The sequence below is a fragment of the Lentzea xerophila genome (genome assembly GCF_051094245.1).
Taxonomy (GTDB): domain Bacteria; phylum Actinomycetota; class Actinomycetes; order Mycobacteriales; family Pseudonocardiaceae; genus Lentzea; species Lentzea xerophila.
Genome location: NZ_CP194934.1, coordinates 4665559 through 4720946 on the forward strand (window position 1 = coordinate 4665559; position 55388 = coordinate 4720946).

Below are 55388 nucleotides of genomic sequence, written 5' to 3' on the forward strand. Positions count from 1 at the left end.
GCAGGTGCTCGCGGTGACGCGCGAGTGGGGCCTGGCGGACTTCAACCGGCTCAACGTCAACGGGTCCGGCATCGCCCTCGGCCACCCGGTCGGCGCGGGTGGCGCACGGATCCTCGCGACGATGCTGCGCGAGCTGGAGCGCCGCGATGGCCGGTACGCGCTGGAGACGATGTGCATCGGCGGCGGGCAGGGGCTGGCGGCGGTCTTCGAGAGGGTGTCGTGAACGGGGTGACGGCTGCTCGGTGCGCGCACGGGCCGGTGTGCGCGGGTGGCGGCCACGGTCGCGGTCGGCGGATTTGGGCGTGCGTTGTGAACGACGTGAACGTTGCCCAGCGCGCGCACGCGCCGACCTGCGCAGACGGCAACCACCGTCCCCGCCCGCAGAATCGGACGTACGTCACGAACGACGTGAACGTTGCCCAGCGCGCGCACGCGCCGACGTACGCGCCCAGCGGACTCCGGGGACGCATCCTCAACGCGGCCGTGACCGCGAGACCCACGCACGCCCGCATCCCCAAGATCGCAGCCGGCGGATCCGGAGAGGTGTCATGAACAAGGTCGTGCCCTCCGCGGCCGACGCCGTGTCCGATGTGGACGACGGCGCCACCATAGCGGTCGGCGGCTTCGGGCTCAGCGGTGTGCCGAAGGTGCTCGTCAACGCCTTGTACGACAAGGGCGTCGGCGAGCTGGGCATCGTCTCGAACAACTGTGGCGCGCTGGACCAGGGCCTCGCCGTCCTGCTGTCCGCGGGCCGCATCGCCCGTGTCACCGGCTCGTACATCGGCCAGAACAAGGAGTTCGCCCGCCAGTACCTCGCGGGCGAGCTCGAGGTCGAGCTGATTCCCCAGGGCACGCTGGCCGAACGGCTGCGCGCGGGTGGTGCCGGCATCCCCGCCTTCTACACCCCCGCCGGCGTCGGCACGCTCGTCGCGGACGGTGGGCTGCCGTGGCGCTACCACCCGGACGGCACGGTCGCGAAAGCCTCGCCGCCCAAGGAGGTCCGTGAGTTCGACGGCCGCGAGTACGTGCTGGAGCAGAGCATCCGCACCGACTTCGCGCTGGTCCGCGCCGCGAAGGCGGACAGGTTCGGCAACCTGGTGTTCGCGAGGTCCTCCCGCAACTTCAACCCGCTCGCCGCGATGGCGGGCCGCGTCACAATCGCCGAGGCCGAGGAACTGGTCGACGTCATCGACCCTGACGAGGTGCACCTGCCCGGCATCTTCGTGCAACGGGTCGTCGTGCTGACGGCGGAGCAGGCCGCCGACAAGAGCGTGGAGTTCAGGACGGTGAGCGATGCCCTGGAACCGTGACGGGATGGCCGCCCGCGCGGCTTTGGAACTGCGTGACGGCGAGTACGTCAACCTCGGCATCGGCGTGCCGACGCTGATCCCGAACCACCTGCCGCCCGGCGTCGAGGTCGTGCTGGAGTCGGAGAACGGCATCCTCGGCGTCGGCCCGTACCCCGCTCCCGGCGCCGTCGACCCCGACCTTATCAACGCGGGCAAGGAGACCGTGACCGTGCTGCCGGGAGCGTCGTTCTTCGACTCGGCGCTGTCGTTCGGCATGATCCGCGGCGGCCACGTCGACGTGGCGGTGCTCGGCGCGATGCAGGTGTCCGCGGGCGGCGACCTCGCGAACTGGGCGGTGCCCGGCAAGCTCGTGACCGGCATCGGGGGTGCGATGGACCTCGTGCACGGCGCGCGCCGCGTGCTCGTCGTGATGACCCACACCGCCAAGGACGGCGGTGCGAAGCTCGTCGGGGAGTGCACGCTTCCGTTGACCGGCAAGGCGTGCGTCGACCGCGTGATCACCGACCTGGGCGTGTTCGACGTGACCCCGGACGGGCTGCGGCTGGTGGAGCTCGCGCCGGAGGTGACCTTCGAGGAGGTCCAGGAGCGCACGGAAACGCCGATTTACCGCTGACTAACCGGCGAGCGCCACCGTGGGGGCATGCGGAAAGTCATGTTGCTCCTGCCCGCGGTGGCGCTGTCGGCCCTCGCCTCGGCCGGCACGGCCCAGGCCGAGTCGGCGCCGGGGTGCGCCGGCACCGTGCAGATCGGCTCCACCGGGTATGTGAAGAAGAACGGAACAATCATCGCCTCGGTGAAGCAGTTCAAGGGCTGCGGCAAGAACTGGGCGTACACCTACGTCTGGGACTCCTACGCCTCCCAGCCGGGCGGCTTCAGCTCCAGCGCCGCGATGAAGGTCAACGGCAACCTCGACTACGGCAGCAACGTCAACGGGCGCAACAAGCAGGACGTGTGGTCCAAGGGCACGAACACGCTCACCAAGTGCACCCGCGCGTACGGCGAGGTGTGGGGCGACGGGAACGTCTACTGGGGACAGACCGACGAACGCTGCTGAACCCCCTAGTCTGCACGGCATGGGGCTGCGGTTGTCGGTGCTGGACACGTCTCCGATCGTGCAGGGGTCGACGCCGCGCGAGGCGTTGCGCAACACCATCGATCTCGCGGAGCTGGCGGAAGAGCTGAGGTTCCACCGGTACTGGGTGCCGGAGCACCACGGCATGCGAGGGGTCGCCAGCTCCGCGCCGGCCGTGCTGGCCGGGCAGCTGGCCGCGGTGACGTCCAGGCTGCGGGTCGGCTCGGGCGGCGTGCTGCTCCCGAACCACCCGCCGCTCGTCGTGGCCGAGCAGTTCGGCACGCTCGCGGCCCTGCACCCCGGCCGCATCGACCTCGGCGTCGGACGTGCGCCGGGCGGGGCACCGCACGTCGTCTCGGCACTGCGCCGCACCGACCGGCCCTACCGCGACCAGCTCGAAGAGCTGCGGGCGTTGCTGGATCCGGCGAGCACCGCCGCCATACCGGTGCGCGGTGGCAACGTCCCGGAGCTGTGGCTTCTCGGCTCCTCCCCCGGCACCGCCGCGCTCGCGGCCGAGCTGGGCGTTCCCTTCGCGTTCGCGCGGCACCTCAGCCCCGGCGTCACCTGCGAGGCCGATCTCGTCAGCGTCTCGGTGATCTGTGCGGAGGACGACGAACGGGCCGAGTGGCTCGCCGGACCCATCCGGACGAAGGTGCGCAGCCGGCACGCAGGCAACCGCATTCTGTTGCCCCGCCCGGAAGACGCGGCCGTGCTCCCCGACGACGGCCGCGTGCTGGTCGGCGGACCACGGACGATCACACGCGGGCTCCAGGCGGTGCTCGACGAGACCGCCACCCAGGAGCTGATGATCACCACGCCCGTCTACCACCACGCGGACCGCCGCCGCAGCTACGAGCTGATCGCGTCGGTCAGCGGCTCGCTGACGCCCGCTGGTGCAGCGGAGCGGTGATCTTCCAGCTGAACTGGGCGCCACCGAGGTGCCGCACGCACTCGCCGCCTGGTGAGCACCACTGACCGCCGGCGTCCACGCCGAAGCTCTGGACGTTCACGCCCACGACCGCGCCGCCGCTGATCCGCGGGCCTCCGCTGGAGCCTCCGCCCATGTCGCACGGCACGCCCCAGATGTCCTCCGGCGGCAGCTCGGGGTGCCCCGGGTTGCGCACCGGCGTACCCCAGCACTGCGCGAGCCGCTGACCGGTGAACTCCGGCCTGCCCTGGTGACCGGGCTGCCCGGCCGCCCGCGGGTAGCCGTACTCGTGCGCGAACCGGCCGGCGGGCCTGCCGAACGCGATGGGCTCGCTCACGTCGGACGGCCGGTCGAGCACCAGGAACGCCTGGTCGTACTCGGACTGCTGGTCGTCGGTGATCCAGGTCCGATTGACCATCGCCTGGCGCACGACGAACTGGCCGAACGGCCGCGTGCCGTCGCGGAACCCCGGCACGAAGAGCAGCTTGGAGTGCCACCGGGGGTCCTGCCCGATCAGGTTCGCCGTGTGGACGCAATGGCCGCCGGTCACCGCCGTGCGCCGGTTGGCGCTCGCCACCAGTGTCGCGGTGCAGCTCGAGTCCTCGCCGTCGCGGTCGACGAAGAACAACCGGCCGATGGTCCGGCTGAGGGGTCCTGGCGCGCCGGTCGAGTCGTCGACCGGCGGAGTTCCCGGTGGTGCGGACGGTCCGGTGGGCATCGCCGCGACGCGTTCCGGCGTCCAGTAGGCCGCCACGCCGTCGGTGTCCAGGTCGTGCACGACCACATCGGAGGGAGAAGCCGCCGCCGCACCCGGCACACCGAGGACGAGCAGCAGCGCCACCACGCTGAGCATTCGCATGTCGTGACCGTGGCAGCCAGTTGTGAGGATCTTGTGCGGATGAAGTCCTCGTTCCGTGCGCCGGCCGCGCGAATGACTATCTTGCGACGCATGGGCATGTGCGTGCTGGTGGCCGAGGACAACGTGATGCAGGCCGACATGCTCGGGAGATACCTGCGCCAGGAGGGGTACCGGGTGCGGATCGTCCACGACGGGTCCGCCGCGCTCGACGAGGTCCGCCGCGAGCCGCCCGACCTGCTCATCCTCGACGTGATGATGCCGAGGGTGGACGGTCTGGACGTCGTGCGGACGTTGCGCAACGAGTCGGACCTCCCGGTGCTCATGCTCACCGCCAGGTCCACTGAGGACGATCTGCTGCACGGTCTCGACCTCGGCGCCGACGACTACGTCACCAAGCCCTACAGCCCGCGCGAGCTGATGGCGCGGGTGCGCACGCTGCTCAGGCGCGTCCAGCGCCCGTCCACGAGCGACACCACGAACGGCATCGCGCTCGGCGACCTGACGATCGACCCCGACCGCCACGAGGTGCGGGTGCGGGGAGAGCTGGTCGAGTGCACCGCGTCGGAGTTCCGGATCCTGCACACGATGGTGGCGGGCCCCGGCCGGGTGTTCAGCCGCGCGCAGCTGCTCAGCGCGGTGCACGGGCTGGACGGGTACATCACCGCCCGCACGATCGACGCGCACGTGATGAACCTGCGCAAGAAGATCGAGGTCCAGCCGCGCAAACCGGCGTACCTGCTGACCGTGCACGGCGTCGGCTACAAGCTGGTGGACGGGTCCGGTGCATAGCGTCCTGGCGCGGCTGCTGGCCGCGTCGGTGCTCGTGGCGCTGTGCTCCATCACCGCGACCGCGTGGCTCGCCGCGCAGAGCACGTCGACCTCGATCAGGCAGGAGCTCGGCGCCGCGCTGGCCGGAGACGCCGCCACCTACCGTTCGCTGATCACGTTCGCCGTCGAGCACCGCACCTGGGACGGCATCACGCTGCCGGCGGGCAACCGGCGCCTCATCCTCACCACGGCCGACCGCCAGGTCATCGCCGACACCGGCACGAACCTCGACCCGAGCCAGCTGCCCTCCGTGCCGTCCGCGGTGATCGACCCGCTGGAGCTCGACCTCGCCCAGGCCCAGGACGCGACCGCGGACCGCATCGACGCGAGGATCACCGGCCCGTTCCAGCTCACCGACCGGGAGAAGAACGGTCTGGCGCAGGACGCGGAGCTCTACACGGCCCGCTGCCAGCGCGCGGCCGAGGCCCCCGCACAGCTGCGGATGACCGCCTGGGGCCGGCCGATCGTGAACGTCGACCGGACGGGATCCGCACCCACGACCCCCGCCTGCTTCGAGGCGCAGGAGCGGCTGAGCACGCTGACCCTAAGCGAGTCCGCCGCATTCAACGACCTCGGTGTGCACGTGAACGCCTGCCTGCGCCAACGGGGTCTGCCGGCCGAGCAGCTCAAGCTGAACCCGTCCTGGCAGCCGGTCGCCACCAACCCGGAGTGCCTGGCCAGCGCCCGCCGCACCCAGCTGCGACCGTACGTGGCACCGCCCGCGCTGCTCTTCGTCACCGACGCCGCCGGCCGGACCACCCAGGCGACCGTCGTGCGGTTCGACGTCGGCCGGATCGTGCTGGTCGCCGCGATCGTGCTGGTCCTGACCGTCGGGGTGAGCGTGCTGGTGGCGCTGCGGATGACCAGGCCGCTGCGGACGCTCACCGCCGCCGCCGAACGGATGCGGCACGGCGCCGACGCCCAGGTCGACATCTCGTCCCGCAGCGAGATCGGCCAGCTCGCGCGGGCGTTCAACGACCTGGCCGCCCACCGGGCGCGCACCGACGCCCAGCGCAAGGCCATGACCAGCGACATCTCGCACGAGCTGCGCAACCCGCTCGGCACGATCCGCAGCTGGCTGGAGGGTGCGCGCGACGGCGTGGTCGACCTGGACCGCACGACGCTGACCTCGTTGCTCGACGAGGCGCTGGTGTTGCAGCACCTCATCGACGACCTGCAGGACCTCGCCCTGGCCGACGCCGGCGAGCTGCGGCTGCACCCAGGACCCGTCGACCTGCGGGAGTTGTTCGACCAGCTCGTGGCCGCACATCCGGGGCTGGTCGCGGACGGCGGCGGAGTGGTCGAAGCGGACCCGGTGCGGCTGCGGCAGATCCTCACCAACCTCGTCACGAACGCCTTCCGTCACACCCCGCGAGACGGAACGGTCCGTCTCGCGGCGATGGGCAACCGGATCACGGTGAGCGACACGGGTTCGGGCATCTCCGCGGACGACCTGCCGCACGTGTTCGACAGGTTCTGGCGCGCGGACCGCTCACGTACCCGTGCCACCGGCGGCAGCGGCCTCGGACTGGCGATCGTGCACGCACTGGTCACCGCGCACGGCGGCACGATCACCGTGGACAGCACCGTTGGGCGTGGGACCACATTCACGATCACGCTGCCGCCGGCCACGGCACCGGCACGCTGAGCGCATATTCTCCTCACAACCGACCGGCAGCATCGCGGCCATGAACCCCAGGCTGTTGATCGGCGCCGCCGTGCTGCTGCTTTCCGCGTGCAGTCAGGCCGCGCCACCGCCCTCGAACGTCGCGTCGTTGCAGTCCTCCGGCGCGGCCACATCCTCCACCGCCTCGACCCCGGCGGACGGCGAGCAGCCGCGGTTGCGCATGGACATGACAGACGAAGAGAAGCAGCGGTTGTACGACGCGCACACCGCGTGCCTGGCCGAGAAGGACCCGAACGCGACGGGCACCGGCACCGGTCCGGCGAGCCGCAGGCAGTACAGCGACGAGGCGTGGAAGGCGTGCGCGAAGACGTGGCCGTTGCCGCCGTGGGAGATGGACTCGAGCAACCCGGCGTTCGCGGACAACTGGCACAAGAACGTCCAGTGCCTCAACAGCCGCGGCATGAAGGTCATCGATACCGAGCCCGGCAGCTGGACCTACGACGGTGAGCAGACCCTGCCCGAGGAGCAGCGCGACAAGATCGAGAAGGAGTGCGAGCAGGAGGTCTTCGGCGGGGGACGCAAGTGAGGCGGTGGCTCATCGCCGGCGTCGTCTCCCTTGTCGTCGTCGGTGGCGTGCTGGCATTCACGCTGACCCGCCACGCACCCGCCCAGCCCGCGCAACCACAGGCGCCCCGGACGGTGGCCGTGGTGAAGACCGACCTGACCGACGTCCGGGAGTTCAAGGCGAACCTCGGTTTCGGTGCCGCGCAGCAGGTGACCGGACGGCGGCCGGGCACGATCACGTGGCTCCCGGCACCCGGTGCCTCCGTCGACCGCGGCGGTGCGGTGTACAAAGTGGACAACCGGCCGGTGTGGTTGTTCTTCGGTGACACCCCGTTGTGGCGCAAGCTGGACGCGCCCGGCATCAAGGGTCCGGACGTGAAGGTCGTGAAGGACAACCTGGGCGCCCTCGGCTACCGGCTCGGCGGTGCGGCCGACGAGCTGACGCCCGCGACGATCGACGCGGTCAAGCGCTGGCAGAAGGCCCAGAAGGTCGACCAGAGCGGCGTGGTCGAACCCGGTGACGTCGTTGTGCTGCAGGGAAAGGTGCGGGTCGAGTCGGTCACGGCGAAGCTGTCGGCGTCCGGCGAGGGCCCGTTGATGACCGTGACCGCGACGGGCAAGGCCGTGAGCGCCTCAGTCGACGCACGGCAGGCGGAAGTGTTCACCAAGGACCTGAAGGTCACCGTCGTGCTGCCCGACGGCACCGAGACCGCGGGGACCGTTCGCTCGGTCAGCACCGACGTCAAGGCGGAGAAGAACGGCAACGGTGAGGACGTGCCGACGATCGCGGTGGACATCGGGCTCGACGGCGAGGCCGGCGGGTTCGACTCCGGGCCGGTGCGGGTGCGGCTGACCAGCACCGCGAGGCGGGGTGTGCTGGCCGTGCCGGTGACGGCGTTGCTGGCGTTGCGGGAAGGTGGTTACGCGGTGCAGACCTCGGAAGGCCGGCTGGTCGCGGTGAAGACCGGCCTGTTCGCGGGCGGGCTCGTCGAGATCAGCGGCGGCGGGGTCAGCGAGGGCATGCGGGTGGTGACGACGTCGTGACACCGGTTCTGGAGGTGGTGGACGCCGTCAAGGAGTACGCGGGCGGCGTGCGCGCTCTCGACGGCGTTTCCCTCACGCTGGAGAAAGGTGACGCCGTGGCGATCGTCGGGCCGTCCGGCTCCGGCAAGTCGACGCTGCTCAACCTGCTCGGCACGCTGGACCGCCCGTCCAGCGGCACGGTGGTGCTGGACGGGCACGACGTCTCCGCGCTGTCCGACCGGCGGCTGTCGGCGTTGCGCGGGCGGCGGATCGGGTTCGTGTTCCAGCAGTTCCACCTCACCGACGGCCTCACCGCGCTGGACAACGTCGCGACCGGGCTCCTGTACGCGGGCACCCCGCGCAAGCGGCGTGCCGCGATGGCGACCGAGGCGCTGCACCGCGTGGGACTCGGTCACCGGTTGAAGCACCGGCCGCACGAACTGTCCGGCGGCGAACGCCAGCGCGTCGCCATCGCGCGTGCCGTGGTCAACCGGCCCGCGCTGGTCCTCGCCGACGAACCGACCGGGGCGCTGGACACCGCGACCGGACGTGCGGTGCTGGACCTGTTGCTCGACCTCAACCGCGAGGGCACGACGCTCGCGGTGATCACGCACGACCGCGAGGTGGCGGCGAGGTTGCCCCGCCAGGTGGAGATCAGGGACGGCCGGATCCGCACGGCGGTGACCGCGTGAAGCCGGCCCGGTTGAGCTTCGCCGACCTCCTGCTCCTCGGCCTGTCCCCGTTGCGCACCAGGCCGTTGCGCGCCGTGCTGTCCGCGCTCGGCATCTCCATCGGCATCGCCACGCTCGTCGTGGTCACCGGCATCCCGGCGTCGAGCCACGCCGCGTTGATGGAGGAGTTCGCGGCGCTGGGCACCAACCTGCTGCGCGCCGAAGCGGCCACCGGCATGGGCAACGAGCCGGCCTCGCTGCCGCCGGACTCCGTCGCGATGGTGCGGCGCATCGGCCCCGCCGAGCAGGTCAGCGCCGTCGCGAACACGCACGCCGTGATCCGCCGCTCCGACCGGGTCCCGGACTCGGAGACGTCCGGGCTGACCGTGCTCGCCGCGGAGCTGAACCTCCTGGAGACGCTCAACGGCAACGTGCGCACCGGCACGTTCCTCACCGAGGCCAGCTCGGCCTTCCCGACTGTCGTGCTGGGTGACGTCGCCGCGTCGAGGCTGGGTATCACGGCGCCGGACGCCCAGGTCAGGATCAACGACACCTGGTTCACGGTGATCGGTGTCCTGGCCCCGCTGCCGCTCGCGCCGGAGGTCGAACGCTCCGCGCTGGTCGGCTGGCACTCGGCGCAGACGTCCCTGGGCTTCGACCAGCGGCCCACGGTCCTCTACCTCAGGGCACAGGAGGCGGCGATCGACGACGTGCGGGCGGTGCTGCCGCCGACCGTCCACCCGGAACAGCCGTCGCAGGTGCGGGTCAGCCGGCCGTCCGACGCCCTGACGGCCAAGCGGCTCACCGAGAACACGTTCTCGGCGTTGCTGCTGGGCCTCGCCGGCATCGCGTTGCTCGTCGGCGGCATCGGGGTCGCGAACACGATGGTGATCTCCGTGCTGGAGCGCAAGCGCGAGATCGGCCTTCGCCGGGCGCTGGGCGCCAACCGCGGTCAGGTCAGGACGCAGTTCCTCACCGAGTCGGTCGTGCTGTGCGTGCTCGGCGGCGTCGCCGGCGTCCTGCTGGGACTGACGGGCACCGCCGGTTACGCCGCCGTGCACGGCTGGCCCGCGGTGATCCCGGCCGAGATGGTCCTGGCCGGGCTCGGCGCCGCGGTGACGACGGGCGTGGTCGCCGGCGTGTACCCGGCGGTGCGGGCGTCGCGGCTCACCCCGACCGAGGCGCTCGCCGCGCCGTGAAGAACACCGGGCTCTCGTTGAGGCCTGACTGAATGCCTCGACGATCCTCCCCTGACGATCGTCACAGACTCCGGCACCTGGGCGTCGGCCGCGCCCGGTGCCGGAGCCTCCACGGCCGGATCAGTGGCCGTCGTTCACGTTGTCTCCGTTGCCCGAGCCCATGTTCGCGTACTCCTCGATGCGGTCGATGAGACCGTTCTCGAAGCGGAAGTACATCGCCACGTGCAACTCGTTGCCGGACCCGCCGGGCATGCCGATGTGCAGCACGTGCTGCTGGAGCACCTCGTTCGGCTTCTGGAACTGACGGGTGATGTCGTACCGCAACGTGATGGCACCACCGCCGCCGCCGCTCGACATCCGCTCGAGCTGTTCGAGGTTCTCGTCGATCGTCTGCTCACCCTTGCCGTCGTTGTGCCAGACGGTGGCGGTATCGGTGCACATCGCCCGCATGCTCGCGAAGTCGAACTTCTCCAGATGCCGCAGGTACTGGACCGCTTTTTCGGTGAGTTCCATGGTGCCGTGCTGTCCTTTCTTCTCGGGTTCAGTCGCCGTGTTCTCGCCACCTTCGTCGAAGAGGGGCGCGCGTTCCCCGGCGTCGACGACGACCGGGAGATGGTTCGCCTCGAGCGGAAGCGGGCAGGGAAACGCCGTGGAGAACACGTGGTGGGGCAGGATCACCTGGTTGAAGTCGAGTCGGACGGTGCTGCCCTCGTGCGGTGGGAGGACGAGCCACCGGCCGATCTCCGGCGTGCTGGTTCCGCTGGTGGCGTCGGTGAACACCACCAAGGGGAAGCCGGGGACGGTTTCCACCACCGTCAGGGTGTGCTGTTCGCCGCCGAGCTCGACGACGAGATCGGCCGGGGCGGGTACGGTTTCCTTGCTCCGCGGAGTGGTCAGCCGCTCCACTTCGACGGTGCGGCCTGGCACCGGGCGGTATTCGGCGTCGACGACCCAGCTCGGATCGTAGGGATAGGCCGCGATCTCGCGCAGTCTCGTCAGAGCCGGCGTGGAAGGATCCCAGACGACCAGGCCGTAGGTTCCGTCCCGTCCCGCGACGAAACACACCCGCCCGTCCGGGAACTCGACCTGGCTGCCAGGTTCGACTTCCACCGCGCCGGTCACCGGCCGTCCGCCGACCGACAGCCCGTCCGCGGCGGTGGCGGTGAGCGTCAGGATCCCCGACGCGCTCACCTCCCATCGGCCGGGAAGGCCCGCCACGGCCGGTCCGGAATGCGAGACCATGGCCAGCATGACGGTGCCCGCCTTGCCGGCCGGGCCGGAGACCTCCGCCCAGCGGTTCTTCCGCCAGGTCGCGTACTCCTCTGGGTGACCAGAGTCCTCAGTAGACATAAACCCCTCTTGTTCCTGTCGTCCGCCTGGAACGTCCTTCGGACACCACCATGTGGCACCGGAACAGGAAGTGGCAAAGAAGTTTGCTCATCTGGCAAACTCGCACCATGAACGACGCGAACGACCGGGCTCTCGACGCCGTCGGGCCCCGGCTGCGCAAACTCCGCCAGGAACGCGAGACCACGCTGGCCGAACTGTCGGCCGACACCGGCATCTCCATCAGCACGTTGTCGCGGCTGGAGTCCGGCTCCCGGCGGCCGACCCTGGAACAACTGCTGCCACTGGCCAGAGCACACGGCGTCACACTCGACGAACTGGTCGACGCCCCGGCCACCGGTGATCCGCGTGTGCACCTGCGCCCCATCAACTGCAAGGGCGGCATGACGGTCCTGCCGCTGACCCGGCGCCCCGGCGGCATCCAGGCCTACAAGTTCGTCCTGCGCGGCAATCTCCGCCCGAAACAGCCCGCTCCCCAGGCCCACGAGGGCTACGAGTGGGTGTACGTCCTCAATGGACAGCTACGGCTCGTGCTCGGCGAGAACGACCTGATCCTCTCACCCGGCGAAGCCGCCGAGTTCGACACCCGCACACCACACTGGTTCGGCGCCGCGACCACCCAGCCCGTGGAGTACATCTGCCTCATCGGACGGCAAGGCGAGCGCGCACACATCCGCGCCACCCTGAGGAAATGACGGTTTCCGCCCGCTCGGGCGAGCGTTCGAGTCCTGCTACACCCCTGCCGTGACGAGGCTCTCCAGCGGCACAGACGGGTCGGCCAACCGTGCCGGATCGATCTGGGCGCTTGAGCGGATCAAGCCCTTGACGGCGTCGGTGACGTCCCAGATGTTCACGTTCATACCCGCGACCACCACCTCGTCCTTGAGCCAGAAGGCGATGAACTCCCGGCGGGTGACGTCACCGCGGACCACGACCTGGTCGTAGCCGGAAGCGTGGCCCACGTACTCCATGCCCAGGTCGTACTGGTCGGTGTAGAAGTAGGGCAGCTCGTCGTACTCGACGTGCTCACCCAGCATTCCGGCGGCTGCGACGGCCGGCTGCTTGAGCGCGTTGGCCCAGTGCTCGACCCTGATCCGGCCGCCCAGCGCGGGAAGCCGGACGTTCGCGACGTCACCGGCCGCGAAGACGTCCGGATCGGCGGTGCGCAGCGAGGCGTCCACCAGAATCCCGTTGTCGACGGCGAGGCCACTCGTCTCGGCGAGGTAGGTGTCGGGAATGGCACCGACACCAACGAGCACGGTGTCGGCGGGGACGACCGCGCCGTCGGCGAGCCGCACGCCGGCGACCTTTCCTCCGGCGGTGGTGAACTCGCGGACGGACACCCCGAACCGCAGGTCCACCCCGTGCCGGCGGTGCAGGTCCGCGAACACCGTCGCCATCTCGGGGCCTAGCGCCTTCAACAGTGGCAGTTCTGCGGCCTCGAGCACGGTCACCTCGACGCCGGCCTGCCGCGCCGCCGCGGTGGCTTCCAGGCCGATCCAGCCGGCGCCGACGACCACCAGGCGAGATCCGGGTACGAGCGCCTCGCGCAGGCGCTGCGAGTCCTCGATCCGTCGTAGTTGATGCACGCCCTCGGCGGTCGCACCGGGTACCGGGAGGGTGCGGGGCCGGGCGCCGGTGGTGAGCAACAGCGTGTCGTAGCCGATTCGGGTACCGTCGGCGAGGTCGACCCGATGAGCGCCGCGATCGATCCTCTCGGCCGGGACACCGAGGCGCAGTTCCACGTCGTGCGCGGTGTACCAGCTTTCGTCGTGGATGTAGGCGCTGTCGGCCGCGGCTTTGCCGATCAGCACGTCCTTGGACAGCGGCGGACGTTCGTACGGCCGGTGCGGCTCGTCACCGACGAGCACGATCCGCCCGTCGAAACCTTTGGTGCGCAGTGCTTCTGCCGCCTTGGCGCCGGCCAGGCCCGCGCCGATGATCACGTGAGTGTTCATGCATGGCCTCCAGTGAGTACGAGCAGCTTCCAAGGGTGCATAGTTTCACCAACAGATACTGGTCTTATTCGCTCATACCGTCAAGCTGACTGGTTTGACCAACGCCCGTAGGTGTATCTTTGCCGGGTGACACACTTCGGGGACCCAGCTGTCCGTGCTGTCGCCGCGCTGGAGGACGACCTGCGGCGCGACATGTACGCCTTCATCAGGCAGGCGCGCCGGCCGGTCACCAGGGACGAGGCAGCGGAGTCGGCCGGGATCTCCCGCAAGCTGGCCGCGTTCCACCTCGACAAGCTCGTCGCCGCCGGCGTGCTGACCGCTCGCTACGAGGCTCCCGAAGGCGTCCGCAAGGTGGGCCGCACCCCCAAGGTGTACGAACCGTCCGACATGGACATCCAGATCAGCATCCCGCCCCGCGAACACGATCTGCTCGCCACGATCCTCGTGGACGCGGTGCTCGCCGGTCCCGGCGACGCCCAGGACGCCGCGCTCACGGTCGCTCACGAACACGGCGAACGCATCGGCGCATCCGAGCGTGCCCGCACTCGCCCCGGCAGGCTGGGGGCCGAACGCGCGATGACCCTTGCCTCGGAAGTGCTGCAGCAACACGGTTTCGAGCCCGCCAGGGTGAACCCGACCTGCGTCCGGCTGCGCAACTGCCCCTTCCACCCGTTGGCCGCCAGGGCGCCCGAACTCGTCTGCGGCATCAACCACGCACTGTTGACGGGCCTGCTGACCGGCTTGCAGGCGTCGGCAGTCGAGGCGGTGCTGGAACCGCGCACCGGACAGTGCTGTGTCGAACTGCGCCGAGCGGCAGACGGTTAGCCACGGCCAGAAGCAAGGGAGAGGTGCTTCTGACGGTTATGGTCGTCGCCCGGAAGACTTCACCCGCTTGAGTGACCAAAGCGGCTCCGAGCCGCCTCGATCTCCCCCAGGTACCGCGTCGTCCAGGCGCACATCGCGTCCACCGTCGTCCGCAGCGCCTGGCCAGGCTCGGTGAGCGTGTACTCGACGCGCGGCGGCACGGTGGGGTGCACCACCCGCGACACCAGTCCGTTGCGCTCCAGCAGCCGCAGGTTCTGCGTCAGCATCTTGTGACTGACGCCGTCGACCTCGGCCTTCAACTCGGTGAAGCGCTTGGTGGAGTCGCCGATGGTCTCGACGATCAGCAGCGCCCACTTGTTGGCGATGTCCGAGAAGATCTCGCGCGCCAGCGAGTCCGCACGCGCCAGATCCCCGCTGAGCTGCTTGCTCACCTTTGGGTTCCCTACTCTCGAAAAAGTGCGTTCTTCCAGGTCAGCGTTCACTCTCCTACGGTGAGCCAGTAACCACAAGAGAGGAACAAGCAGATGGCCATCACCCTCATCAACCCCGAGGGCCTGCCGCGGAACGACATCTACCACCACGTGGCGGTGGCGTCCGGAGCGAAGACGATCTACCTGGCCGGGCAGGTGGCGTGGGACGCCGAGCCGGATCTCGCGACCCAGACCGAGCAGGCCTACGTGAACGTGCACACCGCGCTCAAGGCCGCAGGAGCGTCGTTCAAGGATCTGGCCAGGGTCAGGGTGTACGTCGTGGGCTGGACGCCCGACAAGATGCCCGAGCTGCTCAAGGGCATCGACAACGCCTTGAAGAACGTCGGCGAGACGGCCAGGCCGCCCGCCACGTTGATCGGCGTGGCCGCACTGGACGTGCCGGAGCACCTGGTCGAGATCGAGGCCGTCGCGGTGCTCGACTGATTTACCGCCGGCTAACCGGCGCAGCGGAGGCTTCGGGGCAAACGAGGAGGAGCCCCAATGCGCAAGATCCTGGCGGCCGCGGCCGTCGCCGCCGCGGCCCTGAGCACGATGACGGCCGGCACCGCCCACGCCGAGTACAACCCCGCCTGCCCGAGTGGCGTCACCCAGATCGGGTCGACGGCGTACGTGAAGAACTACGACACGACCGTCGCATCGGTCAAGCAGTTCAAGGGCTGCGGCAAGAACTACTCCTACATCTACGTGTGGGACTCGTGGATCTCCAGCCATGGCAGGGACTTCACGCTTCGCACCTACGTCAAGACGCGCCCGAACCTGACGCACGGATTCAAGACCGGTGCGCGTGGGCAACGGGAACTGTGGTCTGGTGGCGCGAACACGCTCGACGTGTGCACGCTTGCGCACGGCGAGGTCGACGGGAGCAGCTACTCCCTGTTCGCCGAGACCGGCTGGCGCTGCTGAGAGTCAGCGGAACGAGACGAGTCCGCCCACCAGCTCCACGGTGACGGTGGTACGCCCGGCCGGACTCTGCCGGCCGGGCCCGTACTCCGTCGTAGCCGAAACCGTCGTAGCCGAACGAACGCGGCTCACCGACAGAGCACGCCGAACAGAGCAACACGCGCGTGTCTCCTCACCGGCGCAGACCGATCAGCAACGCCAGCCCGGCGGACAAAGCGATCACGCCCGCGACAACGAGCTGGTTGAGCCAAACAGCCCAGACACCGCCATCTGCCGGACGCAACGCCACGACGATCAGCCACACTGCCAAGGCGATCGTCAGCGGCCGGATGAACGGCACGTCCAGCGGCGCCATCGCCCGCACCATGCCGAGCAGCATGATGACGACGGCCAGGCCCATGGACCACCAGTACGGCCGGAAAGCATGCAGTGACGCGCCGAAGTGCAGGACCGGTGGCGCCGCGATCAGCCACACCCCGGCCAGGAAGGCGGCGACGCCGGCCCTGCTTTCGACAGTTCGTCCGTGTACGTCCCCCACGCGAGTAATTCTCACCTCCGGACGCCCGTCTGGGAACACCTCATTCCTTGCGGTACGCCTTCATGTTGCGCAGCAACAGGTAGGTGTCCCGCAGTTGCGCCGAGTCACCGAGGCTGCGGTAGATGCCCCACTTCGGATGCGCCTGGTCACCGCCGAGCCACGTGTCGAACCCGGACCGGGACGCGTCGACCACGGTGGTGCCGCCGTCCTTCAACGAGAACCGCAGGCTGCCGGAGTCGGCGACCTTGATCTCGATCTCGACGTCGATCCACTTGTTGCGCAGCGGTGCCAGCGGCGTGCTGCCGAGTTTCGCCTGGCCGGCGCCGAACAGTCTCATCTCGATGGTCTCGGCCGAGCCGGAGCGGAACAGCGACATGGTGACCACGGGTGAGGCGACGCCGGTGTGCTTGACCTGGAAGATGTGCGTGAAGCTGGTGGTGCCCTTCAACGAGCCCGGAACGTACGTCTGGTAGTCGAAGCGCCAGGTCTCGCCCTTCTTCATGTCGTGGCGGGTGCTGCCGGTCCGGATCGCGCGCACCTCGTTGCGCTGCCGGTCAGAGCCGTCGCGATCGGACCTGTGCATCACGAACCGGTACTGGTTGCCCTCGGCGAAGATGTGCGTGGCCGAGGGGTGCGAGTTCGCGCGGTCGTCCTCGATGCCGGCGAACGCATTCAGCCCGGCCGAGCCGGGGTTCGCGGCCCACTTCTGCACGAACGCCATCGCACCCACGTCCGCTGACGCCACACCCGCGGCCAGTGGCGTGGCCGCGACCGCGAGCACTCCTCGCATCGCGGTACGGCGGTTGAACAACTCCATCGGTGTCTCTCCTCGAACCAGGGCGGCGGTCCGAGGCGGCGGTACGCCCACGATTGGCGACAGACCTCCGACGTGTCAAGGGCCTGCCTTTGTGGAGAAACGGTGCAGATCCCGTGAAGGTGTTGCCGGAAAACGGAATCGCACGCCCCGGGAAACCTACGGTCACGGCATGGACACCGTGGACGTGCTCGTCGTCGGCGCCGGGCTGGCCGGCCTCAACACCGCGCGCCTGCTCGCGCAGGCAGGTCTCGACGTGGCCGTGTGCGAGCGCAGGACGAACCTCGGGACCGGCATCCGCACGACCGGCATCTTCGTCCGGCGCACCCTCGACGACTACGAGCTCCCGCACCTGGGGCCGGCGGTCCGGCGCGTGCTGCTCTACCCGCCGTCGCGGAAGGAACCCGTCGAGTTCGTGAGCACCCGCGACGAGTTCCGCGTCGGTGACATGGAGGGCATCTACGCCGCCGCGGTCGAGGACGCCGAACGCGCCGGCGCGCAGGTCCACCTGAACTCCAGCTACCCGGCGAAGTCGACGAAGGCCCGCTTCACCATCGGCGCGGACGGCGCCCGCTCCACGGTCGCGAGGAACCTCGGCCTCGACGTCAACCGGCAGCTGATCACCGGCATCGAGGAGGTCTACCCGGTCAGGACCGGCTCCACGCCGACGTTCCACTGCGTGGTCGACCCGCGGATCGCGCCCGGTTACATCGCCTGGGTCATCGACGACGGCGAGCACGCGCACGTCGGGCTGGCCGGTCGCGCCGACCGGTTCGCCGCACCGCTCCCCCAACTGCTGCACCGCTTCCGGGACAGCTTCCCCACGCCGGAACCCGCCGGGCCGGTGCAGCGCCGGGGCGGTCCGATCCCGGTCGGCGGGCTGCTGCGCCGGATCGTGTCGCCGCGGGGCCTGCTGGTCGGTGACGCGGCCGGCGCGGTCTCGCCGCTCACGGCGGGCGGGCTCGACCCGTGCATGCGGATGTCGGAGCTCGCCGCCTCGGTGACGTTCGACTACCTGCGCAGCGGCAACAAGTACGTGCTGGAGCACTACGACGCCGCGGCGATGCGGCGCCGCTACCGCACCAGATCCCTGCTGCGGCGCGGACTGTCGCTCGTGCGCGGGCCGGGCCTTGCCGAGCTGGCGTTCACGGCGCTGCGCACACAGCCCGGAATGGCCATGGCCAAGCGGATCCTGTTCACCTGATGGCCGCGCCACCGGATTCAGCGGCCCGCTTCAGGGCGGCGTTCTCGGCCCTCATGCCGTCACGCATCGCCTTGCCGATGAAGAGGTCCGTTCCGCTGGACAGCACACCGTCGACCACCAGCTCGGTGCCGCGAGTGTGCGCGGGAGGTCTGCCCGGCACACCGAGGTGCCGGGCAGACCTCTCACGAGCCGCGCGCGAGGGCGTCGCTCAACCTGTCGCCGCCCGTGGTCGTTGGCGGCGTCCTTAACTCCTACGGTGCCCAGGGCGAGCTGACGGCCCAGCTCACGTCCTGCGCGTACGAGACCGGGTTGTCATAGGCGTGCGCGCCGCCGTTCGAGGCGACCCAGACCTCCTCCGAGTAGTGCCGGACGCTGGTGCCGAGCTCGTTGACCGACTCGAGCCGCACGCCGCCGTTGCCCTGCTGGGCGCAGAACGTCGCGTCGAGGCGGAAGAGCTCGGTGTTGTCGTTCGTGCCGAGGCGCACCCGGAAGTCCGCGTGCCGCAGGAACTGGCCCGGCAGGTTGCGGGACTCGAGCGAGTAGCACGTCGGGTCGGCGAGGCCGCGCCTCACCACGAAGGTCGCGTCCGACTTCAGCAGCGCGGCGCTGCCGCTGTCGACCACGTCCGTGCGCGCCAGACCGTCGCGGTGCCGCAGGTAGCGGTCCGTGAAGCCGGGCGTGGTCACCCGGAACGAGCGGGCCTGGTCCAGCGGCAGGTCCGCACCGCTGCGCCACAACCCGGTCCCGAGGGCCCACGTGGTGTCGGCGGCGAACGAGTTCGCGGTGTCCCACGGGTTCGGGCCGCCGGAGCGCGCCAGGTAGACGCCCTCGTTGAAGTGCCTCACGAAGGAGCCGCGCACGTTGTACGACTCCAGTGCGGTGCCTCCGGAGCCTTCCCGGGCGCAGAACGTGGCGTCGGCGGCGATCGTGCCGTTGTTCACGTCCTTGCGGATGACACCGTTGCTGTGCCTGAGGAACTGGCCGGGGAAGTTCCGTGACTCGAACGAGTAGCAGGCCGCGTCGGCGAGTCCTGGACGCAGGTGGAACGTCGCGTCCAGCCGGTCCAGGTCCGTACCGATCACGTCGGTGCGAGCCGCGCCGTCGCGGTGGCGCAGGTAGCGGTTGGTGTAGCCGTTCGTGGTGACGCGCAACGACACCACGTCGTCCGGGGTCACCGCCGTGCCGCGGGCCACGGCGAGCACCTTCAGGTTGACATCACGTACCCGCGACTCGGTCATCTTCATGACCCGCCGGTCGTAGGTGTAGAAGCCGTTGACCTCGTTCTCCACGTCGTACGGCTCGGTGTAGACCATCCCGGACAGCCCACGCGTGTGGATCATCCGCTGGACCTGCTTGATGATCTCCTCGTACCGCTTGGTCAGCGACTGCTCGTCCGGATACAGGGCGCCGTAGGCGAATCCCGCGCCCGGCTGGTACTCGTGGCCGGCGATCCGGCGGCCCAGACCACCGAACTCGCCCAGCATCGCGACCCGGTTGGCGTCGGGCTGCCGGGTGGCCGTCGAGATCTGGTAGGCGTGGTCGTCGATGATGTCGCCGTTGCCGGGGTCGGGATCCGAGACACAGCAGTTGGAACCCGAGTTGTGGTTGATCAGGCGGGTGTTGTCGATCGAGCGGACCAGGTCGACGATGCGGCCCGCGTCGTACTCGCCCCAGCCCTCGTTGAACGGCACCCACTGCACGATCGACGTGATGCCCTTGAGCTGGTCGATCATCCGGCGCAGCTCGGACTCGAAGTTCGCACGCCCGTTGGGAACCTCGTCGACGGCGTCGAGCGAGGGCATGTCCTGCCAGACCAGCAGGCCGAGCCGGTCGGCGTGGTAGAACCAGCGCGCCGGTTCGACCTTGATGTGCTTGCGGACCATGTTGAAGCCCAGCGCCTTCTGGCGTTCGAGGTCCCAGCGCAGCGCCTCGTCGGTCGGCGCGGTGTAGATGCCGTCCGGCCAGTAGCCCTGGTCGAGGGTGCCGCTCTGGAAGACGAACTTCCCGTTGAGCAACGGCCGCATGACACCGCCGACCATCGCCTTGCCGAGCGAGCGCATGCCGAAGTAGCCGGTGACGGAGTCCCCGCCGGCCAGCGTCACGCGCAGGTCGTAGAGGAACGGGTCGTCCGGGGACCAGAGCCGGGCGTTCGGGACCGGGACCCGCAGGGAGCCACCGGTCGTCCCGGTCTGCCTGCCGACCACCTGGCCGCCGCTCAGTACCTCGGCGGTGACCGACTGTCCCGCGGTGCCCTGCACGACCAGGTCGAGCGCGCCCGCGCCGACGTTCGGCGTGGTGTCGAGGCGGGTGATGTGCGCGGCGCGCACCGGTTCCAGCCACACCGTCTGCCAGATACCGGACGCCGCCGTGTAGAAGATGCCGCTCGGCGAACGGCGCTGCTTGCCGATCGGGTAGCGGCTGCCGTCGATCGGCGAGTGCACGCCGACGACGATCTCGTTCGTCCCCGCCTGGAGCGCGGAGGTGATGTCGAACGAGAACGCGTCGAAACCGCCGGTGTGCGTGCCGACCTGCCTGCCGTTGACCCAGACCCTCGTCTCCCAGGTCACGGCGCCGAAGTTCAGCTTGACGTTCCGTCCGTTCCAGGTGGACGGAACGGTGAAGGTGCGGCGGTAGAACATGTTGTCCTCGTGCCGCTTGATGCCCGACAGAGCGGACTCGATCGGGTACGGCACGAGGACGCCTTCGGCCAGTGGCCTGCCGATCGGCGGGTTGCTGAGGTTGGCCGCGCCGGCGAACTCCCAGACACCGTTGAGGTTCTGCCACTCGGGACGCTGGAGCTGCGGGCGCGGGTACTCGGGCAGGGCGTTCGCCGGCGACACCTGGGAGGTCCAGGGGGTCGTCAGCGGAGGGGTCTTGGGGACCCACTCCACCGCGTGCGCCGCTGTCGGCGTTATGAACGTCGTTGTGATGAGGATGCCGACCAATACGCCCAGGACGCGTCTGGTCATGATGCTCCTATCTTCGCAGTATTCGTTGCAGGACAACGACGATGAGCAGGAACACCCCGCTCACCACTGACTGGTAGTTGCTGTCGAGCGTGCCGATCTGGTTGATGACGTTCTGGATGACCTTGATCAGGCCGACGCCGATCACGGTGCCGAGCACCGTGCCCATGCCACCGGTCAGCAGGGTGCCGCCGATGACGACGACCGCGATGGCGTCCAGTTCGAGGCCGACGCCGATGACCGTGACGCCCGACTGCAGGTAAGCGGCGGTCAGGGCGCCGGCGAGACCCGCCAGCATGCCGCTCATGGTGTAGACGAGAACCTTGGTCCTGGCGATGGGAACGCCCATGAGGATCGCCGACTGCTCGGCGCCACCGGTCGCGAACACGTTCTGGCCGAAGCTGGTGCGGTTCAGGACCACACCACCCAGCAGGCAGAGCACGGCCGCGACGAAGATCGGGTAGCCGAAGCCGAAGACCGTGCCGCGGCCCAGTTCGACGAACGCGCTGTCCGGCGCGATCTGGTAGGTGTTGGCGCCTTCGTCGGTGATCGCCAGCAGCAGTCCGCGCGCGAACAGCAGCGACGCGAGCGTGACGATGAACGGCGCCATGTTCGTGCGGGCTATCAGCAGGCCGTTGATCAGCCCGATGAGCCCGCAGACCACCAGCGGCAGTGCCAGCGCCACCAGGAACCCGTACTGCGATCCCCAGGCCGCGAGCACACCGCCCAGGGCGTAGACCGACCCGACCGACAGGTCGATGCCGCCGGTGATGATCACGAACGTCATGCCGAGCGCGATCACCGCGAGGAACGAGCCCTGCAGGGCGAGGTCGCGCAGGTTGTCGGGGCTGCCGAAGCGCGGGAAGACCAGCCACGACACCGCGACCATGAGCACCAGGGCGACGGCGGCACCTTGGCGTTGCAGGACCTTCGCCCGCACCGCCGTCGTCCTGGGCGTCGTACTGGTCGTCGTCGACTGAGTGATCATCGGCGCTCCCGTGCCACGTACACGGCGGCGATGATGATCGCGGCCTGGACCATCTGCGCGATCGAGTCCGGCAGGTTGTGCTTGATCAGGGTGGCCCGGACGAGCTGCATCAGGATCACCCCGAACACCGTGCCGAGCACCCGGACCTTGCCGCCGGTCAGCGGCGTCCCGCCGACGACCACCGCGGTGATCGCGGACAGTTCCATCAGCAGACCCATGTCGGCCGGGTCGCTGGCGGCGAGCCGGGACGTGGCCAGCACGCCGGCGACCGCCGCGAGCACGCCGCAGATCGCGTAGACGCCGACCAGCACCCGGTTGACCGGAAGTCCGGCGAGGGTGGCCGCCTTGCGGTTACCGCCGACCGCGACGAGCTGGCGCCCGAACGTCGTGCGGTTCGTCAGCGCGGCGATCACGATCGCGAGCAGGCCCGCGATCAGCACGCTGGTCGGGATGCCGAGCACGTCACCGGTGCCGAGCGCGAGGAACGCCTCGTCGTGCAGCTGGACGAGCTGGCCGTCCGCGATGACGAGCGCCAGGCCTCGGCCACCGACCAGCAGGGCGAGCGTCGCGACGATCGGCTGGATGCCGACCTTGGCGACGAGGAGCCCGTTGAAGGCTCCCGCCAGCAGGCCGACGACGAGCGCCATCGTGATCGCGACGAGCGGACCGGCGCCGAGGTAGAGCGGGATGATCGCGGCGGCCAGCGCCATGACCGCGCCGACGCTCAGGTCGACGCCCTCGGTGCCGATCACCAGCGCCATGCCGAGCGCGACGATCAGGACGGGTGCGGCCTGGACGAGCTGGGTCATGAAGTTGCCCAGCGTCAGGAAGTTCGCCGTGAACAGGGCGTTGAACAGCAGCAGGACACCAACGGCGACGTAGACACCGTTGTCCTGCAACCAGCGCGTCCTGGCGGCTGTCCTCGTGGCCGCCGTCCTAGTGGCTGTCAGCGTCATCCATCACCTCCGCCGCGATGGCCTCGAGCACGCGCTCACGGGTGAGCTCGGCTCCCTCCAGTTCGCCCGCGACCGCTCCGTCGCGCAGCACGACGAGCCGGTCCGCGCCGTCGAGCAGCTCGTCCAGCTCGGAGCTGATCAGCAGCACCGCCAGGCCCTCCCGCGCGAGCTCGTCGATCAGGGCCTGCACCTCGGCCTTGGCGCCGACGTCGATGCCGCGCGTGGGTTCGTCGAGGAGCAGGATCTTCGGTTCGGTGCACAGCCACCTGGCCAGCAGCACCTTCTGCTGGTTGCCGCCGGACAGCTCCGCGACCTTCTGCTCGGGACTCGACACCTTGATACGCAGGCGTTCGATGAACGTGGCCACGATCCGGTCCTGTTTGGACCGGCTGGTCACCCCGAGCCGGCTCAGCCGCGGCAGCGCGGCCAGCACGATGTTCTCCCGCACGGACAGGTTCGGGATGATCCCCTCCGTCTTGCGGTCCTCCGCGAGCATGCTGATGCCCGCCCTGGTGGCCGCCTTCACGGTGTGCGGCACCGGTTCGCCCGCGACGAGCACGGTGCCGTTGTCGAGCGGGAGCGCGCCGATGATCGCTTTCGCGGTCTCCGTGCGGCCCGACCCGAGCAGCCCGGCGAGGCCCACCACCTCACCGGGCCGGATCGACACGCTGACACCGTTGATGCGGGGCTTGCTCGTCAGGTCGAGCGCCTCGAGCACCGGCTGGGTGTCGGCGTGGTGGCCTTCGCCGAACGCCGTCGTGCCGTGCTTCTCGATCTCCTTGACCGACCTGCCGAGCATCAGCGAGACCAGCTCGATGCGCGGGAGTTCCCGCAGAGGACCACTGTGAACGCTGCGCCCGTCTCTCAGCACCGTGACCCGGTCGCAGATCCGGTACAGCTCGTCCATGCGGTGGCTGACGTAGATGATCGCGATGCCGGCCTCGTGCAGCTTGCGCACGACGCCGAGCAACGTCTCCACCTCGCGCGGTTCCAGTGACGACGTGGGTTCGTCCATGATCACGACGTCAGCGTCGGTGTCGACCGCCCTGGCGAGCGCGACCATCTGCTGCTCCCCGACCGCGAGCGTCCCGAGTGGACTGCTCACGTCCGCCGTGATGCCGTAGCCGCGCAACAGCTTCGCGGCGTCGGCGTCCCGGCGGGCGCGGTCGATCAGGCCGAACCGGGTGCGCGGCTCGCGGCCGAGGAACAGGTTGGCGGCCACGCTCATCAGGGGGACGAGGTTGACCTCCTGGTAGATCGTGGAGATCTGCCCGCCGCGGGTGATGCGACCGGAATCCGGGGTGTGGATGCCGGTCAGCACCTTGATCAGCGTCGACTTGCCCGCGCCGTTCTCCCCGACCAGCGCGTGGATCTCGCCCCGTTCGAGGGTGAAGTCCACGTCGTCGAGGGCTCGCACGCCGGCGAACGTCTTGGTGACGCCGGCGACCTCGATGACCGGATCAGTAGGCATTGTTGAGCTTCTGCGCGGCGTTCGTCGAGTCGTACTCGTCGTCGGAGATCACGATGTTCGCCGGGATCTCGTCACCCTTGGCGAACTTCTCCAGCGTGTCGAACGCGAGCGGGCCGAAGCGCGGGTTGGACTCGACGACCGCGGTGTAGCTGCCGTCCGCGATGAGCTGCACGGCGGTGCGCGTGCCGTCGACGGACACGATCTTGACGTCCTTGCCCGGCACCTTGCCCGCGGCCTTGAGGGCGGTGACGGCGCCGATGCCCATCTCGTCGTTCTCGGCGTAGACGGCGGTGATGTCGGGGTTGCTCTGGATGAGCTGCTCCATCACGGCCTGGCCCTTGGACCTGTCGAACTCACCGGTCTGCTCCGCGACCACGGTGAGGCCGGGGGTGCCGGCGATGCCGTCCTTGAAGCCCTTGGTCCGGTCGACCGTGACGTTGTTGCCCGACGCGCCGAGCAGGATCGCCACCTTGCCGGTGCCGCCGGTCGCCTTGATCATCTGCGCAGCGGCGCGTTTGCCCTGCTCGACGAAGTCCGAGCCGATGAACGTCAGGTAGTCGGTGCACGGCTGCGACGTCACCTTGCGGTCGATCGTCACGACCGGCACCTGCTTGGCCTTCGCCGCGTCGAACGCGGGCTGCAGGCCGTCGGAGTTGAGCGGTGCCACGATCAGCAGCTTCGCGCCGCGGTCCAGCATCGACTTGATGTCGCTGATCTGCTTGTTCAGGTCGCTCTGCGCGTTGGTGGTCAGCAGCTCGACGCCCCGCTTGGCGGCCTCGTCCTTGATCGACTGCGTCTCCGCGGTGCGGAACGGGTTGGCCTCCTTCTCCGACTGGGAGAAGCCGACCACCGCCCCCTTGAGGTCCACCTGCGGGTATCCGGTCGTGCTCCGCGCGCAACCGGGACCGGCGCTCTGGTTCTGCGCGGCGCTCGCGGCAGGCCCTCCGCTGGTCGTGGTCTGTTGGCTCTCTCTCGCAGTGCAACCGGTCACGAGCAGGGCGGCAACTGCGATGAGCAGGATGCGAGACATCTTTGGCTCCTACACGGGCTGTGCGTGGACGCGCTCTCGGGCGCTAGATTTGCATCGTTGTTCCAACGATGTAAAGACCCGAGACCGTCCCGGTATGATTCCCGGTACTTTTCTGGAGGCTCTGTTGGCCACGCTCAAGGACGTCGCCCGGCTGGCGGGCGTGTCGGTCAAGACCGTGTCGAACGTGGTCAACGGCTACTCGTTCGTGAAAGCGGACAACCGCCGCCGCGTCGAGGAGGCACTGGAGGCGACCGGCTACCGGCCGAACCTCGGCGCGCGCAACCTGCGCCGCGGCCGCACCGGGTTCATCGCGCTGGTCCTGCCCGAGCTCTCCATTCCGTACTTCGCCGAACTGGCCGGCCTCGTCATCGCCGCCGCCCAGGAGCACGAGTGGAACGTGCTCATCGAGCAGACGTTCGGCACCCTGCCCGGCGAACGCTCGGCGCTCGCCTCCCTCGGCCCGCACCTGGTCGACGCCGCGATCCTCAGCCCGGAGGCGTTGCAGGTCGACGACTTCCAGCTGACCGTGCCCGCCGTCCTGCTCGGCGAGCACGCCGTCGACGTCCCGATCTCCCGCGTCGGCATCGACAACGTGGCCGCCGCCCAGGCCGCCGTCCGGCACCTGATCTCGCTGGGCCGCACCCGGATCGCCGCGATCGGCGCCCACCCCCACCGCGGCACCGCGGCCCTGCGCCTGGAGGGCTACCGCAGTGCGCTGGCCGAGGCCGGCCTGCCCTTCGTCGACGAGCTGGTCGTGCCCGCGCTGAACTACCACCGCGGGAACGGCGCGGCCGCGATGAAGTCGTTGCTGGACCTGCACACCCCACCGGACGCGGTGTTCTGCTTCAACGACCTGCTCGCCATCGGCGCCATGCGAGCCGCCGCCGAACGCCTCGTGCGCGTGCCGCAGGACCTGGCCGTCGTCGGCTTCGACAACAACGAGGAAAGCGTCTACAGCTCCCCCTCGCTGACCTCCATCGCCCCCGACAAGGCCGCCATCGCCCGTGCCGCCGTCGACCTGCTGCACCACCGCGTCGAGTTCCCGGACGAGGCGCTGGAGGACATGGAGACCCCGTTCTCGTTGCAGGTCAGGGAAAGCACCGTGGCCCGATGACGGTGACGTTCGGCCAGGACCACATCGAGTTCGCGGACTACCGGTTCCCGTGGGCCAGCGTGCACCCGCACGGCGTCCTGCCGGTGCCGGACGTCCGCGACGCGTCGGTTCAGGCCGGGCCTCCCGAGATCCGGACCGTGGCCGGCGAGACGCTGTTCCTGGCGCGGGACGACAAGGCCGCCCTCGCCGCGTTCTGCGAGCGGCACGACATCGCGGTGGTCTCGCGGTTCGACGTGTGGGGCAACCTCCTGGAGTCGTTCCTCGACACCGAGTTCAGCGTGTCGCAGCAGGAGGCGACCAACGCGCGGCTGCGTGCGGTGGGGCTCTCACAGGCGTCGATCGATTCCATCCGGGCACGACTCAAGCCGTTGATGCACGCCTACAACTTCGACAGCATGTTGTGGGAGTGGGCCGATCTCGGGCTGTACGACCTGCTCAGGGCTTTGTCCGGCGTGCTCGTTCCCGCTGATCTGCCCGGGACGCTGGGTGATCCGGCCGAGGTCTACCGGTGGGCCATGGAGATCGCCGACTACGGCCGCGCGTAGGCGTCGTACGCGGCCTGGTCGAACAGGACGAACCTGACCAGGTCGATCGAGGCGGCTCCGGTTGCTGCTTCTGTTGCGGCGCGGGCGATTCTGGCGGCGTCCTCGACCGGCCAGCGGTAGATGCCGGTGGAGATGGCCGGGAAGGCGATGCTCCTCGCGCCCAGTTCGGCTGCCGCTCGCAGTGAGTTGCGGTGGCAGTCGGCGAGGAGTTCGGAGCGGTCCTCGGTGGCCGACCAGACCGGCCCGACGGTGTGCACGACCCAGCGCGCGGGGAGGCGCCCGGCGGTCGTGGCGACGGCCTGCCCGGTCTTGAGGCCACCGCCGTAGTGGCCCGCTCGCAGCCTGCGGCACTCGGCGAGGATCTCCGGTCCGCCCCTGCGGTGGATCGCGCCGTCCACTCCCCCGCCTCCCAGCAGGGAGGAGTTGGCTGCGTTCACGATCACGTCGACTTCCTGCTCGGTGATGTCGCCGAGGACGTACTCGATGGTGGCCACGTCCTGGATTGGATCACGGGACCCCGCCACGCGGCGCGTTCGTTTCGCCACCGCGTGCCGGGAGGCGTGTCACGACGAGCGGGAAAGCCGGCAGCCCCCGCTCACGACAGCGGGCAGGTCGACACGTCGGCCGGCCGCCCGAGAGTCGCGGACGCGGGCGGCTCCACCCCGTCCAGCCACCGCTCCAAAGCCACGAACGCCGCACGATGACAGGGCGCCAACGGCCGCAACCGGTCCGGATAGGCGTCCACGAGCCCGTCGACGTGGGTGCCCTGCTCCACCCGGTAGTACCGGTGCAGCCGATCAGGCGTCATGGCCGCGTACACGTCCGAGTCCTGGCTGATCGGCAACAGCACGTCGTAGGTGCCGTGCACCGTCAGCAACGGCCGCTTCACCTTGCCGGTCAGGTCGATCCGCGCCACCTCAGGCCCGGCGACCCGGCGCCGTTCGGCATACGAGTAGTCCGCGTCGCAGGAAGGCGTGCCCGAGGCGCAGAACGGCACCCCTGCCTCCAGAGCGCCGTCGAACGACGGGTCGAACTCCTCGCGGTAGATCCGTTGCGTCAGGTCCCAGTAGTAGCGGTAGTGGTAGTCCCACAGGAATTCCGTGCCGGCCGGAAAGCCCGCCTCGACCATGGCCTCGTGCGCACCGGGTTCGCCGGCCAGATAGGCCGGGTAGGCACGGAGCACCGGCGGCAGGAAGGTCAGCGGGCTCGGGCCGTCGACCGTCCACAGTGTCCCTTCCCAGTCGACGCCGCCGTCGTAGAGGTGCGGGCGGTTCTCCAGCTGCCAGCGCACGAGGTAGCCACCGTTGGAGATGCCGGTCGCGATCGTCCGGCGTGGGGCGCGGCCGTAGCGTTGGGACACAACGGACTTCGCCGCCATCGTCAGCTGCGTGAAGCGGTGGTTCCACTCCTGCATCGCGCGGCCGTCGCGGTAGAACCGCACGCCGGTGTTGCCCTTGTCGGTGGCCGCGAAGGCGTAGCCGCGGGAGAGGACCCAGTCGGAGATGGCGCGGTCGTTGGCGTACTGCTCGCGCACGCCTGGTGAGCCGGTGACAACGAGGCCGCCGTTCCAGCGGTCCGGGAGACGCACGACGAACTGGGAGTCGTGGGCCCAGCCGTGGTTGGTGTTCGTGGCGGAGGTGTCCGGGAAGTAGCCGTCGATCTGGATGCCGGGGACGGCGGCGGGCACGGGCAGCGCGGCGCTCGTGAGGCCCGCCCAGTCGGCCGGGTCGGTGTGGCCGGACGCCGCGGTGCCGGTCGTGGTGAGGTCGGCCAGGTGGGCCGACCGCTGATGTTCGGCGCCGGGCACCGTGACCGCGAACGACGGCGGGGTCAGCGCGAGTACCAGTACCAGCGGAAGCAACATACCTGGTCAAGCTAGTGACGACGGCCTTTCGGCGACATGGTTGCCTCCCACACAAGGCCCGCTTTGAAGGTGGTGAAGCCGAACAGGTCCAGCACCCTGCGCACCTGCGGCTGGACGTGGTGCACGTCGAACGACTTGCCGTTGTGGTGCGCGGCGCACAGCAGGAGCAGCAGGGTGCGCAGGCCGCTCGCGGACAGGAAGCTCACCTCGGCCAGGTCCACGGACACGCGGTCGGTGGTGGTGTCGGCGACGCCCGGCAGCACGGCGGCGAAGAACACCTCGCAGGTCGTCATGTCCATCTCGCCGCGGCAGGTGGCCACGAAACGGGTGCCGGCGCGGTGCGTCCGCACGGCGAACGGACTGGTCTCAAGGCGGCCATGAAGGACCTCACATCGCTGAACCGGACATCAGCTCACCGCACCGCGACGTCCGATCGATAGCAGCGGAAACGAAGCCCGCGACCGGGAAAACGAAGTGCCTCAGCCTGACCGCAGGGTCTGCGACGGCGACACCCCGTAGGCCGTCCGGTAGTGGGCGGCGAAGACACTCGAACGGGCGTAACCCCAACGCGCGGCGATCGCCGTGACAGAGCCGTTGCCCGCCTTCAGGTCGCCGCGGGCGCACGAGAGACGCACGTTTCTGAGGTAGGCCATCGGTGTCGTGCCGAGGTGCCGGCGGAAGGCGAGCTGCAACGCACGGATGGACACACGCGCGGCGCGCGCGATGTCCGCGGCGGAGATGCCCGTCGCGGCGTTGTCCTCGATGAAGGTGACGGCACGACGCAGGCTTGCCGGGTGCGCGTCACACCGGTCGGCTGACGTCGGCGCGGCGAGCGAGGTGTTCGGGAACGCGGCGAGCGTCACGGCCACCAGGAGACGAGTCGCGTTCGCCATCACCAGCGGGTTGTCCGCGAAGTGCGACAGAACCTCGTCACGCAGGTGCACGCAGGTGGACCACCACGCTGCCGCGACCCGAGGCGAGAGCGGGCGGAAACCGGTGAATCGAACACCGTCGGCCACCTCGTCGAGCACCGACTGGGCCAGCGTGACCGTCGACAGCCGTGGGTCGAGGATCGCGCCGACGAAGGGGCTGTCGGGCGGGGCGCTCAGGAACGACTCGCCCTGCGACCAGAACCGGTCCTCTCCGCCCGAGCGGTAGTAGACCATTCCGGCGCCCGTGTGCCCGAACACGTAGTTCTGCATCGGATCGACGCTGACTTCGAGCCTCACGCTCCCGTGCAGCTCGTCGAACCGGATCTGCCCGTGCACCTGCGAGGACATCCACACGTGGGGGTGTTCGATGCCGGTGTTGAGGCGCATCTGGCCGTAAGCCGCGTTCAACACCTCGTTGACCGCGTCCAAGTCCGTCAGTTCGACGACCTGCCCCACGTGCAGAACGATCCCCGTCCGTTCCGGCGGTGTCCACCGGCCAGACGGCCGTACCCGGTTGACGCGACCGCCTCAGCGGAACGCTCCGTTCGCGGAGCGTTCCGCCGCCGTCACCTCAGTGGGTCCGGACGAGCGAGGCCAGTGCCGTCTGCCCCTGCTGGTTCGGGTGGAACACGGCTTCCGTCCCCTCCTGGCCCGGCGCCAGCGCGTCGAACCCGCGCAGGAACGGGGTGCCCGACTCGCACAGCGCGTGGCCCTCGAACGTGTCAGGACGGGAGAACGGGCTGGCGTACCTGACGCGGACGCCGGTGGAGGACGCGGCGGCCACGGCCGACCGCAGCGTGGCATCGACGCCGTCGGCGATCTTGTTGCCCTCCCTGCGTTCCGCGGTGGTGAGGATCCCCTCGCCGCAGATCGGGTCGAGCGCGACGCCGGGAGGGTTGTCCGAAGTGGACACCTGGCGGCCGTAGCCCACGAGGACGACTCGCGCCCGAGGGCTGCGCTCGCGGATCTCGGTGAGCAGCGCGGTGACGTTGCGGCCCATCCCGGGCAGCTTGGCCAGAACCGCCTCGGTCGGCGCACCCGTGCAGTCGGCCTGGATGCACATCCCGCCGTACGACGCGTAGTCGAGGTCGTTGGTGCCCACGGTGAGCAGCACGAGTTCGGTGCCGCGCTTCAGGGCGTCCAGCTGGGCCGGGCGGTCCTTGAACGGGCGGGAGAGGTCCGCGGTGGTGGCGCCGCTGCAACTCACGTTCTCGAACGAGCCGAGCTTGCCGGCGGCGCGCAGCCGGGCGGCCACCTGTTCGCCGTAGGAGTTGTTGCTGCGCCAGCAGTTGCCGGCGGTTCCGTCTTGATATGCACCCGCTCCCGTGCCGGACGCGTAGGAGTCGCCGAGCACCACGAGCGACGTCCGATGGCTCGCCTGTGCCACCGGCGTGACTCCCAAAGAAGCCAGAACAGCAGTCAGGACAACAACAGTTCTCTTCACTGAACCCCCATGTCGACGCACTTCCGCCGCCATCCTGCCCGAAACCCCTCGTCGTCCGCCGCCAAACGAGATAAGACGTCCTCACGCGATCGGCACAGCCGGAGACTCAGGCTGAGGTGAGCACCTCCGCGATCTTCTCCAGCAGCGGGGTCTTGCGGTCGTTGGGCAGGAACGAGGCCAGTACCGCGTTCTCGGCCAGCCGCGCGACCTCCGCGGGCCCGAGATCGAGGGCGGTGGCCACCGCCAGGTACTCACCCTCCAGCGTGGCACCGAAGAACGGCGGGTCGTCGGTGTTCAGCGTGACCACGACACCGGCGTCGAGCATCCGCCGCACGGGATGCGCCTCGATCGACACCACCTGCCGGGTGCGGACGTTGGACGTCGGGCACACCTCCAGCGGAATCCCCTTCAGCACCAGGTGTTCCACCAGCACGGGGTCCTCGACGCAGCTGGTGCCGTGGCCGATCCGCTCAGCCCGCAGGTCCCGCAGCGCGGACCAGATGGTCTCCGGGCCGGTCGTCTCCCCCGCGTGCGGCACGCTGTGCAGGCCCGCATCCCTTGCGGCGTCGAAGAAAGGTGCGAACTGGGCACGCCCGGCGCCCGCCTCGGGGCCGCCGAGTCCGAAGGAGACCAGGCCGTCCGGGCGCTCGCCCAGCGCGAACGCCAGCGTCTCCCGGCCCGCGTCGAGGCCCTTCTCGCCCGGGATGTCGAAGCACCACGCCAGTTCCACCCCCAGCGCGGCGGCCTGCGCGCGGCCGGATTCGAGTCCCGCGAGGAGCTCGTCGCCGGGCATGCCGTCCGTCAGGTGGTTGTACGGCGTCACGGTGACCTCGGCGTACCGGACGTTCTGCCGGGCCAGCTCCCGTGCCAGGCCGACGACGAGGGTGTGGATGTCGGCGCGGCCCTTGAGCATCGACTGCACCGCCCAGAAGACCTTCAGGAAGTGGTCGAAGTCGCGGAACGCGTAGAAGCGCTCCAGCTCGGCCCGGTCGGCCGGCACTCCGGCCTCCGGGTGGCGCCGGGCGAGCTCCAGGACGGTGTCGAGGCCGGCGGAACCGACGAGGTGGAGGTGCAGTTCGACCTTGGGCAACGCGTGGATGAACGAACGCATGACAAAGCTCCCCGAGAGTGCAGAGGTGAAGGGTGACGGCAGGAGAACTCCGGCGACTCAGGGAGCGAGGTCGCCGCGTTCGGTGTCAGCGCCGTAGAGCGGCAGCTTGAAGTCCGGCACGATCTGCAACGTAGCAGCCGCCGGGTGGCCCGGACAGCGAATTCCAGGTGCGCGGGAACCGGCCTGTTGGTTAGCGTGGCCGGTCGTGACCGGTGAGGACGTGCTCGAGATCCTGGCGGCCCTGCGGGGCAACGACATCTGCGTGGGCGGCGGCTGGGGCATCGACGCGCTGGTGGGCGAGCAGACCCGCCCGCACGGCGACCTCGACCTCATGCACCGCGAGGAGCAGGAGCCGCGGGTGCTCGCCGCGCTCGCCAGACTCGGTTTCGTGGAAACGCTGTCGTGGCGGCCGGTGCGGTTCGTGCTGACCGATCCGAATGGCCGCGAGATCGACCTGCACCCATTGCGGTACGCCGAGGACGGCAGCGCGGAGCAGGCGTCGTTGACGCCGGGCGAGCCGTTCCGCTACCCAGCCTCGTGCTTCGTCACCGGCACGATCCTCGGTGTCACCGTGCCGTGCCTGTCGGCCGAGCAGCAGGTGTTCTTCCACCAGGGTTACCAGCCGCGCGCCCAGGACCTGCACGACCTGGAGCTGCTGCGAGCGTTGCCGAAAACTCGGTAGCGGCCGGGTCTAACGTCGAGTTCGTGAAGGGATTCAATCCGAGCTTCGGTCCTGAAACGGCCCAGAACTACGACAACTCACCGCGCGGCGACGAGGCCGAGACCGTGCGGTTCCTCGCGGGATTCGGCGGTACGGCACTGGAGTTCGCGATCGGCACGGGCCGGATCGCGTTGCCCCTCAAGGAAGCCGGCGTCGCGGTCGACGGCATCGAGCTCTCCCCCGACATGGTCGCGCGGATGCGGGAGAAACCTGGCGGCGGGAGCATCGACGTCACCATGGGCGACATGGCCACCGTCGGCACCGGCCGCACGTACGAGCTGGTGTACCTGGTCTACAACACGATCACGAACCTGCTCACCCAGGAGGTCCGCTGCTTCGAGAACGCGGCACGCCACCTCGCCCCGCGGGGCGTGTTCGTGATCGAGTGCGGCCTGCCGAGCTGCGGCGCGGCAGCTCCACCAGTTCGTCGACGTGGAGGCCGTGGAGGCCGACCACGTCGAGCTCGACGTCAACCGCTACGACCCGGTCACCCAGCTGCTCGACGAGAACCACGTGCACATCGGCGCGGACGGCATCCGGTTCGGCGCGATCCGGCAACGCCTCTCCTACCCGAGCGAGTTCGACCTCATGGCGCGGATCGCGGGACTGCGGCTGCGCGACCGGTGGGGCGGCTGGAGCGGCGAGCCGTTCACCGCGGACAGCGAGCGGCACGTCAGCGTGTACGAAAGCGCCGCGTGACGTTCCCGCGTGACGTTCCCGCGCGGCGGCCGGGTGCGGCACACGGCCGCGAATCCCGTGGCTCGGACCAGGGAGCCGGCTCGCGGCGCGGTCGGACGCACTGCCGATGACGCCGTCGTCACATCGCCCTGACCACCAGGCCTCGGTCACCCAAGCCCGTCAGAGGCCACCTGTGTCGGTGCGCGCCGGTCGTGCGAGTGCCTTCTCGGCGAGGCCTGTCTCGACGCGCCGCAACGTTGCGATCATGGCGTCGATCTCGTCCTCGTCGGACACGACGCCGTCGAGCAGGTCGCTCCAGATGTCGTGCAGCCGCCGCAGGTTCGCCTGGGCGCGGGCGGTCGGGTAGAGGCGGACGCGGCGGGCGTCCTCCTGGTCGGTCTCGCGGTGCACGAGGCCTTTGGCCTCCAGGCCTCGCAGGGCGCGGCTGAAGTTGCTGGAGATCTGTTGCGTGGCGTCGGCGGCGGCGCGGGCCGACGTGCCGGGGTTGCGGTCGATGTACCGCATCACGGCGATGTCGAGGGCGGACCAGCGGTCCTCGCTCATGCGCTCCTTGGCGGCGTGGATCTGGCGTGCCACGGCCCCGATGAGGTCGGCGAGCTCGAACAACCGCGACTTCTGGTCTTCGTCCACGCGACCATGGTACTTTTCCTGTCGTACGATAGCTATCTTTTGACAGGAGATTCGGTGGACACGCCGTCACGCAGCACCATCCCCGTGCCGCTCTTGCTCGCGCTCGCCTTGCTGGCGAGCGTGGCTCCGTTCGGCATCGACCTCTACCTGCCCGCGTTCCCGCGCATGGCGGCCGAGCTCGAGACGAGTGACACGGCGATCCAGCTGACGCTCACGATGTTCCTGGTGGGCCTCGCCGCGGGGCAGTTGGTCTTCGGGCCGATCTCGGACCGGTGGGGCAGGCGGGGGCCGCTACTGGTCGGCTCGGCGGTTTTCGTGGCCGCCAGCGTGCTCGCCGCCGTCGCCCCGACGATCGGCGTCCTGCTCGTCGCCCGTCTCGCCCAGGGGCTGACCGCGGCGGCCGGCATGGTCATCGGCCGCGCGGTCATCGCCGACATCGCCACGGGCCGGGCCGCCGCGCGTGCCTTCAGCCTGATGATGATCGTCGGCGGGGTGGCGCCGGTCGTGGCGCCGCTGCTCGGCAGCCTGGTGGTCGACGGGATCGGGTGGCGCGGCGTGCTGTTCGTCCTGGCGGGCCTGGCGGTCGCGATGCTCGCCGCGTCGGCGGCGATCGTGCGGGAAACCCATCCGCCGCACCGGCGCGGCACCGCGAAGGCGGGCGGCTTCCGCGCTCTCGGCCGGCGCGCCTACCTCACCGCCACGGCCACGTTCGTCTTCTCGTTCGCCGTCCTGATGGCCTACATCTCGGCGTCGCCCTTCCTGTACCAGGTCGTCATCGGGATGAGCCCGGTCAGCTACGGCCTGCTGTTCGCGCTCAACGCACTCGGGCTGGTCACCAGCAACGCGGTCGCGTCGCGGCTGCTGGGCCGCAGCCATCCGCGCAGGATCCTCGCCATCGGCACCGGTTGGCTGTTCGCGGCCGCCGTGGTGTTGCTGGTCCTCGCGCTCCTGCCGATCAGCGCCGCCTGGCTGGTGGCACCGATCTTCTTCGCCGTCGCGGCCCTCGGCTTCATCCTCGGCCCGGCCACCGCGCTCGCCCTCGACGCGGTACCGCGAGCCGCCGGCACGGGATCGGCCGTGCTGGGTGCCGCGCAGTTCGGGATCGGTGCGGCCGTCTCTCCGCTCGTGAGCGTGGGCGGCGGACATTCCGCACTGCCGATGGCGGTCACCATCGCCGTGCTCGCCACCGTCGCGGTCTGCGCTTCCCGGCCGCTCCCCGCGCGGACCCCCGAAGTTGAGGCCACCGTCGCGGAGCGCACCGGTTCGCTCGCGGGCTCGATCTGAGGACGCCGACCGGCAGAAGTTCGCGTGGGGCAACGCATCCGGGTGCCGTCGCGGTATTCAGGAGGCCTCCAGCGCCTCGGCCTTGATCTGCTCGAACTGGGCCGCCATCGCCTCCGACAGCGCCTGGGCACCGGACAACGGACGCACCATCACGGTGAACTCGTCGATCAACCCGTCGGCGTTGAGGTGCAGGAAGTCGCAGCCCTGGACCTCCTTGCCGGTCACCTCGGCCCGGAACACCAGCGCGTGGTTCCGGCCGTCGGCGATCACGCGTTCGTAGCGGAAGTTCTCGAACACCCGCAGCACGCCGCGCAGGATCGCCGCGGTGATCGGCTTGCCGGGGTACGGCGCGAAGGCGACCGGGCTGGTGAACACGACGTCGTCGGCCAGGCAGGCCGCCATCGCGTCGGTGTCGCGTGCTTCGACCGCCTTGCGGAATGCGTCCACGCCGGCTCCCTCGCATACTCAACTTGTTGACTAGGTCGATGCACCGTAACCTGCGGATATGTCGCTGCGCAACGCCGTCATGGCCGCTCTGCTCGACGGGGAGTCCTCCGGCTACGACCTGGCCAAGGCGTTCGACGCGTCCGTGGCGAACTTCTGGAGCTGCACGCCTCAGCAGCTCTACCGGGAGCTCGACCGCATGGAGGCCGGCGGGCTGATCTCCGCCAGGACGGTGGAGCAGGAGCGCCGGCCGAACAAGCGGCTGTTCTCCCTCACGCCGAAGGGCCGCGCGGAACTGGCGGAGTTCACGGCCCGGCCGCACAAGCCCACGGCGATCCGGGACGAGCTGCTGGTCGCGGCGATGGCCGCGGACTCCGGTGACGTCGAGGCGGTGAAGGCGTCGATCAGGGAACGCAGGCAGTGGGCCGAGGCGAAGGTCGCGCGCTACGAACGCCTCCGGGCCAAGCTGCTCGACGGCCGCACCGAGGAGGAGTTCCTGGCCACGGCCGAACGGGTCGGGCCGTACCTGACGTTGTTGCGCGGCTTGTCGTTCGAGCGCGACAACGTGCGGTGGTGTGCCAGGAGCCTCACCGTGCTGGAGCGGCGTGGTGCACGGGTCGACGCGCCCACGTGAGGTTGAATCGGGAGCATGAACGGCATTTCGGCGTTGCAGGAGGCACTCAGCGCGCCCGCGGCGGAGGCGCGCAACCGGTTCGCGGGGCGGCTCAACGGCTACGTCGAGGGGTCCGACGTCGTGCACGCCGTGCGGCTGCAGGGCTGGCTCGGGCTGGAGGTGCCCGGTCCCGGCTGTCACGTCGGCACCGGCAGCTGGGACTTCACCCGCTTCAAGGCGACGACCTCGCCCGTGACGTGCGGCCGGTGCCGGTCAGCGGGTCTGCTCACCAGTTCGTTCACCGGCGGCCCGCACCAGCAGACGCTCGATCTCGAAGGAATCTAGGGCCTGTATCGAAGTCCTGTCCGCGATAGCCGGCCCTGGACTTCGATACAGGCCCTAACTCTTACAGGCCGTGCGGTTGCGCAGGCCCATGCCGGTCAGCGCCGCCATGCCGAGCCGTTCGTAGTACGGCCGCAGCGACTCGTCACACGTGAGGTCCACCGAGTACAGGTGCGCCGCCTCGGCCACGATCCGGCGCATCAGCTCGGTGCCGACGCCCTGGCCCTGGAACTGCGGCCGCACCTCCAGCCACGGGACGAACGCCGTCAGCACGCCGTCGCTGATCATGTTCACGAACCCGGCGACCTCGGCGCCGGACCGCGCGATCACCACGCGGTAGCTCCCGCGCAGGACGGCGAGGTGCTGCGCGGGCGACGGCGGAGTGGGCCACCCCACGAAGAACCCGGCGAGGTCGTCCTCGGTGAGGCCGCTGAGGTCGGTGCTGTAGGAGATCACCGCGATATTGAACGCGGTGTTGAACCAACCTGCCCCGGATTTCGTAGGGGTGGTTTCGACCAATTCGGCCGCTAAGCTGCTGGTCGTGACCCTGCCGACTGCTCCGCTGCGCCGTACGCGCTGCGCTGCCGTAGGCGTGGTCAACGGGACGCTCGCCGTTCTCGCGCACTCCAGCGCGGACGGCCGGTTACCGGACGCGGGACTGGTGTTCTCGCTCGTCGCGCTGCTGACGTGGGCGACCACCGGGTTCGCCCGGCACGAGCTGACCTGGACGAGGCTGCTGGTGCTGATCGGCGGCGGGCAGCTCGCGATGCACGTCCTGGTGTCGCTCGCCGTGTCGCGGCACGACCACGCGCCGGACCCGGCGCACATGATCGCCTCGCACGTCCTGGCCACCGTCCTCGCCGTGGCCGTGCTCACCGCCGCCGAACGCACGGTGCTCACGCTGGCCCGCGCGATCGCCGCGGCCCTCCCGCGCAGGTTCACGGTCCTGCCCGCCACCGCTCCCCTGGTCGTCGCCACGCCTTCCCGCAGGCCGGCCTCGATCGTCTTCCTGGACGTGCTGTCGTGGCGCGGTCCTCCGGCTGAACAGGTCTGAAATCCCCTTCACAGGGCCGCTCGCCGAGCGGTCCTGCCCCTGTTCACGCCCATCGGGAGTGCCATGTCCACCACAGCCACTCCGCCACGCACGTCGTTCGCGTGGCGGGGACTCTTCCTGCGCCTGCACTTCTACGCCGGTGTGCTCGTCGGCCCGTTCGTCCTGATCGCCGCGCTGACCGGTGTCCTCTACGCCCTCACCCCGCAGTTGGAGTCGTGGGTCTACTCCGACAAGCTCAGCGTTCCCGTCTCCTCCCAGCAGGTTCCGCTGTCCCAGCAGGTCGACGCCGCGCTCGCGACCTCGCCCCGTGGCTCGCTCGTCGCGGTCCGGCCTGCTCCCGAACCCGGTGACACGACCAGGGTGCTCTTCTCCGAGGAAGGCCTGGGCGAGTCCGAACGCCGTGCGGTCTTCGTCGATCCCGGCACCGGACGGGTCACCGGCGATCTCGTCGTCTACGGGTCGAGCGGCGTGCTGCCCCTGCGCACGACGCTCGACCAGTTGCACCGCAACCTGATGCTGGGCGAGCCCGGCCGCCTCTACAGCGAGCTCGCCGCGTCCTGGCTGTGGGTCGTCGCGCTGGGTGGCCTGGTGCTGTGGATCTCGCGGGCGCGCAACAGCAAGCGCGTCCGGACGCACGGCCTGATCGGCGTGTGGGTGCTCGCCGGTGCGTTGTTCCTGTCCGCCACCGGCCTCACCTGGTCGGCCTACGCGGGTGAGAACGTCGCCCTGCTCCGCCAGGCCGTCGGCTGGTCCACCCCGGTGCTGCAACTGCCCGGCGCCGGCGACAGCCACGGCGACCACGGGTCGAGCACCTCGTCCGCCGGTGGGCACGGCGAGATCGACACGGTCCTCGGCGTCGCGAAGCTGTCGGGCATCGACGCGAAGGAGATCGAGGTGAGCCTTCCCGCCACTCCTGACGGCGCCTGGAAGGTGGCCGAGATCGAGAAGGGCCTGGCCGGCCACGGTGATGCCGTCGCGGTCCACGGCGGCGAGGTGGTCAGCTCCCTCAGGTTCGCCGACTTCCCGCTGGGCGCGAAGCTGACGAGGTGGGGCATCGACGCGCACATGGGCGTGCTGTTCGGCTGGCCCAACCAGCTGTTGCTGCTCCTCGCCGGCGGCGGGCTGGTCGCGCTGGTCGTGCTCGGCTACCGGATGTGGTGGAAGCGCAGGCCGACGAGCGGGTTCGGCCGGCCTGCCCCGCGCGGCCAGTGGCGCAAGGCTCCGCCCGGCGCGCTGATCGGCCTCGGCCTCGGCGCGGTGGTCGTCGGGTGGTTCGTGCCGTTGCTGGGGATCAGTCTGGTGGCTTTCTTGCTCATCGACGTCCTGCTCGGCAGGCGCGCGAAAGCGGCCTGACACAACGGAACGGTGGTGGCGCGCGACGGCGTGCCACCACCGTCCACAGCGGACAGCGCTTGCCTGAACAGGACATTTACGTCATATTTACGGGCAGGTGCGCCGGGAAGCCTGGTCGGCTCGCACGTCACACGAGGTGGCGGCGGAGAGCTGACGAGAGGCGTCCTGATGACTCTCATTCCCCATGCCATCCCGCTGATCAACGATCCGCAGGTCGTCCACGCCCTGGCCGCGCGATGGCGCCGCACCAGGACGTTGCTGCTGCTCTCCGCCGGTGTGCTGCCCGTCGCGATCGGCATCGTCTGCATCGTGCTGGCCGGTATGACCTCGGCCGGGCAGCAGATCATGCCGTGGTGGTCGGCGATTCCGGCCGTCGCCGCGGCGGCGTGCGCGTGGGCGCTGCTGACCTGGTTGCGCCGCAACGGGTTGAGCGACCCGCACTCGTGGCTTCCCGCCACCACCCTGATGACGAGCGCGCAGCTCGTGCTCGGTGTGCTGCCCGGCTCGGGCATCGCGTTGCGGCTCAGTCCCGGCGCGGCGCTCGCGGTGAAGGCACTCTGCGCGGCCGGAGTGCTCGGCGCGGGCTCCGCGAGCGCACTCGCCCGGCTGGCCCACCGATCGTTGCTCTCGGCACCGATCCAGGAACTCGGCTCCACCGCGTTCCCGCTCGTGCTGGCGGGCCCCGGCACCCGCCTGGTGATCGGCACCGACCGCGTCGACTGGACCACGCGGCACGGTTCGCGGGTCGACGCCGGGGTCTCGTTCGCCCGCATCCAACGCGTGACGGCCCACGCGCACGCCATCGCGCTGCACACCGCGTCCGGTTCGTGGACGGTGCCCGTGTCCGACCCGACGACCGCACAGGCGTTGCTGCACCGCCGGATCGCGTGGTGGGAGGAGCGCCGTGACGCCGCCGCCGAACGTGAACAGCGCCGCTACCTCGACCTGGTCGGGCTGCTCGCGGCCGTCAACGGCGAGGCGACGCGCGGCGGTGTCAGCGTGACCGTCGACTCGAACGGCCTCACCACCGGCATCGAGTTGAGCCCGGCGGTGCGCGACCTCGAACCCGAGGTGCTCGCGGCGCAGCTGATGGCCTGCGTGCAGAAGGCGCGAGCGGATGCGCGCAGGCAGGTGCAGGACCTGGTCCTCGACCACTCCGGCGACCGGAGCCTGAAAGCCATCCACTAGTCGCTTGTCCCACACCCTCCCGCCTGCCTACGTTCGGCTGGACCTTCGGGAGATGGGGGAACGACTTGCGCAGACGTGACTTCCTCGCGGCGGCGGCCGGGGTCGCCGCCGTGGTGGCCAACCCCGCGAGCGCGCTCGCGGCGACCGGGCAACGGCCGGGCGCCTCACACCCGCCGGACCTCAACCTCGGCGACTTCCCGGTCGTGGCAAGAGTTCGAGCACGCAGGGCGCTCGACCACCTCAGGGTGCTCAGCGACAGGATCGGGCCGAGGATCGGCGGCACCTCCTCCGAGCACCGGGCCCGCGACTACCTCGTCCGCGAGCTCAAGGCGTTGCGGTACCAGGTGACGACACAACCGTTCACCGTGCCGGACAAGTACCTCGCCGACATCGGCGGCAAGTGGCAGTCGGGCGCCTCCCGGTTCGGCGCGCTCGGCGTAACGGTCAAGGCTCCGTTCGTCGAAGTCGTGCACGGCCAACTGCCGGACCTGACCGGCAAGATCGCGTTCTACGTCAACGCCCCCGCCGGCTCCGCGCCCACGCACGCGGCGATCGACCGCGGTGCGGTGGCGGTGATCCTCGGCCGGATCTCCACGACGGCGAACAGGTCGAGCGCCTTCTCGCCCACGCTCGACCGCAACGTCGGCGTCCCGGTGATCGGCCTCGCCCAGGTGCACACGGAGAAGCTGCGCGCGCAGGGCTCCGGCGAGCTGACCATCACCACCACGCACCACCCGAACCTCACGTCCTACAACGTGATCGCGGAACGCCCGCCGACCTTCCCGTGGCGGGACAACGGGGTCGTGATGGTGACCGCGCACTACGACAGCGTGCCGGGCTCGCCGGGCGCCAACGACGACGGCAGCGGCACCGTGCTGTGCCTGGAACTGGCGCGGGTGCTGCGTCACCTGCCGACGAACAAGGCGCTGCGGTTCGCGTTGTGGGGCTCGGAGGAACAAGGGCTGCTCGGGTCGCGGCACTACGTCTCGCAGCTCCCGCCAGAGGAGAGGGCGCGGATCAAGGGCGTGTTCCAGAACGACATGGTCGCCACGAGCCACGACCCGGCGACGGCGTACTGGCTGCTGTCCGTGGACGGCGCCGACAACGCGACGACCGCCGCGGTCCGGGCGGCGGCGCAACGGCTCGGGTACGACCCGCGGGTGCACGGTCCGGTGGCGCGCGGGTCGAGCGACCACGTGCCGTTCCACGAGAAGGGCATGGCGTCGGCGAACTTCAGCTGGCGTGGTGAGGGTGGCCCGGCGTTGCTGGAGCCGATCTACCACACGCCGGAGGACACGATCCGCGACAACATCAGCCTCGAGCGGCTGCAGGTGTCACTGGAGCTGATCGGCGCCGCGGCGTACCGGCTCGCCAGTCAGCGATGACGATCTGAACCGACGGCCAAGGCGCTCGGGACCCCGCGTACCTCGTGAAGGTGCGCGGGGATCCCCGATCAACCGCGGTCCCGCCGGTCGTCAGAACGTCCAGACCGCCCGCTTGCCCGGTCCCACCACCAACGTCGACGTACCCAGCTTCTCGACGTGCCGCCCCACCGCGCGGTTCAGCCCGAACTCGACGCGCTTGAGCCCGGTCCGCCCGAACGGCACCTCGTCGAACCTCATCGTCGTGCCGCCGCGCGAGGCGACGACCGAGCCCGGCCCGGACCGCAGCGAGAACCCGCCGGACCGCAGCAACGGCATGGTGGAGGCCAGGTCCTTGGCGGTGACGGCGAGGTGGATGAGCGTGATGTCGCGCATCAGCTTGCCCTGGTACGCGTCCGGCAGGTACCGCTCGCGGCTCACGTCGCCGGGGAACCGCGGCGGACCGACCTTGCTGCGCGGGTCGTCGAGGTACTCGTCGCGATACTCCATCGCCCAGGCACCGAAGCTGTCGTAGGTCTCGATCAGGAACAGGGAGTCGAACCAGGGCACGGGTTCGCCGTCGCCGAAATCGCGGGTCTGCGTGAACTCCGTCGGCTTCGCACCGGCGGCGAGCAGCCGGGACTCGACCGTCTCGATGTCACCGTCGCGTTCGGTCGAGAGCCCGAGGCCCGCGGACCCCAGCCGGCCGTCCTGGCCCGGCACGTCGCCGATGCCGAAGATCTCCAGGTAGGTCTCGCGGCCGCGCAGGTAGCGGCCGGTCCAGACCTTGCCGTCGGCGCCGGTGGTGGTGCGGACCTCGAGATCCGCGAACTCCTCGACGTAGGCCGAGTGCTCGACCGCGTCCGCGGTGGCGCGGTCGAACGTTCCCCATGCGTGGTTGTAGTACAACAACTGCCGTTCTCCCGCCTGCGCCGGGCCCGCACCCGACACGACCAGAAGTCCGGCCAAGATCATGCGTGAAACCCGTCGGATCGACATACATTCGATCGTAAAACGGACACGCTCAAGCCAGACTCAAGTCACCCGAGGGGGACCCTGTGGCCGACACTGCCCGGTGGACGGTTCTCGCCCCGCTGCTGCAGGCCGCCACCGCCGGCCGCGACCTGCTCGACGACACGATCCGCCGGCTCACGCCCGAGGCCGTCGCCGCCGAGGTCGTGGCGGAGATCGGCGAGCACGGCGTGCGGCTCGACCTGAGCTTCGGCGGGAACACCACCAGCCACCTGTGCACCGACGCCGAGGTCGTGGTCACCCTCGACCTCGCCGATGCCGTGCGCGGCCTCTACGGCACGGACGAACGGCCGTGGCCGAGCCTCGCCGTCACGACACCGGACATCGCCCTCGACGAACGCGGGATCGGCGGGTGGTTCCGCGACCGCACGGGCATCGCGCGGTCCGTCCAGGACCTGCTGTCCGCGCTCCGGCCCGCCGCGCGCGACCTGGGTGAGCTGGCCGTGGAGTTCGGTTCGGACAAGTGGGGCGACCAGCACTGGTACGCGCAGCACTACGATCGCCACTTCGCCCGGCTGCGCACGGAACCCGTGCGGGTACTGGAGATTGGCATCGGCGGCTACGACGACCCGGACAGCGGCGGCGGCTCGTTGCGGATGTGGCAGCGGTACTTCCGGAGCGGCCTGATCCACGGTCTCGACATCGTGCGCAAGAACGTCACCGGGCCGCGGATCACCGCCGTCCAGGGCGACCAGTCCGACGCCGGGTTCCTCGACCGGCTGGGCACCGAGCTCGGGCCGTTCGACGTGGTCATCGACGACGGCAGCCACCTCAACGAGCACGTGCGGATCTCGTTCCACGCGCTGTTCCCGCACGTCCGGCCAGGAGGCCTGTACGTCGTCGAGGACCTGCAGACGGCGTACTGGCCGAGCTGGGGCGGACATCCCGAGGCGACCGCGAGCACCTCGATGGGGATGCTGAAGTCCTTTATGGACGGGCTGAACCAGGCCGAGGTGCGCGACCCGCGGGGCACGGGTTCCTACTTCGAACGGAACATCAGCGGAATCTCGTTCCACCACAACATCGCGTTCGTCGAGAAAGGACTCAACGCGGAAGAGGGCGGGCCGGCCTTCCTGCGCACGCTGGGTCAGCCGTAGGAGGCCATCCGGTTTCAGGCCGGCGAGGAGGCGCCGAGGTCGGTCCCGTCGCCCAGGCGGACACGGGCCCAGGTGGGCGACCAGGCGCGCGCGGTCATCTTCCTGATCATGTTCGCCGTGACGGCGAGCCTCGTCCGGCGGTGGTTCCGGACGAGGCTGTGACCACTGCCGCCTACGGCACCCAGTGGTTGCCGGTCACCGTGATCATCACCTGCAGCTGGATGCTGGCCGAGAAGTAGCTGCTGCCGTCGATCGGCGTCTGGAGCATCTTGGACCACAAGGCGTCCAGCCACGCCTGGCTGCCCGGATCGGTCGCGGCCACGACCGCGAACGGGGCGAAGAACGCCGCGGCGCTGCCACCGGAGATCTGCGTGCCGTTGAGCTGGTAGCCCATGCCGATGTTGTTCGGGTTGTTGCCCGCCTTGGACTTCACCCACGTGTTGAGCTTGCGGGCCGCCGTCAGGGACGAGGAGTCGCCACTGGTCACCGCGTCCGCGCCGATCCGCCACGGCACGCGGCAGGCGTTCCACCAGTACTTGCCGTCGTTCGTGCTCTCCAGCACCTGGCCCGCCGGCGGGCGTGGCGAGGAGTTCGTGTTCTCCACGAAGTCCGGCAACAGGCCGGTGTTCGGCGCGAAGTTCTGCTGCAGCCGGGCGATCAGGTTCTGGTGCGCGGCGCGGATCGTGTCCCACGCCCCGTCACCGGTCGCCTTCCGGAACGCCCGGAAGTGGTCGACCATCCAGTCCGACGACCGCGAGAGGTAGTAGTACTGGTCGCCCGCGCTGGCCCAGTCGCCCAGCTTGAGCAGGTTCGTCGACGGGTTGACCTCGCTGGCCTTGATCGCGTTGATGTGCCGGATCGCCAGCTGCTTGTAGTCGTAGGTGCCCGTGCTGCCCCACTGCCGGTCGGCGAGCAGCAGCCCGTAGGCCACGTCCAGGTCGCCGTCCGTGGCGCCGTCACCGCCGTTGACACTGCGGCAGTTCACGTCCTGCTCGGCAGCGAGCAGGTCCGGGTTGATCGAGGACGGGTGGTCGATCTTCCACTTGACCAGTCCGTCGAAGATCCTGCGGGCGTCCGGGTCGGCGCCGGCCATCGTGGCGACGACGACCATGCCGTACCCCTGCGCCTCGGCGACGTACGGGTGGTCCGCGTCCGGCGAGATCACCTGGTACCAGCCGTTGCCGCAGTTCTGCCGCACGAACGCGGACTTCCAGCGCTGGTAGTAGTCGACGACCGCCGCGTCCAGCGTGGACGTGCTGCCGGACGGGCGCAGGATCCCCGCCGCGTACGGCTGCTTCCTGCTGCCGAACGGCACCCCGACGCCCGGAGACGGAGTGCCGTCACCGACGCCGTAGACCTCGAACTCCCACAGCGAGTAACCCCACTCCGTGGCGCGCGCCGTGCCGTAGACCCGCACGTACCGGCCGGTGCCGGACACGTACAGGTCGTCGACACCACCGTCACCGGCACTGGTCGAGTAGACGTCCGTCCACGCCGAACCGTCCGGAGAGGTCTGCACGCGGTACGCCCTGGCGTACGCGGTCTCCCAGTTGAGACGCACCCGGCTGACCGAGTGCGTCGAGCCGAGGTCGACGCGGATCCACTCGGGATCGCGCCCCTCCAGCGAGGCCCAGCGGGTCGACGTGCTGCCGTCGACCGCCTTGTCCGCCTCGAGCCCGGTGGCCTCCACCGAGGAGGCCGTCACCGCCTTGCCGCGGGAGACCAGCGGATCCGCCGCCGTTGCGCTGGTCGTCCCTGCCGCGAGGAGCCCGAGCACGAGCCCCAGGACGCCTAACACCGATCTGTTGCCCACGACCACCCCGAACCTATTAGGAAACAAACCTGCCTGATAGCTGGCGGTTCGGGACAGTAGGCGGGCAGGTCACCTCCGGACAAGAGGTAGCGACCAGTCATCGGATGAAAATTCCTGACGAGAACCAGTGCCCGCGCCGGGAATCGGGCACCCGCGGCGGCTCGCGGGAACAGGGTCGCGAAGCCGAAGTCCAGACGTGGGACCTCAGTTCCAGACCGCCCGGACGGCGTCGGCGATCGTGGCGGCCTGCGCCCGGCCGGCTTCGGCGGCGGGCTTGCGCCGGGCCGGATCCAGCAGGTTGGAGCCGATCGCCGCCAGGGCCGTCTCGTCCGGACTGACCACGATCGACGGCACACCGAGTTTCGCGGCCTGCGCCCCCGGAGTCGCCGCGGCACTGGCCGCTCGGGTCAACGGCGCCACGACCACGACGCGCTCGTACCCGGCCGCGAGGTCCACGTTGGCGACGGACCGCATGCCGCCGTCCATGTACCTGCTGCCGTTGATGCTGACCGGCGGCCAGACCAGCGGCACCGCACAGCTCGACGCCACCGCCTTCACCAGCGGCACCCCGCTGTCGCGGTCGAACGCCACGAACTTCCCGGTCACGGCGTCCACGGCGGTGACCTTCAGCGGACGGTCCGGCCAGTCCTTCGTGGACAGTCGATGCTCGAACACCTCGAGCCGCGACTCCTCGGACGGCGTGCGCGCCTTCAGCGCGGCACGGCCCAGCCTGGCGCGCTTCGCCGCCGGTTTGCCGGGCATCGCGTAGGAAAGCGCGTACCTGACCAGCATCCACGGGGTCAGCCGAGCCGGGATCTCCCCGTCGGGCGGCGCCAGCTGACCCGCGTAGAGGCGGTCCAGCGGTGCACCGCCCGCCAGTTCGGTGGCCACCACGGACCCCGCGGACGTCCCGACGAACAGGTCGGCACCCGTCAGGTCGATGCCCTGTTCAGCGAGGCCGTGCAGAATTCCCGTCTCCCAGGCGATTCCGGTGACACCACCGCCGCCCAGCACCAACGCGCGTTCTCCCGTCACACCGGCCATCCTAGGGAGTGAGACGACTTCCTGATGCGTGATCGAGGGTTGGTAACCTGAAGGGCGAAGCCGAGAAGCGCTGCAACGGGCCTCGCGCCTGCCACGCTCGGCTTCGTACCACCACGAAACAAGGGCGCTTCCGACTTTTCGGGAGCGCGCGTGGCCGGTCTGAAGTCCCTGTTGAACTCCCGCATCGCCGTGCTCGACGGCGCCTGGGGAACGATGTTCCAGCAGGCAGGGCTCTCGCCCGCCGACTACTACGGCACCGAGTTCGGCGACCACCACCTCGACGTGGCCGGTGACCCGGACCTGCTCAACCTCACGCGCCCGGACCTGGTGCTCGACGTGCACCGGCAGTACCTCGCGGCGGGCGCCGACATCACGACCACCAACACGTTCACCGCCACCTCGATCGGCCAGGCCGACTACGGGCTCGAGCACCGCGTGCGGGACATGAACCTCGCCGGTGCCCGGATCGCCCGCCAGGCGGCCGACGAGTTCGGCGGCCGGTTCGTCGCCGGGTCGGTCGGCCCGCTCAACGTCACCCTCAGCCTGTCGCCCAAGGTCGAGGACCCCGCCTACCGCGCCGTCACGTTCGAGCAGGTCAAGGCCTCCTACGCGGAGCAGATCGCGGCGCTGCGCGACGGTGGCGTCGACCTGCTGCTGATCGAGACGATCTTCGACACGCTCAACTGCAAGGCCGCCATCGCCGCGGCCCGCGAGGTCGCGCCCGACCTGCCGCTGTGGATCTCGGTCACGATCGTCGACCTGTCCGGCCGCACGCTGTCGGGGCAGACCGTCGAGGCGTTCTGGAACTCGATCGAGCACGCGAAGCCGCTGGTCGTCGGCGTGAACTGCTCGCTGGGCGCCGAGGAGATGCGCCCGCACGTCACCGACCTGGCGCGCCTGGCGGACACCTACGTCGCCTGCCACCCGAACGCGGGCCTGCCCAACGCGTTCGGCGGCTACGACGAGACCCCGGACGAGACCGCCGCGCTGTTGAAGGACTTCGCGGGCAACGGCATCGTCAACGTCGTCGGCGGCTGCTGCGGCACCTCCCCCGCGCACATCAAGGCGATCGCCGACGCCGTTCGCGAGACGGCCCCGCGCACGGTCGTGGCCCCCCGCGGCTCCACCCGGTTCAGCGGCCTGGAGACGTTCGAGATCGGGCCGGACACCGGGTTCGTGATGATCGGTGAGCGCACCAACGTCACCGGCTCGGCGAAGTTCCGCAGGCTGATCGAGGCCGACGACCACCAGGCGGCGCTGGCCGTGGCGCTGGACCAGGTGCGCGGCGGCGCGAACCTGCTGGACGTCAACATGGACGCCGACCTGCTCGACGGCGAGCAGGCGATGACGACGTTCCTGAACCTGATCGCGACCGAGCCGGAGATCGCCCGCATCCCGGTGATGATCGACAGCTCCCGGTGGAGCGTGCTGCAGGCCGGTCTGCGCTGCGTGCAGGGCAAGGGCGTGGTCAACTCGATCAGCCTCAAGGAGGGCGAGGCCCCGTTCCTGGAGCAGGCGCGCACGATCCGCGACTACGGCGCCGGTGTCGTCGTGATGGCGTTCGACGAGCAGGGCCAGGCCGACACGGCCGAGCGCAAGGTCGAGATCTGCGCCCGCGCGTACGACCTGCTCACGCAGGAGGTCGGGTTCCCGGCCGAGGACATCATCTTCGACCCGAACGTGCTCGCGGTCGCGACCGGCATCGAGGAGCACAACGGCTACGCCAAGGCGTTCATCGACGCGCTGCCGCTGATCAAGCAGCGGTGTCCGGGCGCCCGCACGAGCGGTGGCATCTCGAACCTGTCGTTCTCGTTCCGCGGCAACGACGTCGTCCGCGAGGCGATGCACTCCGCGTTCCTGTTCCACGCCGTGAAGGCCGGCCTGGACATGGGCATCGTCAACGCGGGCCAGCTCGTGGTCTACCAGGACATCCCCGCCGACCTGCTGGAACTGGTCGAGGACGTCATCTTCGACCGCCGCGACGACGCGACGGACCGCCTCGTCTCGCACGCCGACACCGTCAAGGGCCCCGGCAAGAAGCGCGTCGTGGACCTGTCGTGGCGGGAGGCCCCGGTCGCCAAGCGGCTGGAGCACGCGATCCTGCACGGCGTCGTCGACTTCATCGAGGAGGACACCGAGGAGGCCCGTCAGGCCCTCCCCCGTCCGCTGGACGTCATCGAGGGCCCGCTGATGGACGGCATGAAGGTCGTCGGCGACCTGTTCGGCGCGGGCAAGATGTTCCTGCCCCAGGTGGTGAAGAGCGCCCGCGTGATGAAGCGCGCGGTCGCGTACCTGGAGCCGTTCATGGACGCGGAGCCGAAGTCGACAGCCGGCGGCAACGGCAAGGTCGTGCTCGCCACGGTCAAGGGCGACGTCCACGACATCGGCAAGAACATCGTCGGCGTCGTGCTGGGCTGCAACAACTACGAGGTGATCGACCTCGGCGTGATGGTGCCCGCCGCCAAGATCCTCGACACCGCGATCCGCGAGCACGCCGACGTCATCGGCCTGTCCGGGCTGATCACGCCGTCGCTGGACGAGATGGTCTCGGTCGCCGAGGAGATGCAGCGGCGCGGCATGAAGCTGCCGTTGCTGATCGGCGGCGCCACCACGTCCCGCCAGCACACCGCCGTGAAGATCGCCCCGGTCTACGACGAGCCGACCGTCCACGTCCTCGACGCGTCCCGGGTCGTCGGCGTCGTCTCCGACCTGCTGGACGACCGCCGCAGCCACGAGCTGAACATCTCCAACCGCGCCGAGCAGGCCCGGTTGCGCGAGCAGCACGCGAACCGGAAGTCGGTGCCGTTGCTCAAGCTCGACGCGGCGCGCGCGAATCGGGAAGAGGTCGATTTCTCCGAATTGCCGACCCCGGCATTCACCGGTACTCGCGTGCTCACGCCGACGCTGGCCGAACTGCGCGAGTTCATCGACTGGACGTTCCTGTTCCTCGCCTGGGAGCTCAAAGGCAAGTTCCCCGCGATCCTCGACCAGCCGGTGGCCCGCGAACTCTACGAGGACGCGACCACGTTGCTGGACGAAATCGTCGCCGGGGAATTGTTCGAGGCAAAGGGCGTGTACGGCTACTGGCCCGCGCATTCCGAGGGCGACGACATCCTGCTCGACAACGGTGTGCGGATCCCGATGCTGCGTCAGCAGACGCAGAAGCCGCTCTCGCGCCCGAATCGCTGTCTCTCCGACTACGTGGCACCCGAGGGCGACCACATCGGCGGATTCGCGGTGACGATCCTGGGCGCCGGGAAGCTGGCCGCGAAGTACGAGGCGCAGAACGACGACTACCGCGCCATCATGGTGAAAGCGCTGGCGGACAGGCTCGCCGAGGCGTTCGCGGAATGGATTCACCTGCGGGCCCGCCGCGACTGGTTCGAGCCGGACGCCGAGCCCGTGCTCACCGACCTGCACGCCGAGAAGTTCCGTGGCATCCGGCCCGCGCTGGGCTACCCGGCCTGCCCGGACCACACGGTGAAGCGCGAACTGTTCGACCTGCTCGGCGCCGGGGAAATCGGCATCGGGCTGACGGAGTCGTTCGCGATGACGCCGGCGGCGAGTGTGAGCGGCCTGATCTTCCAGCACCCGGACGCGAAGTACTTCACGGTCGGGCGGCTGGGCCGCGACCAGGTCGAGGACTACGCGTCGCGGTACGGAAAGCCGCTGGCCGAAGTCGAGCAGTGGCTGCGCCCGAACCTGGGGTACGAACCGTCCTGACGCTTCCGCAATGTGAAAGCGCTTCCAGAAAGAGGAGGCGTTATCCCGATTTGGCACCAAGCGATGTAGCATCGGCCGCTCTGGAGATCGATCAATCACCGTCTTCTCGAGCGAGCCCGAGGTCATCGATGCGAGCTGCGGCACTGGCGCTGGGACTGGTGCTGGTGGCGGGCTGCGGTGGCGCTGCCGAGTCCGAGGCGCTGCCGCACGTCGGTTTCGTGGTCAAGCGCACGGGTGGTTCGTTCGCACAGGAGATGACCAGCGGTTTTCACGAGGGTGTCGGCCGCATCGGCGGAGTCAGCGCGACCGTGACCGGACCGTCGGGTCAGGACGGGCACAAGGAAGCCTCGTTGTTCCGGGATTTGACGATGGCGGCGAAAGGCGGAATCGCGATCGCCACGTCCGAACCGGCGCTGATGGCGCCAGCCATCGGTGAGGCGTTGTCGAAGCGTGTCGCTGTTGTCGGCGTGGACATACGGCTCACCGCGAGTTCCGGGGTGAAACTGCACATCGGTAACGACAACTACGAGCTCGGCGAAAAGCTGGCTGACGAGTTGATCCGCCGGTTACCTCCGGCCGCGACTGGAACAGTGGTGCTGGGAAACACGGCACCCGGACTCGCCGGGTTCGACGACCGGGCAGACGGAATCCGGGGCCGATTCGCCGAAAAGCTACCGGGGGTAGTGGTGCTGGGGCCGTTCGACACACAACGTGACGATGAAGCGAATCGTGACGCGTGGCGGCGGCTCGCGGCGGCGAACCCGGACGCGCTCGCGTTCGTTGGTACGGGCGACTGCGACGGCGCGAACCTCGCCGCGCTGAAGACCGAGAAGTCGGCGAGGTGGCTGGTGGGCGGGTTCGGGGTCGACCCGAGAACGTTGCAGGCGGTGCGGGACGGCGCGCTGGTCGCGACGGTCTCGCCCGAGCACTACCTCAAGGGCGCCGTGGCGGGCTGGCTGCTCGCCCGGCACGCGACAGGCAGGGCGGCACTGCCGGAAGGCTGGATCGAGACGCCGGGGCTGACGGTGACCACCGCGAACCTGGACCAGATCCTGCACCGGCAGGAGTCGGAGAAGGCGCGCAGGGACTTCTTCCAGCCTCAGATCGACAGCTTCGTCGAGGATCCGGCGAGCTGGGTGCGACCGTTGGAGCAGGCACGGTGAGCTTTGGGGAGGGCCGCGCCACCGCACGGGTGGCGACGGCGGGGCTGACGGTCGGGCTGCTGGTCCTCGCGGGACTGGCGCTGTGGAGCAGTGTCAGCGCGCGGGCCACGACCGCGCACGTGCGGCAGCTCAACGAGACCAGCGAGCGGTGGGCCCGCGTGCTGGAGCACGTCAACGTCGCCGACAACGCGCTGCGCGACCTGCAGGTCAAGCGGACCGAGCAGACCGTCGAGCCGCTGGAGAACTCCGCCGGCTCCGCGCGCGCCGAGCTCGAGTGGTTGCGTACCAGCGGCATGCCGTCCGACGCCGCGGTGGCCTCGCGGCTGCTGCCCTTCTACGACCAGACCACGGAGATCCTGCGCCGGGTCGCCGCCGGTGCCGACGCGGTGCAGGCCGACCAGGCGTCGCTGGCGCACTCCTCGCTGCGGCGCCAGATCTCCGCGCAGATCGGGGCGCAACGCCTCGACACCACCGAATACCTGCGCGCGGCCGACGAGAAGAACGCGCAGCTGCGGATCGCCCAGATCATGGCCTTCGTGGTGGACGCGTTCCTCGTGGGACTGTTCGGCATGGTGCTGCTCGGCTACCGCCGCAAGATCCTGCGCCAGGCCGCCAAGAACGAGCACGAGGCCCACCACGACGCCCTGACGGGTCTGGCGAACCGGACGCTGCTCGCGCGCCGGATGGAACAGGCCGTCGACAAGGCGCGCAAGAAGGACGAGCCACTGGCGTTGCTGATCGTGGACCTCGACAGGTTCAAGGAGGTCAACGACTCCCTCGGGCACCACACCGGCGACCTGCTGCTGCGCCAGGTGGCGAACCGCCTGTCGTGGGCCGTGCGCGACACGGACCTGGTGGCGCGCCTGGGCGGTGACGAGTTCGCCGTGCTGCTGCCCGGCGTCGGCTCGGCGGAGAACGCCGGCATGGTCGCCGAGAAGATCCTCACCGCGCTGGCCATGCCGGTGACGCTGGAGGGCCTGGAGCTGGAGATAGCGGGCAGCGTCGGCGTGGCGCTGTGCCCGTCGGACTCGGGCGACGGCCACGAACTGCTGCGGCACGCGGACATCGCGATGTACGCGGCCAAGCGCGAGAAGTCCGGCGTGGCCGTCTACGACGCACGCCTGCACGAACGCGGCGCCGCGCACCTGACCGCCGTGACGGAGCTGCGGCACGCGATCGACCGGGGCGAGCTGTTCCTGCAGTACCAGCCCAAGGCCCTGGCCGACACGGGCGCGGTGTGCGGCGTCGAGGCACTGGCCCGCTGGCAGCACCCGACGCGCGGGCTCGTCCGTCCCGACGAGTTCATCCCGATCGCCGAGGAGAACGGCCTCATCGAGCCGCTGACCCGCTACGTGATCGACGCGGCGCTGCGCCAGTGCCGCGTGTGGCAGGACGCGGGCTGGGAGGTCCCGGTGTCGGTGAACGTGGGCGCGGCGTGCCTGCACCACACCGAGTTCCCCGGTGACGTGGCCGACCTGATCAAGCGGCACGGGCTGCCCGCCCGGCTGCTGACGCTGGAGATCACCGAGTCCGCGATCATCTCGGACCCGGACCGGGCGGTGGAGGTGTTGCGCGGCCTGACCGAACTGGGCGTGCGACTGTCCATCGACGACTTCGGCACCGGCTACTCGTCGATCTCGTACCTGCGCAGCATGCGGGTGCACGAGATGAAGCTCGACCGGTCGTTCGTCACGCACATGTGCACCGACGCCGGCGACAGCGCGATCGTGCACGCCCTCGTCGCACTGGCCCGCAACTTCGGGCTGCAGGCCGTGGCGGAGGGCGTGGAGGACCAGGACACCTGGACCGCGCTGGCCGAGGCCGGGTGCGACGTGGTGCAGGGCTACTTCCTCAGCGAGCCGTTGCCCGCCGAGGAAGTCGTGTCCTGGCTGGGAGATCGGGCGGCCGCTCACGCGTAGCGCGGCGGTGAAAGACGCGGCGAAGATTGTGGTCACCGCGCGTACACGTCGGTGTCCCGCCACTGGTTGATGAACGGCTGCATGAACTCGACCATGGCGGGCAGCTGGTCCGCGCACGACAGGTAGGCGATGACCCGGATCGCGCCGACGGCGTTGACGAACCGGAGCACCTCCCGGTCGAGCTCACGCAGGCCGTTCTTGCGCGCGCCGCGGTCGTAGGCGGCTTCGAGCTCCGGGCCGAGTCCGGCGAGGTCCCACTCGACCGGCCCGTACGTGATCAGCTCGAAGTCGGAGAACAGCGGGCCGGTCGTGCTCGCGAAGATGTTCGCGGGCGGTGAGTCGCCGTGGATCGGCTGCAGGTCGACGCCGGGGAACCTCCCGCGGAACTCGTCGGCGTCGCTGACGAGCGGCTCCAGGACCTCCCACTCGGCCTGCGCGCGCTGCAGATCGGCCGGGGCGACGATGTCCTGGCCTTCGAGCCGCTGGAGTCCTTCCCGGACGAACCGCGGTTCCGCCGACGACAGGAACTCCAGCTCGCCTGGGTAGTCCTTCAGCGCCTTGTGCAGGTCGGCGGTGAGCTCGGAGTTCTTGACGTAGTCGGGTTCGGAGCTCTTGTCCTCGTCGGCGAACGGCCAGAACGTGATCGAGAAACCGTCCTTCTGGACCGGTTCGCGCGGCACCAGCGGGCTCGGCGGGATCACCGGCGTGCCCTGGTCGTGCAGCCACTGCGCGACGTCCAGCTCCTGCTGCTGGCGTTTCGCGAGGCTGTCGAGGGTCGTGGTGTGCGGCAGGACGGTCGGGATGCGGGCCACCACCGGGGCCGGTGCGAGGTGCACCACGACGGAGAACAGCTCGTAGAGCACCTTGCCCTCGGTGATCTCCAGGCCGAGCTCGCGACCAGCGGCGACGGCGGCCCGGGTGGCCGCGGCGGTGCGGTTGGCGATGTCTTCGGGGGTCGCGAAGGCTGTCATGGCACGATCGTGTCACGACCCTGTGGCCCATCGCAGATCATTTACGGTGGGCCGATGGCCGACCGCCACCTGATCGACGTCCACGTGCTGCTCGTCCGCGACGGCGAGGTGTTGCTCAGCCGGCGCCGCGACCCCGATCCCCGGTTCGACGATCGGTGGCACCTGCCGTCGGGCAAGCTCGACGCGGGCGAGTCCGTTCTGGACGCCGCCGCGCGCGAGGCCGAGGAGGAGATCGGGGTCGTGATCGACCAGGGCGACCTGCGGCACGTACACACGTTGCACGCCAACGGATCTGGTGTGGAGCCGCGCCTCGGGCTGTTCTTCGAGGTCCGGCGCTGGAGCGGCGAACCGGTCAACC

Annotated in this window: 58 protein-coding genes, 1 pseudogene and 1 riboswitch (2 of these 60 only partly in view); of the genes and pseudogenes, 33 read left to right on the plus strand and 26 right to left on the minus strand. The window is 69.8% G+C overall.

The annotated features are described in order from the left end of the window. The 5 genes from ACRSBM_RS22260 to ACRSBM_RS22280 form a co-directional block, all read left to right on the plus strand. Positions 1-223: the final stretch of an acetyl-CoA C-acetyltransferase gene (locus ACRSBM_RS22260; RefSeq protein ID WP_434445597.1), read on the plus strand. 902 nt of this gene lie to the left of the window's left edge; only the last 223 of its 1125 coding nucleotides appear in the window; the start codon falls outside the window, past its left edge; it ends in the stop codon at positions 221-223. Between the two features lie 325 nt (positions 224-548). Beyond that, a complete protein-coding gene (locus tag ACRSBM_RS22265; protein WP_434445598.1) occupies positions 549-1310 on the plus strand; it encodes a CoA transferase subunit A in 762 nt (253 codons plus the stop codon). Then, positions 1294-1923 (plus strand): CoA transferase subunit B, encoded by a 630-nt coding sequence (locus ACRSBM_RS22270; RefSeq protein WP_434445599.1) that lies wholly within the window; start codon positions 1294-1296, stop codon positions 1921-1923. Before ACRSBM_RS22265 ends, ACRSBM_RS22270 begins: the two co-directional genes overlap by 17 nt. Before the next feature lie 27 nt (positions 1924-1950). Next, positions 1951-2364: a hypothetical protein gene (locus ACRSBM_RS22275; protein WP_434445600.1), complete on the plus strand. Its 414-nt coding sequence runs from the start codon at positions 1951-1953 to the stop codon at positions 2362-2364. Positions 2365-2383: 19 nt separating this feature from the next. Then, positions 2384-3292 (plus strand): LLM class flavin-dependent oxidoreductase, encoded by a 909-nt coding sequence (locus tag ACRSBM_RS22280; protein WP_434445603.1) that lies wholly within the window; start codon positions 2384-2386, stop codon positions 3290-3292. Here ACRSBM_RS22280 and ACRSBM_RS22285 read toward each other — a convergent pair. Then, a complete protein-coding gene (locus ACRSBM_RS22285; protein WP_434445605.1) occupies positions 3252-4169 on the minus strand; it encodes a trypsin-like serine peptidase in 918 nt (305 codons plus the stop codon). The two genes, ACRSBM_RS22280 and ACRSBM_RS22285, sit on opposite strands and share 41 nt — an antisense overlap. A gap of 96 nt (positions 4170-4265) precedes the next feature. On the opposite strand from ACRSBM_RS22285, the gene ACRSBM_RS22290 reads away from it, so the two are divergent. From ACRSBM_RS22290 to ACRSBM_RS22315, 6 genes are read left to right on the plus strand one after another with little or no spacing between them, the layout of a single operon-like run. Further along, positions 4266-4958 (plus strand): response regulator transcription factor, encoded by a 693-nt coding sequence (locus tag ACRSBM_RS22290; protein WP_434453174.1) that lies wholly within the window; start codon positions 4266-4268, stop codon positions 4956-4958. Next, a complete protein-coding gene (locus ACRSBM_RS22295; RefSeq protein WP_434445607.1) occupies positions 4951-6645 on the plus strand; it encodes a sensor histidine kinase in 1695 nt (564 codons plus the stop codon). The genes ACRSBM_RS22290 and ACRSBM_RS22295 overlap by 8 nt, the downstream gene beginning before the upstream one ends. 40 nt (positions 6646-6685) lie before the next feature. Next, complete coding sequence (locus ACRSBM_RS22300) at positions 6686-7210, plus strand: hypothetical protein (RefSeq protein WP_434445609.1); 525 nt, start codon at positions 6686-6688, stop codon at positions 7208-7210. Then, positions 7207-8232 carry a peptidoglycan-binding protein gene (locus ACRSBM_RS22305; RefSeq protein WP_434445610.1) on the plus strand — a complete coding sequence of 342 codons (1026 nt, stop codon included), beginning with the start codon at positions 7207-7209 and terminating at the stop codon, positions 8230-8232. Before ACRSBM_RS22300 ends, ACRSBM_RS22305 begins: the two co-directional genes overlap by 4 nt. Next, positions 8229-8903 (plus strand): ABC transporter ATP-binding protein, encoded by a 675-nt coding sequence (locus tag ACRSBM_RS22310; protein WP_434445612.1) that lies wholly within the window; start codon positions 8229-8231, stop codon positions 8901-8903. The genes ACRSBM_RS22305 and ACRSBM_RS22310 overlap by 4 nt, the downstream gene beginning before the upstream one ends. Further along, on the plus strand, positions 8900-10081 hold the full coding sequence (locus tag ACRSBM_RS22315) for an ABC transporter permease (RefSeq protein WP_434445614.1): 1182 nt from the start codon (positions 8900-8902) through the stop codon (positions 10079-10081). The genes ACRSBM_RS22310 and ACRSBM_RS22315 overlap by 4 nt, the downstream gene beginning before the upstream one ends. A gap of 120 nt (positions 10082-10201) precedes the next feature. Here ACRSBM_RS22315 and ACRSBM_RS22320 read toward each other — a convergent pair whose 3' ends face one another. Then, a complete protein-coding gene (locus ACRSBM_RS22320; RefSeq protein WP_434445616.1) occupies positions 10202-11431 on the minus strand; it encodes a DUF1684 domain-containing protein in 1230 nt (409 codons plus the stop codon). 107 nt (positions 11432-11538) lie between these two features. Between ACRSBM_RS22320 and ACRSBM_RS22325 the strand changes: the two genes are divergently transcribed. Then, a complete protein-coding gene (locus ACRSBM_RS22325) occupies positions 11539-12123 on the plus strand; it encodes a helix-turn-helix domain-containing protein (RefSeq protein ID WP_434445618.1) in 585 nt (194 codons plus the stop codon). Positions 12124-12159: 36 nt separating this feature from the next. Here ACRSBM_RS22325 and ACRSBM_RS22330 read toward each other — a convergent pair whose 3' ends face one another. Next, the gene (locus ACRSBM_RS22330; RefSeq protein ID WP_434445620.1) at positions 12160-13386 is read right to left on the minus strand and encodes an NAD(P)/FAD-dependent oxidoreductase; all 1227 of its coding nucleotides are present in this window, start codon (positions 13384-13386) and stop codon (positions 12160-12162) included. Between the two features lie 192 nt (positions 13387-13578). On the opposite strand from ACRSBM_RS22330, the gene ACRSBM_RS22335 reads away from it, so the two are divergent. Continuing rightward, positions 13579-14211 (plus strand): helix-turn-helix transcriptional regulator, encoded by a 633-nt coding sequence (locus ACRSBM_RS22335; protein ID WP_434453177.1) that lies wholly within the window; start codon positions 13579-13581, stop codon positions 14209-14211. A 59-nt stretch (positions 14212-14270) separates the two neighbouring features. On the opposite strand, the gene ACRSBM_RS22340 is transcribed toward ACRSBM_RS22335, so the two are convergent. Next, the gene (locus ACRSBM_RS22340) at positions 14271-14642 is read right to left on the minus strand and encodes a winged helix-turn-helix transcriptional regulator (RefSeq protein ID WP_434445622.1); all 372 of its coding nucleotides are present in this window, start codon (positions 14640-14642) and stop codon (positions 14271-14273) included. A 93-nt stretch (positions 14643-14735) separates the two neighbouring features. On the opposite strand from ACRSBM_RS22340, the gene ACRSBM_RS22345 reads away from it, so the two are divergent. Together ACRSBM_RS22345 and ACRSBM_RS22350 are read left to right on the plus strand one after the other, a co-directional pair. Next, entirely contained in the window at positions 14736-15125 is a 390-nt protein-coding gene (locus ACRSBM_RS22345) for a RidA family protein (protein WP_434445624.1), read from the plus strand. Positions 15126-15182: 57 nt separating this feature from the next. Further along, positions 15183-15605 (plus strand): hypothetical protein, encoded by a 423-nt coding sequence (locus ACRSBM_RS22350; RefSeq protein ID WP_434445625.1) that lies wholly within the window; start codon positions 15183-15185, stop codon positions 15603-15605. Between the two features lie 169 nt (positions 15606-15774). Here ACRSBM_RS22350 and ACRSBM_RS22355 read toward each other — a convergent pair whose 3' ends face one another. Continuing rightward, a complete protein-coding gene (locus ACRSBM_RS22355; RefSeq protein ID WP_434445627.1) occupies positions 15775-16140 on the minus strand; it encodes a hypothetical protein in 366 nt (121 codons plus the stop codon). Between the two features lie 40 nt (positions 16141-16180). Beyond that, positions 16181-16957: a Tat pathway signal sequence domain protein gene (locus ACRSBM_RS22360; protein ID WP_434445629.1), complete on the minus strand. Its 777-nt coding sequence runs from the start codon at positions 16955-16957 to the stop codon at positions 16181-16183. Positions 16958-17126: 169 nt separating this feature from the next. Between ACRSBM_RS22360 and ACRSBM_RS22365 the strand changes: the two genes are divergently transcribed. Beyond that, positions 17127-18158 carry an FAD-dependent oxidoreductase gene (locus ACRSBM_RS22365; RefSeq protein WP_434445630.1) on the plus strand — a complete coding sequence of 344 codons (1032 nt, stop codon included), beginning with the start codon at positions 17127-17129 and terminating at the stop codon, positions 18156-18158. Here the strand turns inward: ACRSBM_RS22365 and ACRSBM_RS22370 are convergent. The 6 genes from ACRSBM_RS22370 to ACRSBM_RS22395 form a co-directional block, all read right to left on the minus strand. Continuing rightward, a complete protein-coding gene (locus ACRSBM_RS22370; protein ID WP_434445632.1) occupies positions 18151-18318 on the minus strand; it encodes a hypothetical protein in 168 nt (55 codons plus the stop codon). The genes ACRSBM_RS22365 and ACRSBM_RS22370 overlap by 8 nt on opposite strands. A 91-nt stretch (positions 18319-18409) precedes the next feature. Continuing rightward, positions 18410-21127, minus strand: a complete 2718-nt coding sequence (locus tag ACRSBM_RS22375) for an AbfB domain-containing protein (RefSeq protein WP_434445634.1) — start codon at positions 21125-21127, stop codon at positions 18410-18412. Between the two features lie 7 nt (positions 21128-21134). Beyond that, positions 21135-22112 carry an ABC transporter permease gene (locus ACRSBM_RS22380; RefSeq protein WP_434445636.1) on the minus strand — a complete coding sequence of 326 codons (978 nt, stop codon included), beginning with the start codon at positions 22110-22112 and terminating at the stop codon, positions 21135-21137. Beyond that, complete coding sequence (locus ACRSBM_RS22385) at positions 22109-23068, minus strand: ABC transporter permease (RefSeq protein WP_434445638.1); 960 nt, start codon at positions 23066-23068, stop codon at positions 22109-22111. Before ACRSBM_RS22385 ends, ACRSBM_RS22380 begins: the two co-directional genes overlap by 4 nt. Next, a complete protein-coding gene (locus ACRSBM_RS22390) occupies positions 23049-24539 on the minus strand; it encodes a sugar ABC transporter ATP-binding protein (RefSeq protein ID WP_434445640.1) in 1491 nt (496 codons plus the stop codon). Before ACRSBM_RS22390 ends, ACRSBM_RS22385 begins: the two co-directional genes overlap by 20 nt. Continuing rightward, entirely contained in the window at positions 24529-25569 is a 1041-nt protein-coding gene (locus tag ACRSBM_RS22395; protein WP_434445642.1) for an ABC transporter substrate-binding protein, read from the minus strand. The genes ACRSBM_RS22390 and ACRSBM_RS22395 overlap by 11 nt, the downstream gene beginning before the upstream one ends. 121 nt (positions 25570-25690) lie before the next feature. Between ACRSBM_RS22395 and ACRSBM_RS22400 the strand changes: the two genes are divergently transcribed. Both ACRSBM_RS22400 and ACRSBM_RS22405 read left to right on the plus strand, forming a co-directional pair. Next, a complete protein-coding gene (locus ACRSBM_RS22400) occupies positions 25691-26683 on the plus strand; it encodes a LacI family DNA-binding transcriptional regulator (RefSeq protein ID WP_434453178.1) in 993 nt (330 codons plus the stop codon). Further along, complete coding sequence (locus tag ACRSBM_RS22405) at positions 26680-27228, plus strand: hypothetical protein (RefSeq protein ID WP_434445644.1); 549 nt, start codon at positions 26680-26682, stop codon at positions 27226-27228. Before ACRSBM_RS22400 ends, ACRSBM_RS22405 begins: the two co-directional genes overlap by 4 nt. On the opposite strand, the gene ACRSBM_RS22410 is transcribed toward ACRSBM_RS22405, so the two are convergent. The 6 genes from ACRSBM_RS22410 to add form a co-directional block, all read right to left on the minus strand. Beyond that, on the minus strand, positions 27213-27722 hold the full coding sequence (locus ACRSBM_RS22410) for an O-acetyl-ADP-ribose deacetylase (protein WP_434445646.1): 510 nt from the start codon (positions 27720-27722) through the stop codon (positions 27213-27215). The two genes, ACRSBM_RS22405 and ACRSBM_RS22410, sit on opposite strands and share 16 nt — an antisense overlap. A gap of 101 nt (positions 27723-27823) precedes the next feature. After that, positions 27824-29092 (minus strand): alpha/beta hydrolase family protein, encoded by a 1269-nt coding sequence (locus ACRSBM_RS22415; protein ID WP_434445647.1) that lies wholly within the window; start codon positions 29090-29092, stop codon positions 27824-27826. Between the two features lie 11 nt (positions 29093-29103). Continuing rightward, complete coding sequence (locus tag ACRSBM_RS22420; protein ID WP_434445649.1) at positions 29104-29442, minus strand: STAS domain-containing protein; 339 nt, start codon at positions 29440-29442, stop codon at positions 29104-29106. A gap of 129 nt (positions 29443-29571) precedes the next feature. After that, the gene (locus ACRSBM_RS22425) at positions 29572-30480 is read right to left on the minus strand and encodes a helix-turn-helix transcriptional regulator (protein ID WP_434445651.1); all 909 of its coding nucleotides are present in this window, start codon (positions 30478-30480) and stop codon (positions 29572-29574) included. Positions 30481-30595: 115 nt separating this feature from the next. After that, positions 30596-31411 carry an SGNH/GDSL hydrolase family protein gene (locus ACRSBM_RS22430; protein ID WP_434445653.1) on the minus strand — a complete coding sequence of 272 codons (816 nt, stop codon included), beginning with the start codon at positions 31409-31411 and terminating at the stop codon, positions 30596-30598. Between the two features lie 163 nt (positions 31412-31574). Continuing rightward, positions 31575-32579 carry an adenosine deaminase gene (add, locus tag ACRSBM_RS22435; RefSeq protein WP_434445654.1) on the minus strand — a complete coding sequence of 335 codons (1005 nt, stop codon included), beginning with the start codon at positions 32577-32579 and terminating at the stop codon, positions 31575-31577. A gap of 205 nt (positions 32580-32784) precedes the next feature. Here add and ACRSBM_RS22440 point away from each other — a divergent pair, with 205 nt between their 5' ends. Next, on the plus strand, positions 32785-33261 hold the full coding sequence (locus ACRSBM_RS22440; RefSeq protein ID WP_434445655.1) for a nucleotidyltransferase domain-containing protein: 477 nt from the start codon (positions 32785-32787) through the stop codon (positions 33259-33261). 67 nt (positions 33262-33328) lie between these two features. Here the strand turns inward: ACRSBM_RS22440 and ACRSBM_RS22445 are convergent, their stop codons facing one another. Beyond that, the gene (locus tag ACRSBM_RS22445) at positions 33329-33526 is read right to left on the minus strand and encodes a hypothetical protein (protein ID WP_434453515.1); all 198 of its coding nucleotides are present in this window, start codon (positions 33524-33526) and stop codon (positions 33329-33331) included. Between ACRSBM_RS22445 and ACRSBM_RS22450 the strand changes: the two are divergent. Next, a pseudogene (locus tag ACRSBM_RS22450) lies at positions 33432-33623 on the plus strand (SAM-dependent methyltransferase); the annotation flags it as partial. The gene ACRSBM_RS22445 and the pseudogene ACRSBM_RS22450 sit on opposite strands and share 95 nt — an antisense overlap. 109 nt (positions 33624-33732) lie before the next feature. Then, a complete protein-coding gene (locus ACRSBM_RS22455) occupies positions 33733-33999 on the plus strand; it encodes a hypothetical protein (protein WP_434453516.1) in 267 nt (88 codons plus the stop codon). Between the two features lie 159 nt (positions 34000-34158). On the opposite strand, the gene ACRSBM_RS22460 is transcribed toward ACRSBM_RS22455, so the two are convergent. Continuing rightward, the gene (locus ACRSBM_RS22460) at positions 34159-34629 is read right to left on the minus strand and encodes a MarR family winged helix-turn-helix transcriptional regulator (protein ID WP_434445657.1); all 471 of its coding nucleotides are present in this window, start codon (positions 34627-34629) and stop codon (positions 34159-34161) included. Between the two features lie 54 nt (positions 34630-34683). Between ACRSBM_RS22460 and ACRSBM_RS22465 the strand changes: the two genes are divergently transcribed. Next, complete coding sequence (locus ACRSBM_RS22465) at positions 34684-35913, plus strand: multidrug effflux MFS transporter (RefSeq protein WP_434445659.1); 1230 nt, start codon at positions 34684-34686, stop codon at positions 35911-35913. A gap of 57 nt (positions 35914-35970) precedes the next feature. On the opposite strand, the gene ACRSBM_RS22470 is transcribed toward ACRSBM_RS22465, so the two are convergent. Further along, positions 35971-36360, minus strand: coding sequence for a nuclear transport factor 2 family protein (locus tag ACRSBM_RS22470; protein WP_434445661.1), 390 nt, complete (start codon positions 36358-36360; stop codon positions 35971-35973). Between the two features lie 58 nt (positions 36361-36418). On the opposite strand from ACRSBM_RS22470, the gene ACRSBM_RS22475 reads away from it, so the two are divergent. Further along, positions 36419-36991, plus strand: coding sequence for a PadR family transcriptional regulator (locus ACRSBM_RS22475; RefSeq protein ID WP_434445662.1), 573 nt, complete (start codon positions 36419-36421; stop codon positions 36989-36991). Positions 36992-37006: 15 nt separating this feature from the next. After that, positions 37007-37315 (plus strand): hypothetical protein, encoded by a 309-nt coding sequence (locus tag ACRSBM_RS22480; RefSeq protein WP_434445664.1) that lies wholly within the window; start codon positions 37007-37009, stop codon positions 37313-37315. 54 nt (positions 37316-37369) lie between these two features. On the opposite strand, the gene ACRSBM_RS22485 is transcribed toward ACRSBM_RS22480, so the two are convergent. After that, complete coding sequence (locus ACRSBM_RS22485) at positions 37370-37768, minus strand: GNAT family N-acetyltransferase (protein WP_434445666.1); 399 nt, start codon at positions 37766-37768, stop codon at positions 37370-37372. A gap of 85 nt (positions 37769-37853) precedes the next feature. On the opposite strand from ACRSBM_RS22485, the gene ACRSBM_RS22490 reads away from it, so the two are divergent. The 4 genes from ACRSBM_RS22490 (at position 37854) to ACRSBM_RS22505 (ending at position 42292) form a co-directional block, all read left to right on the plus strand. Beyond that, complete coding sequence (locus tag ACRSBM_RS22490; protein ID WP_434445668.1) at positions 37854-38366, plus strand: hypothetical protein; 513 nt, start codon at positions 37854-37856, stop codon at positions 38364-38366. Positions 38367-38429: 63 nt separating this feature from the next. Further along, positions 38430-39719 (plus strand): PepSY-associated TM helix domain-containing protein, encoded by a 1290-nt coding sequence (locus ACRSBM_RS22495; protein WP_434445670.1) that lies wholly within the window; start codon positions 38430-38432, stop codon positions 39717-39719. Between the two features lie 168 nt (positions 39720-39887). After that, a complete protein-coding gene (locus ACRSBM_RS22500; protein WP_434445672.1) occupies positions 39888-40907 on the plus strand; it encodes a YbaB/EbfC family nucleoid-associated protein in 1020 nt (339 codons plus the stop codon). Between the two features lie 65 nt (positions 40908-40972). Beyond that, positions 40973-42292 (plus strand): M28 family peptidase, encoded by a 1320-nt coding sequence (locus tag ACRSBM_RS22505; protein ID WP_434445673.1) that lies wholly within the window; start codon positions 40973-40975, stop codon positions 42290-42292. A gap of 90 nt (positions 42293-42382) precedes the next feature. Here the strand turns inward: ACRSBM_RS22505 and ACRSBM_RS22510 are convergent, their stop codons facing one another. Beyond that, entirely contained in the window at positions 42383-43267 is an 885-nt protein-coding gene (locus ACRSBM_RS22510; RefSeq protein WP_434445675.1) for a DUF5829 family protein, read from the minus strand. Between the two features lie 59 nt (positions 43268-43326). Between ACRSBM_RS22510 and ACRSBM_RS22515 the strand changes: the two genes are divergently transcribed. Next, positions 43327-44397 carry a class I SAM-dependent methyltransferase gene (locus ACRSBM_RS22515; protein ID WP_434445677.1) on the plus strand — a complete coding sequence of 357 codons (1071 nt, stop codon included), beginning with the start codon at positions 43327-43329 and terminating at the stop codon, positions 44395-44397. Positions 44398-44569: 172 nt separating this feature from the next. Here ACRSBM_RS22515 and ACRSBM_RS22520 read toward each other — a convergent pair whose 3' ends face one another. Beyond that, a complete protein-coding gene (locus tag ACRSBM_RS22520; protein ID WP_434445679.1) occupies positions 44570-46210 on the minus strand; it encodes a glycosyl hydrolase family 8 in 1641 nt (546 codons plus the stop codon). A gap of 204 nt (positions 46211-46414) precedes the next feature. Beyond that, positions 46415-47245, minus strand: a complete 831-nt coding sequence (locus tag ACRSBM_RS22525; RefSeq protein ID WP_434445681.1) for a patatin-like phospholipase family protein — start codon at positions 47243-47245, stop codon at positions 46415-46417. Positions 47246-47310: 65 nt separating this feature from the next. Then, a riboswitch (S-adenosyl-L-homocysteine riboswitch) is annotated at positions 47311-47391 on the plus strand. Between the two features lie 13 nt (positions 47392-47404). On the opposite strand from ACRSBM_RS22525, the gene metH reads away from it, so the two are divergent. The 3 genes from metH to ACRSBM_RS22540 all read left to right on the plus strand — a co-directional run bounded on the left by metH (position 47405) and on the right by ACRSBM_RS22540 (position 54059). After that, positions 47405-50977 carry a methionine synthase gene (metH, locus tag ACRSBM_RS22530; protein WP_434445683.1) on the plus strand — a complete coding sequence of 1191 codons (3573 nt, stop codon included), beginning with the start codon at positions 47405-47407 and terminating at the stop codon, positions 50975-50977. A gap of 128 nt (positions 50978-51105) precedes the next feature. Further along, the gene (locus ACRSBM_RS22535) at positions 51106-52140 is read left to right on the plus strand and encodes a sugar ABC transporter substrate-binding protein (RefSeq protein ID WP_434445685.1); all 1035 of its coding nucleotides are present in this window, start codon (positions 51106-51108) and stop codon (positions 52138-52140) included. Further along, entirely contained in the window at positions 52137-54059 is a 1923-nt protein-coding gene (locus tag ACRSBM_RS22540) for a putative bifunctional diguanylate cyclase/phosphodiesterase (protein ID WP_434445687.1), read from the plus strand. Before ACRSBM_RS22535 ends, ACRSBM_RS22540 begins: the two co-directional genes overlap by 4 nt. A gap of 32 nt (positions 54060-54091) precedes the next feature. Here ACRSBM_RS22540 and ACRSBM_RS22545 read toward each other — a convergent pair whose 3' ends face one another. Next, positions 54092-55030 carry a phosphotransferase gene (locus tag ACRSBM_RS22545; protein ID WP_434445689.1) on the minus strand — a complete coding sequence of 313 codons (939 nt, stop codon included), beginning with the start codon at positions 55028-55030 and terminating at the stop codon, positions 54092-54094. A gap of 54 nt (positions 55031-55084) precedes the next feature. Between ACRSBM_RS22545 and ACRSBM_RS22550 the strand changes: the two genes are divergently transcribed. Beyond that, positions 55085-55388 carry the 5' portion of an NUDIX domain-containing protein gene (locus tag ACRSBM_RS22550; protein WP_434445691.1) on the plus strand. 140 nt of this gene lie beyond the right edge of the window, so 304 of the gene's 444 nt are visible here — the first part of the coding sequence; its start codon is at positions 55085-55087; its stop codon lies off the right edge, out of view.

Coding starts and splice junctions, on each gene's coding strand:
- ACRSBM_RS22280 (WP_434445603.1), top strand. CDS start 2,384: ATGGGGCTGCGGTTGTCGGTGCTGGACACGTCTCCGATCGTGCAGGGG.
- ACRSBM_RS22345 (WP_434445624.1), top strand. CDS start 14,736: ATGGCCATCACCCTCATCAACCCCGAGGGCCTGCCGCGGAACGACATC.
- ACRSBM_RS22385 (WP_434445638.1), bottom strand. CDS start 23,068: ATGACGCTGACAGCCACTAGGACGGCGGCCACGAGGACAGCCGCCAGG.
- ACRSBM_RS22360 (WP_434445629.1), bottom strand. CDS start 16,957: ATGGAGTTGTTCAACCGCCGTACCGCGATGCGAGGAGTGCTCGCGGTC.
- ACRSBM_RS22375 (WP_434445634.1), bottom strand. CDS start 21,127: ATGACCAGACGCGTCCTGGGCGTATTGGTCGGCATCCTCATCACAACG.
- ACRSBM_RS22350 (WP_434445625.1), top strand. CDS start 15,183: ATGCGCAAGATCCTGGCGGCCGCGGCCGTCGCCGCCGCGGCCCTGAGC.
- ACRSBM_RS22405 (WP_434445644.1), top strand. CDS start 26,680: ATGACGGTGACGTTCGGCCAGGACCACATCGAGTTCGCGGACTACCGG.
- ACRSBM_RS22335 (WP_434453177.1), top strand. CDS start 13,579: ATGTACGCCTTCATCAGGCAGGCGCGCCGGCCGGTCACCAGGGACGAG.
- ACRSBM_RS22270 (WP_434445599.1), top strand. CDS start 1,294: ATGCCCTGGAACCGTGACGGGATGGCCGCCCGCGCGGCTTTGGAACTG.
- ACRSBM_RS22395 (WP_434445642.1), bottom strand. CDS start 25,569: ATGTCTCGCATCCTGCTCATCGCAGTTGCCGCCCTGCTCGTGACCGGT.
- add (WP_434445654.1), bottom strand. CDS start 32,579: ATGCGTTCGTTCATCCACGCGTTGCCCAAGGTCGAACTGCACCTCCAC.
- ACRSBM_RS22545 (WP_434445689.1), bottom strand. CDS start 55,030: ATGACAGCCTTCGCGACCCCCGAAGACATCGCCAACCGCACCGCCGCG.
- ACRSBM_RS22445 (WP_434453515.1), bottom strand. CDS start 33,526: ATGCTCCCGCCGCCAGGTTTCTCCCGCATCCGCGCGACCATGTCGGGG.
- ACRSBM_RS22380 (WP_434445636.1), bottom strand. CDS start 22,112: ATGATCACTCAGTCGACGACGACCAGTACGACGCCCAGGACGACGGCG.
- ACRSBM_RS22285 (WP_434445605.1), bottom strand. CDS start 4,169: ATGCGAATGCTCAGCGTGGTGGCGCTGCTGCTCGTCCTCGGTGTGCCG.
- ACRSBM_RS22265 (WP_434445598.1), top strand. CDS start 549: ATGAACAAGGTCGTGCCCTCCGCGGCCGACGCCGTGTCCGATGTGGAC.
- ACRSBM_RS22510 (WP_434445675.1), bottom strand. CDS start 43,267: ATGTCGATCCGACGGGTTTCACGCATGATCTTGGCCGGACTTCTGGTC.
- ACRSBM_RS22325 (WP_434445618.1), top strand. CDS start 11,539: ATGAACGACGCGAACGACCGGGCTCTCGACGCCGTCGGGCCCCGGCTG.
- ACRSBM_RS22495 (WP_434445670.1), top strand. CDS start 38,430: ATGTCCACCACAGCCACTCCGCCACGCACGTCGTTCGCGTGGCGGGGA.
- ACRSBM_RS22330 (WP_434445620.1), bottom strand. CDS start 13,386: ATGAACACTCACGTGATCATCGGCGCGGGCCTGGCCGGCGCCAAGGCG.
- ACRSBM_RS22320 (WP_434445616.1), bottom strand. CDS start 11,431: ATGTCTACTGAGGACTCTGGTCACCCAGAGGAGTACGCGACCTGGCGG.
- ACRSBM_RS22300 (WP_434445609.1), top strand. CDS start 6,686: ATGAACCCCAGGCTGTTGATCGGCGCCGCCGTGCTGCTGCTTTCCGCG.
- ACRSBM_RS22275 (WP_434445600.1), top strand. CDS start 1,951: ATGCGGAAAGTCATGTTGCTCCTGCCCGCGGTGGCGCTGTCGGCCCTC.
- ACRSBM_RS22365 (WP_434445630.1), top strand. CDS start 17,127: ATGGACACCGTGGACGTGCTCGTCGTCGGCGCCGGGCTGGCCGGCCTC.
- ACRSBM_RS22415 (WP_434445647.1), bottom strand. CDS start 29,092: ATGTTGCTTCCGCTGGTACTGGTACTCGCGCTGACCCCGCCGTCGTTC.
- ACRSBM_RS22535 (WP_434445685.1), top strand. CDS start 51,106: ATGCGAGCTGCGGCACTGGCGCTGGGACTGGTGCTGGTGGCGGGCTGC.
- ACRSBM_RS22480 (WP_434445664.1), top strand. CDS start 37,007: ATGAACGGCATTTCGGCGTTGCAGGAGGCACTCAGCGCGCCCGCGGCG.
- ACRSBM_RS22500 (WP_434445672.1), top strand. CDS start 39,888: ATGACTCTCATTCCCCATGCCATCCCGCTGATCAACGATCCGCAGGTC.
- ACRSBM_RS22390 (WP_434445640.1), bottom strand. CDS start 24,539: ATGCCTACTGATCCGGTCATCGAGGTCGCCGGCGTCACCAAGACGTTC.
- ACRSBM_RS22290 (WP_434453174.1), top strand. CDS start 4,266: ATGTGCGTGCTGGTGGCCGAGGACAACGTGATGCAGGCCGACATGCTC.
- ACRSBM_RS22475 (WP_434445662.1), top strand. CDS start 36,419: ATGTCGCTGCGCAACGCCGTCATGGCCGCTCTGCTCGACGGGGAGTCC.